The organism is Pricia antarctica (assembly GCF_900101815.1).
Lineage (GTDB): Bacteria > Bacteroidota > Bacteroidia > Flavobacteriales > Flavobacteriaceae > Pricia > Pricia antarctica.
Window position 1 is genome coordinate 1 of sequence record NZ_FNAO01000010.1, and the last position, 57,671, is coordinate 57,671.

Below are 57,671 nucleotides of genomic sequence, written 5' to 3' on the forward strand. Positions count from 1 at the left end.
TTCTCGAATTCCGTTTGTTCTTCTTTTCTCATGGTTCTGTCTGAATAAAATTAATGATTAAAATTTATTTCAGACAGAGTTCAGTTTACACTCTCCCCTAATTTGGATTTATATCGAAAGTCCCCTACCCTTGTATTTCGACCAATCCGTAAACTCGTCCTTGAACCCATTATAGACCTCTTCTGACTTCTTGCGGCTACTCCCTAATAAAGCACTGACGGCATACACGCCTTTCCGCAGCAAGCGGTTTTGTTGGATGCTAGTTCTTCGTTCGGATACTTCAACAATACTTTTCCGAAGCCCATTGTCCATGTGGTGTTGCACCATCTCCTTATGTAGGTTCGGATAGGCTTTTTCATTGGTCAACATAAACGCCACCTTGTCGTACATCCCTCTTTCCATTAAATGTCCTACCCATAGGTTTTTAAGGTTGTTCCTGCCCTGTTCAGCAAGGTTGTTGATGACGGGGTATTGTTTCTTTAATGTTGTTGTTACATCGGGAATTGAACCCAAATATTGGCTCGTCCTTTTTGGTAACGGGCAACTTGTTTTGTTGTCCGTGTAGATGGATTTGACCTCGAAGCCCTCCTCCCCTTTTACAAAATAGAACCCCTTAGCATTAAATAAGGCGATATAGTCCTTCGCGGATTTTTCAAAGGGGGTGTGCATCCGCTCGGCATTTTTTACGTAGGAACCCAAGGCGACACTTTCATATTGTTTTTTGTAAACAGCGTTCATTTTTTCGTAGAGCTTAGGAAAAATCATCGGCAGGAAAATGGCCGATGCCGTTAGCTTGGGACTATTTTCGGAAGACTGTTCTGTCAACATTTCCAGCATCAAATGGTTTTGACGCACGAAACCCGAGGACACATAGCTCTCCATGGCGTCGGGAAAAGGCAGTTTGTCCAACTTTACGGGTACGGTATGCTTGTGCGATTGGGCAAAGGACAATTGGTTATCATGATACTTCACCCCCAATGATTGGAACAAAAGACGGACGCTCCCCTGTTTCGTGCCGACATTGAAAACATCTTTTTTCAATACGTCGCGGATGAGTTTGAATTTATTTTCCAAGGTTTCCTTTTCCTTTCTGATTTCCAGTTGGTACAGCCGTTCCTTTACAATAGGGAATTGTTTTTTGATTGTTTCCCTGAACAGTACTTTTCGGTTATTTTGGATATAACGGTCAAGAAATAAATAGTTTTTGGATGCCGTTAGGTCAGTGAGAATATCCCCGAGGTTTTTGGTCCTGATATGTTCCGAAAGCAGTCCATCCTGTTTGGGGGATTTCAGATAGGATGTCCGGAATGCCTCTCTTATCATTTTTTGGATCTCGAGTTTGAACTGCTTACTTTCGGTATCGATTTCCGTGGGTCGGTCGCCATTGCTGAAAATGTCCAAACGGTTTTGCATCCGGATTATCGGGCTTAGCTCCCTTTCCCGGAACACATATCTCGATTTGTCATAAATCGTGTATCCCAAGATGGTATCCTCTTTTTTGTCCAGTTTTATATCGATGTCCTGATACTCCTTTAGGACTTCCTCAAGGTCGTGCGGACGGATAGTCTTGAAAAGGGCGTAGGTAGTCTCTATTTGTTTCAACAGGCGTTTCCGGTGCATCGGCAACAACTTCGATTTGGAATGTGTATCGAAGACCTTTTGCAGTTTGGGGCCGCTCAACCCTCGGTGTACGGTCGAACCGTTGATGAACCGGGTTCGGTAACCTTTTTGGTTGTTCAAACCGTAGGCAACACCGATTCTACCCGTTTCGTTCTTGGTGGTTCTCAGTTCGATATGATAGGGCCTGACCAGTTTTGCCAGTTCTTCGAAACTCCTCACCTTGTATTTTTGGTTGATGCCGTTCAGCACATCCTGTAGATAAAACTTCGTGCCTTGGGTGGCCTCCATACCGAACTGTAGTTCGGGCAACCTGTATAAGGGGAGTTGCCTTTCCTGTTTTGTTTTTGGCGATGGGGATGGGGCTAGGCCATACTTTTTTTCGAGATGTTGGTGCGTTGCGATGTTCCTGCGGTAACTGTTAAAGATTCCGAGCACTTTTCCATCTTCCTTTACGTTGGTCGTTACTATATGGACGTGCTCGTGTTTGGTGTCGGTATGCCTGACCACGACATAGGGCTGTTCCCCATAACCCATGTTGTCCATATATTCTTTGGAGATTTTTAGGAAAGTACCGTCATCAAGGTGTTCCCCGTGCGGAAGGTTCAGGCTGATATGGGCATAGCGGTTATTGGTGGCGTTGCGCTGTCCCTGAAAATGCAGTACGCTGCCGAAGAACTTTGGCGATATGCCTTGGGAAAATGTATTGCCGTAACCGAGTATCCGCATACCTTCCTTCCCGAAGACATAGTTCAATGTCCCCCTACAGGTTTCGCCATAAACTAGCTGTCCTATCATATTGATCGTTCTTCCATCATAATCTTTATGAGCGCGTTCAGCAGTTCGTTCGTTTTTAGTATCTCGTTCTCCAAACTGCTGTTCGGACTTCTAAGGTTCTTATGGTGTGCGATCTTGACCAGTTGGTTGATGTTATTGCCGATCCTGTTGATGTTGTAGGCAAGGTTCGAGGGGTCGGGGAGCCTGTCCTTTTCTTCGGATTCCTTGTTCAACACCAATCTTCTTAGAAGGGGACTTATAACTCCCCTTTCGGAAATATCCAGATCAAAGGATTCGCAGATTTTTCCCAATCTTTCGTAGTCCGTATTGTTGAACCGCAGCATTACGTTATGGTACCGCTTCTTGTTTCCCAATCGTTTTCGGCCTCTTTTCCGTTGTTCCATTTACGTTGCTTTTTAAGCAAAACACTTCGCCAGAAGTAGACAATTCTAAGTAACTTAGAATCAAGCTTGCTATCCGTTTCACGGATAAATATAGGTAATCATATTTGAATATAAATAACTTATTATCAGCATTTTAAGTCTTAACACCATATGGGACCATGTGAGACTATATGGATACAAATAGGATATTTATCTGGTCCTATTTGGTGTTAAGGAATCATGGAAATATCATTTTTTTTGTGGGTAGGGGGAGAAAAAGGGCAAGCGGCATTTCCGCCGCTTGCGTTTTGAGCGGTTCCGAGGGGGTCGAAAAACGTAGCCGGAAAGACGACCGAAAGCGGGCGGGCGAAGGTCGCCCGCTCGGGAGGAATGGAGGCGGAGGTTTTTCGACTTCCGCAGGAACATGGCCGAACACATCGATAGCCAACTCTAAGATTTATAGTGCTGTTTTCCTTAGGGATAGACCTATTTTTTTGGGGTCTGTACTGGAATAGAATGGGGAAAGGGTATGGTACGAAGATTTTGAAATCCGGTCGTAAAAAGAAGATATTACTTGTCATCAAAAGTCTCTATGGCGTGTGCCTCAAGATATTCGTTGATGGAGTCCCGGTCATAGACGATGTGCTTTCTTTCGGGCTTTGAGAATCTGATTTTGCCTTCGTCCCGCAATTTCTGTAAGGTGGTAGGCGATTTTATCCTTAGCAACCGCATCGCTTCCTTTTTGCCGACCCACTTATCTCGGATAACTGATTCCATTTGGGATTTGACATACTTTATTACCCCATCTATTAGGGTGTGAAAAGCGTCTTCCTCGATACAGATTACGTTCATAATTGCACCAATATAGTAAAAGGTTTCGGGTATTTCCGAATTTGAAAACACATGAAACTACATGAAAAGGAATTGCGCGATGATGACGCTTAAGATGGGAACTTTAGACAAAAAAAAAGAAAGACTGGCACAAGTTCGACCAGACCAGTTGTCTGATTAGGTATCGCAAATTGTAATCTCATATGCTTTTAATGGAAAACATTTTTCAAAAAGCAGGCTATGCTGGAAAGTATTTTGCTCAAAAGAAGGGGTTAGGGTTTAATTGGAAAACCACAAAAAGAATTATAATAGAAAATATTTTACTTAAAACAAATTATATTAGAAAATATTTTGCAATTTTGCTTTTAATTTAGTTATAGTGGAAAAAAATACGCCTTTACATCTGCAAGAGATCATCTATGGTTCGCCGGACTCGGTAACTTCCCGTAGGATATCGAAATGGGAGGACGAAGGTATCGTACGCAAAATTGCCCCAAGAATCTATACCTCGAACCTTCAGGAAACTCCGGCAGCTATTATACGCCGTAATCTATTTCCAATTCTTGGGAATTTATATCCACAGGCTATTTTAAGCCATCGATCCGCTTTCGAGTTCGCTCCAACGGCAAACGACCAAATCTTCGTGACCTATAAATACACTAAAAAAATACAGCTTCCGGGTATAACCATACGTTTTATGGAAGGCTCAAAAGCAATCGAGGGCGACACTTCTTTCTCGGGGGCTTTAATGGTTTCGCAACGGGAACGCGCCTTGCTCGAAAACCTACAGGTTTCACGACAGACCGGTGCCGATTCCAAAACCCTTGCCTATCCCCAGATTGAGGAAAAACTGGAAAAGATAGTGCGCGTAAATGGAGAAGCGGAACTCAACCAGGTACGCGATCGTGCAAGGGATATTTCCAAAGAACTAGGAATGGAAAAGGAGTTCGAAAAGCTTAACAAAATCATAAGTGCCCTTTTGACCATTCGACCGGCAAAAGAATTGAAATCTCCCCTAGCGACAGCACGGGCAATCGGCAATCCGTTCGACCCGGCCCGTATACAATTATTCGAGCTGCTTTTTCGGGAGCTGAAACAACAAGAGTTCAGATACCGTGAGGAACAGAATACGAGTACGGAAGCCTATCGGAATTTTGGGTTCTATGAAAGTTACTTTTCCAACTATATCGAAGGAACGGTTTTTGAAATCAATGAAGCAAAGCAAGTAATCGCTACGCAACAGCCCTTACCTGCACGAAACGAAGATTCCCATGATGTGCTGGGAACATATCAATTGGTTTCTAACAAGCGGGAAATGAAAATAGTTTCGTACTCCGCTGAGAATTTTTTGGAAATTCTTCAGTATCGCCATGCTATCCTACTCAGCGCGCGCACCGATAAAAAACCAGGAAAATTCAAGGACAAGAACAATCAGGCAGGGTATACTTCCTTCGTGGATATGGAACTGGTACGAGGCACATTGTTACAAAGCTTTGACTTTTATAAGGCATTGACACATCCTTTTGCTAAAGCGGCCTATATGATGTTCGTCGTAAGCGAAGTACATCCTTTTTTGGATGGCAATGGCCGTATCGCGCGCGTCATGATGAACGCCGAACTATCGACCGCCGATCAGACTAAAATAATTGTCCCCACCGTTTATCGTGAAGATTATTTAGGAGGGCTTCGTAGATTGACAACAGACAACGACCCTAAAGTCTATATCAGAATGTTGGAACGCGCCCAAGCATTTAGCCATACGCTTTTGGGAAACGACATGGAGGCGATGGAAGTTGTTTTACGGGCAAGCAAAGCCTTTACCGAAAGCAATGAAGGGGTTTTGAAAATCGTCGATTCATAATAGAATTTGGCTATTCTAAATTCGGAAAATCCCGAAAAGTGTGGGCAGCTAAACGCACGCGGTCAATTCTTCTTCGGTCGCTTGGTTTTTTGTCATCAAACTTAAAACGGAAATTCCGAACAAAAAGAGAGGGACTTTAGAAAACCTAAGGGTCAAAATTTATAACCATAAGTTAGATTACACCGCTTATCAAGAAATCATCACAGACATAGTCAAAGGAGATTATTCCAATATTCATTTATCAGCCTTTATTACGGCATGAGCGAGCGATAGGATGGATATCAATGAAATTGCAACGGATGTAATACTTTCCTCGGAACAAATAAAGAGGGTCTTCAACAAAGAAGACGGATGCTTTGTATGTGGCGACGCGGAACGTTTGTCCCCTGCGGATGATATCCTGATAAAGGTTGAAAAAGCCTTGGATATTGATAGTGAAGGACAACTTATCGCATCGGTCTTATCCAAGAAAGCGGCGGCAGGTTCAAACCATGTCATCATAGATATGCCAGTTGGGGAGACCTAAAAAGTGCGCAGTAAGGAAACCGCTGAAAAGCTAAAAGAACACATCGAAGTAGTGGGTGAAAAAATAGGTCTAAAAACATCGGTGGTCATAACCGATGGTACACAACCAGTTGGAAATGGCATTGGGCCCGTATTGGAAGCGATAGAAGTGTTGCATATTTTACGTGGGGATACAAAAGCTCCGGTAGACCTAAAGGAAAGGGCCTTACTGCTTGCGGGGAGACTATTGATATTTTCGGGAAAAGTTGCCGAAGGAAATGGAAATGAGACCGCTCGGGAACTCTTGGAATCTGGCAAGGTTTACAAAAAATTCATGGCCATTTGTAAAGCCCAAGGAAGATTTACAGAATCTAAGATCGCTGCATATAGCGACAAAGTACGTTCGGAAAATAAGGATACGCTCGTGCGAATAGACGATAGGAAAATTGCAAAGTTGGCCAAATTGTCCGGAGCGCCCGAATTCAAGGCGGCAGGAATACTATTGAATGTTCATTTGGGCGAAACCTTAAAGAAAGGCCACCTTTTATATACGGTCTATGCCGAAGCGGAGGGAGAACTAATCTATGCGATGGACTATTTGAAGGCTCATAAAGATGTGATGACCATAATCTAGATAGAATGAAAAACTTAGTTTTTTTTAGTCTACAGGGAAATGAAAAATTGAGTGACCGATTGGCCCTAAAAATGGGTGCCCAAAAGGGAAAGGCCACTTGTCGAAAGTTCCCGGACGGAGAGTCTTATATTCGGATTCATTCCCATATCAAGGACAAATCTGTTGTATTGGTCTGTACCCTTTACCGACCCGATGAACAGTTTCTGCTACTTTACTTTTTATGCCAAACGGCCAAGTCTTTGGGTGCTAAAATTGTATGTTTGGCGGTACCTTATCTGGCCTATATGAGGCAAGACAAAGCCTTTAACCAGGGTGAAGGGATCACTGCACTGTATTTTGGCAAACTCATTTCCCAGTCTGTCGATAGCATCATAACCATTGACCCCCATCTTCATAGAATAAGTTCACTTTCACAGGTGTACCAGATTCCGAATATTGTCATTCTTGCAGGTAAGGAAATTTCCGAATGGATTTTGCAAAATGTTGATCATCCAGTGCTCATTGGTCCGGATGCGGAAAGCAAGCAATGGGTGTCAGATGAAGCGAGAAAAACCAAGGCCCCTTACCTTGTACTTCAAAAAATAAAATCGGGCGACAATGAAGTAAAAGTCTCCATCCCAAAAGTTGGGCAATTAAATCTTTACCCCATACCTATAGCCCAGAGGTTTTCTGGTCAGATATTCCAAAAACCATAGGGCAGATTGAAAAAATCTTAAGAGTAGCGGTATTCTCACTACCGCTTGTTATGCGCTTTTCGCTGAACACAAAACTACAGTTAACTGGACTTGCTCTTTATATGGTAGGACTAGTGCTATATTTTTTATCATGGCTCTTGCAAAGGTATTTTCCAGAATTAGATTGGAGCAAGAGTGTATTTGGGTTTATCGCACCTGCTTACACGACGCTAATCTGGTTTGTAGGAATTGGTTTTGTTGGTAATAAGACGTTTGTGAAAATTCCATATATATCTTTACTCTATATTCTAATTTCGGTATGTTTGGTGGTAGTTCATACCTTACGCGCCTACAAAGTCTACCATAAAATATAGCAACTCATTTTATCATGGAAAAAGAAATCTGCTTTATCACAAATAAGGAAATGCCATTGGATGAATTGGTGGCCGGCACCTCTATTACCACCCAAGTCGTAAAATTGATCAAACAGGAACATCCCGGATTTACAACGGATAAATTCATTTCAAGGGATGCTTTAAGTCATTACAGGAAAAAGTATTTGGAAGGTCTGATAAAAACAGAACATAAAGATTTGTCCAAACTGGATAAAGAAGTCCATAAGGCTATAGAAAACAATCAATTGCTGTCTGAGAATATTGAACCCGAAATGGCATCGGAACTCACCGTGGGTCAAAAATTGGCAGATAAGATAGCCAGCTTCGGCGGTAGTTGGACGTTCATTATAATTTTCTTTTCATTCTTGTTTGTATGGATGATTGTCAACATTTGGTTACTGGCCACCAAACCTTTTGACCCCTACCCCTTCATCTTACTCAATTTGATTCTATCTTGTTTGGCAGCGATTCAAGCACCTATCATCATGATGAGCCAAAACAGAAAGGAACAGAAAGACCGTTCAAGAAGTGAACATGACTATCAGGTGAATTTAAAGGCCGAACTAGAAATCCGATTATTGCACGAGAAATTGGATCATCTTATGATTCATCAAAATCAAAGATTGCTCGACATTCAAGAGTTACAACTGGATTATCTGGAAGATTTAGTAAAGAAATATGGTACTCCAAAAAAGTGAAATTAGTATTTCAAGGTCATTAAATATTCCCCAAAAGAAAATTACCGGTAAACCTATTCATTCCCGTATGGCTAGGGATATTATATATGTCTTAGTTCTGTTTTAAATGCCAGAATTGCTTTTTGAAATATATTAAAAAGGGAGTAATCCTTGACAAAATCTGCTATTGCTAACTGACATAGGTCATTTTGGACCGCTATCACTTCATTTAACTTTGATTGAACATTTTAATTGAAAGAATTTGAAAATGAAAAAATCAGCAATAGCATTTACAATACTATTTATGTTGATATTGAATGGCTGTAATCAGAATCCCGATGTAAACGTTTTACTTCAAAATGTAGAAACAAGAAACGCAATTTTTAAAGCATTAGAAGACAATAAGGATTACATGACAGCATTCATGGGAGAAATGCAAACCAACGAAAATGCCATGCAAATGATGCAAGGTGGAGGTATGGAAATAATGATGAACGATAGTACCCTAATGAAAAATATGATACATAACATGATGGGACATAAAGGTATGAAACATGCGATGATGCAGCAAATGATGAATGATAGTACAAGCATGAATGGGATGATGCAAATGCACAAAAATGGCATGATGAGCAATGAGTGCATGCAATCCTGTATGAAGATGATGAATAAAAAGAAATGAAAATGAAAGCAAAACCAAACGTACTGGTTCTAGGATGCAATTTTGCAGGACTAACAGTAGCAAGATACTTGCACCACGAGGCTAAAGACGCTATTAAGATTACCGTAATAGATCGAAAGAATTATGTGAATTTTATACCCAATATTCCTATTGAGGTATTCAATAATAACGATCCTGCGGATAATTTAGAATTTTCATTTTTAAAATTTTTGAAAAAAGATGGTACTTCATTTATTCAAGCTGAAATAGAAGAAATTGATGCCGCGAACAAAAAAGTATATTTCACACCCAACGAAAGAAATGGTTCTGCAAAAGAATCTATTAGCTATGATTATTTGGTTGTAGCTGTAGGGTGTAAGTTATCATTTGACAAAATTGAAGGTTTCGCTGAATATGGACACACATTTTCAGACACGTACTACGGTAATAAAATCCGTAAGTTTTTACATAACGATTACAAAGGTGGACCAATTGTAATAGGTTCAGATCGCTTTATACAGGGTCAAAGTCCTAAATTACCAAAAATACCAACTGCACTGGCAGCCTGTGAAGGACCACCCGTAGAACTTGCCTTTTCTTTAGCCGATTGGTTAGAACACCATAAATTAGGCGATGCAAAAAAAATAACATTATTTACACCTGCCGAAGTAATAGCAGAAGACGCTGGCAAGAAAATATTAGATCAATTACTGCCCATGGTAACCAAAATGGGTTATGGCTATAAAAACAACACCATTGGTATTAAAAAACTGACTAAGGATGCCATAGAGTTTAAAGACGGAAGCAGTTTAGAAGCAGAATTAAAAATTATTTTTCCTAATTGGGAGCCGCATCATTTTTTAAAAAACCAACCTTTTACCGATGACCAAGGTTTTGTGATTACCGATTTTTATATGCGAAATCCAGACTATCCTGAAATTTTTGCAGTGGGAGATGCAGCAGCGGTAACAGTTCCAAAATTAGGTTCTTTAGGTCATATGGAAGCAGAAATTGCTGCAAAAGTTATTGCCTCTGAAGTTTTGAATACTGAAGATAAAAGCGAAATCAAACCATTATCGCCAATGGTTTTATGTTTTGGTGATATGGGCAATCACAAAGGGTTCTATATGCACACCAACGAATGGTGGGGAGGCGATATTAGCATTCTTAAAATGGGATACACACCATATGTTTTAAAAATGGGATTCAAAAACATGTATTATACCCTTGGCGGAAAAGTACCAAGTTGGGGAATGCCATTATCCGAACTTATTGGCGATCACACTCTAATATAACTAAATCCATTATTAATTTAAAATTAAACACGATGAAAAGAAACATGGGATCAACAGACAAAGTGGTGAGAATTCTTGCGGCAGTAATAATTGCAGCTTTATACTACGCAGATTATATTTCCGGAACGGTAGCCACCATACTTTTAGTAATAGCTGGGATATTTATTGTGACCAGTTTCATTAGTGTTTGTCCCCTGTATCTTCCTTTTGGGATTTCTACCAGAAAGAAGGTAACGCAATAAAAATCGATAGGCTATTAATATGGATAAATATTACAAGGCTTAATCGGTTTGAGGAGGTATTTATACAGCGAAAATAAACGCCATATGTAGTTAAAACGGTTATTTAACTCTAGATGCTAAAGAGCGTAACTGTCAAATGGTTTTTTCGAATTTGTTGTGGCCCACACCTTTGTATAAAATGTAAAATTGGGATGTTCAATACTATGGCCTTCCACGTTCACGACTCCTTGAGCGAGCGCTACCCCGGAGAAGTTACAGAGGCCATCGGCGTAGCGATGATGATGGGCGGCGGAGCTTCGGTCACGTATGGCTGTGAAGCTTTGGAGGCGTTAAATCAATTTTTAGCTTTAGAAAAGAATAAATAAACACATTTGACCTTAAAATACCCCTTATGAAAAAAGAAATCATCAATAATTCAGACCTGCATTTTGAGCATACGCAATGGCGAAGTGAGCTCTTATTTTGGGAAGACGAATTAAAAACATTTAATAACCGTTTGGAGGAACTTGTTATACGCTGGACAAACAAAGATGTATTGGCGCAGTTAGAACATTTTCAAAATCAATTTATTCGTCACGGTGAAGTTATTGACACCTTGCAACACGATATTAATGTACACGAGACCAATATGGCGGCTCATAATGAAAAGGGTGAAGATGTCATTAATGTACTATTGGCGAAAAACCATATAGCCTTTAGGGAGCGTATGGAAACACAAAGAAAGATTTACGGCGATTTGAAAAAAGAATTTTACCGTTTTCTTTCAAGATTTATGTAGAAAGTGACTCATTTGATGTTTCTGGATTTTTCTAATCAAATGATTGATTTGAGTACAAAAATCAAGAAAAAAATAATTGTGAAAATTTAATAAAATGAAAGTACTAATAGTATTAACATCCCACAACACATTGGGGACTACAGGAGAAAAAACCGGTTTTTGGATCGAAGAATTCGCATCGCCTTATTATGTATTGTCTGATAGTGGCGCAGAAATAACGATTGCATCCCCGAAAGGCGGCCAGCCACCTGTAGATCCAAAAAGCGAATCGAAAGATGCTCAAACGCCTTTCACAGAACGATTTTATAAAGACAATGTTGCAATTGACAAAGTAGCACATTCCTTTAAGCTCAGCGATATAAAGGAAGATGATTTTGATGCAGTTTTTTATCCTGGTGGACATGGGCCCTTATGGGATTTAGCAATTGATAAAACATCTATCAAATTAATTGAAGCATTTTATACTCATCAAAAGCCAATCGCTTTTGTATGTCATGCACCTGCAGCGTTGGTTAACGTAAAAGCGGTCAACGGAGAACCACTTGTAAAAGGCAAACAGATAACGGGTTTTTCAAATACAGAAGAAGAAGCAGTTCAATTAACAGACGTGGTGCCCTTTTTACTGGAAGATGAACTCACAAAGCATGGTGCTCATTATACCAAAGGAGCTGATTGGGCTTCTTATGTAAAACAAGACGGGTTATTAATTACAGGTCAAAATCCGGGCTCCTCAGAGGCAGCGGCCCAATTACTATTAAAAGCACTCAAAGGAAAAAAATAGTGACTGCAACAACCCCAACGCCATAACCTACATCTTTTAGCGCTATCGGTTCAAAGCGCGTGAACGAAATACTGGTTGGCGCATCGATTACTTTTTAGTCAGTTCCAGAAGAGCCTCTTTAAACGCCCCTGGGGGGGTCGAGGTAAAAAACGAACTTAGAGTGGACTTTGACACAATCTACCGTATGCAAGAGGACATACAAAGAACCAGGATAAGTTATAGCTCAAAGATTGGACCTACCTGCAATCAGCTGATCATTTTCTATATATGAACAATAAAAGTGAAGCAGGCAGCAATTGGCACAACCCCTGCGAAGGGCCCTATGAAGCGTTTATGAAATACATAAACGTGCTTTCAGATTTTCAGATAAGACTCCAGGATAAAACTAAAACAACATCAGCAAGAAAAAAGCGTTCGAAAAATACACAAGTTTAAGTATCTAAAAAATAATAAATGAAAGCATCCATTATCAACAATCAAATATATGGTTTCTTGCCGACCGACATCGAAGGGGTCGATACCCTTGCGGAGCTCGCCCTTGACCTGCGATGGTCTTGGAACCATGCCGTAGATGAAATCTGGTACAAGCTAGATCCAGATTTGTGGATGGAAACACATAACCCCTGGGTCGTTTTGCAGAACGTATCCCGTGACCAGCTTAAAAAGCAAATGGACGATCCCGTTTTTAGAAAAAAAATGGACGAAATGATAAAGTTGAAGGAAAAATCAATTTCTGAGCCCGCATGGTTTCAAAAGGCACATCCGAATGCACCACTGAGCTGCATGGCATATTTTAGCATGGAGTTCATGCTCAGCGAGGCGCTACCTATCTATGTAGGTGGGTTGGGAAATGTTGCCGGCGATCAATTAAAATCGGCCAGCGACCTAGGGGTACCTGTAGTAGCCTTGGGATTGCTCTACCAACAAGGTTATTTTAGACAGGTCATAGATCGATATGGCACCCAACAGGCACTTTTTCCATACAACGATCCGGGCCAACTACCCATAAGCCCATTGCGCTTGCCCAATGGCGAGTGGCTAAGATTGGCAATAGACTTATCCGGACATACCGTTTGGCTGCGTACTTGGCAGGTACAGGTGGGTCGTGTAAGGCTTTACCTGATGGACAGTAACGATCCTGCCAACAATCCTGTTCATAGGGGCATAACAAGTGAAACATATGGCGGAGGATCCGACCTTCGTATTCAACAGGAAATTATATTAGGAATCGGGGGATGTAAATTGCTCCAAGCGTTACAAATAGAACCTGAAGTTTACCATATGAACGAAGGCCATGCCGCATTTCTGGTATTGGAGCGCGCCAGTAATTTTATGAAGGCAAAAGGAACATCTTTTGAGGAAGCACTAGCTTGTACAAGGGCAGGCAATATATTTACGACCCATACCGCTGTTGGGGCAGGTTTCGATCATTTTGACCCTTCTTTGATGTGGCAGTTTTTTGGCGCTTATGCCAAGAATGATCTGAACATTGATTTTAATGATCTACTAGCGCTGGGTAGGGAGAATCCTTATAATTCCTCAGAAAGGTTCAATATGGCTTTTTTGGCCATTCGGGGAAGCGGCGCTGTGAACGGGGTAAGTCTTTTGCACGGGGAAGTCAGCCGCCAACTTTTTGCGAGTTTATTTCCACGTTGGCCCAAAAATGAATTACCGATAGGTTCGGTTACCAATGGTGTTCATATGCCAAGCTGGGATTCCGAATTCGCAGATAAAATCTGGACGGAGTCCTGTGGAAAAGAGCGATGGCGCGGAAATCTCGAAACCGTAGGAGATATTTCAGGGGTTTCCGATGCTGACCTGTGGCTACTTCGAAATAATTCCCGAGCCAAATTGGTGGATTATACAAGGCAAAGATTTACAAAACAAATGAAGGCCGCTTCGGAATGGCCCGAAGTTGCCGAAATAGCAACTAACCTATTTGATTCAAATACTTTGACCTTAGGTTTCGCCAGACGTTTTGTCCCCTACAAAAGGCCAAATCTGCTTTTGTACGATGCGGAACGGTTTATTCGAATATTGACTAATCCTGAGCGCCCCGTACAGCTTATCATTGCGGGAAAATCGCCACCTTTCGATGAATCGGGGAAAGCATTGATACGGCAATGGGTGCAGTTCATCCAACAGCATAATTTATACCATCATGTGATTTTTTTAAGTGATTACGATATGTTATTGACAGAACATCTAGTACAAGGTGCAGATGTATGGGTCAACACCCCTAGGCGCCCTTGGGAGGCATGTGGCACAAGTGGTATGAAAGTGCTTGTCAACGGAGGTATCAATTTATCGGAATTGGATGGTTGGTGGGCCGAAGCTTACACTCCCGAAGTAGGATGGGCATTGGGCGATACCTACGAACATGGTAACGAGCCTAATTGGGATGCGATGGAGGCCGATGCACTATACCGGATACTTGAACAAGAGGTCGTACCCACATTTTATACCCGCAATGAAGATGGAATCCCCGAGCAGTGGGTAGCAAAAATACGGAACAGTATGTCAACATTAACGCCCAGGTTTTCGGCTAACCGTGCCGTACGGGAATACACAGAGAAGTATTACCTGCCTGCAGCCGTCAACTATCTAAAAAGAGCCACTAAAAATGGCAGTGTAGGGAAGAGAATTGTTAGCACTAAAAATGATTTGAGGAACAAATGGAACGGTATCTCTTTGGGGGAAACCACCATTGATCACGTCGAAGGTGGTTTTCAGTATAATATATCAATATCCCTGAATGCTGTAGACCCGAATACTATTTTGATTCAACTTTTCGCAAATGGATTGAATGGAGAGCTACCGGAGATTGTAGAAATGGAGGTCGGGGAGGAACAAAAAGTGGGAGTATTTAGGTGTCACGCCCATGTGAACTCAAAGCGACCCGACAGCGATTATACAGTGCGAATTATTCCGAATTACGAAGGTATTTCAGTACCCCTGGAAGACAATCAGATACGATGGCAACATTGAATTGGCGGAATTCTAGGTTTATATAAACGACGCTAACGTAGGTAATAGATTAAGTATAAATAATTTGAATGGGATGAAAGTTTAAAAACAAACCGATGTATTGCCATTCTGAAAAAGAATTACATTCGCCGGTTGGGTTATATTTCAAAAATAACCCGTCATTCCTGTCAGATGGGGAACACCCGATGACGCGTTATGTGTGGTTTGTGGTTAATGTCGGGCAGTAACATTCAAAACCATCTAGTTTTCATTTATTCTGAAATCATAGCTTCTATAAGCCAGCGATAACCTAGGGGTTTTGAAAATCATTGTGGTCTAAATTGTAAAAGTTCTATTATTTAATGCTAACTGTGAAAAGGGTATCCTAAAGGGTTATACTGGATTAACTTATGTTTCACGACACAAATATCAACAAGTCTTTCTTTCAATCCAAAAAAGTTTAAATCACTTGTATTTAAGCACTCACATATTGCAACAATACGCTACATATTTGAAACCAATAAATGCCATTATCAATCTGATAAATCCTATCTTTAAAAAAAATGTGTTCATTAACAAATACAATCTAAAAATATTGTATCCCCAATAATAGCATCCATTTTGCAACAAAATTACTAGAGATCGCTTCATATATTTTATTTCCCTTAAGGGGCTACATTTATATTTGTTATGTTAAATTTTCATAAAAACGACGCTTACAGATAACTACCTAAAAAATTAATTAATTATGAGTAAACTCAAGATTTCATTCATTGTATTTGTTGCAATGTTGGGGCATTTTGCCTATTCGCAAGCTACTACCGTTACCGGTGTTGTGTCTGATGAAGGCGGCACTCCACTACCTGGGGCTTCAGTTGTAGTTTCCGGAACAACAAATGGCACACAAACGGATTTCGATGGAAAGTATACGCTGACAAATGTTGCTTCCAATGCCTCCTTAAGTTTTAGTTATATAGGGTTTGTTGCCCAACAAGTGGCATTAAACGGCAGAAATTCTATTGACATAACGTTACAGGAAGATTTACAAGCCCTTGACGAAGTAGTTGTAGTCGGCTATGGCTCTCAAAGTAGAGCTTCGGTAACCGGTGCAATCTCAAGTGTTAATTCCGAAGAAATTACCGCATTACCCGTCTCAAATGCTACCGAAGCCCTTCAAGGTCGCGCAGCAGGGGTTACGGTAGTGAATACTGGAGCTCCAGGCACTGAGCCATCTATCACCATTAGAGGTTTGGGTACTTTTGGGAACAACAGTCCTTTATTTGTTGTTGATGGAGTTATTGTAGGTAACCTCTCTGGAATTAATCAAAATGATATAGAAAGCATTAATGTTTTAAAGGATGCTTCCACTACTGCAGTGTATGGGGCTCAAGGTTCGAATGGTGTTGTTCTTGTCACCACGAAAAAAGGGAAACCGGGGAAAACTGAATTGTCTTTGAATTTACATAGTGGGTTTCAAATGAATACCCAGCGTTATGACCTTTTAAATACGAATCAATATTTACAATATGCCGATGAAGCGTTTGGTATTGTTCCGAATACTCCTTCATCGTCCTCTGGCAGAAATACAAATTGGCAGAATGAAATTTACAAGACAGGATTGATCAGAAACTATCAGATGGCTGCCTCGGGTGGCGGTGAAAAGAGCAACTTCCGGATTTCGGGTGGCTATTTTGAAAGAGAGGGTATTTTACTGGAAACAGGATTTGAACGATATTCTTTTAGGGCAAATAGTTCTTTTGATTTTGGAAAATTAAAAGTTGGGCAGAACATGTCCGTTAATTTTAACGACATTAACCCAGAGCTTGATGCCGGTGGTCGTTCTGTCTTAGAACACGCCATTAAATCCGCTCCCTACTTGCCCATTTATAATCCAAATAATCTAGGTGGTTTTCAGGGCCCAAACAGTGCCGGTGATGGTCAGGATGCTGAAAATCCAGTCAAAGTTTTACGATTTGGAGAGGCGCAAGATAAATCTTTTGGACTCATCGGTAATGTATATGCGGAATATGAAATTATAGAGGGGCTCACCTATAAAAGTCAGGTCGGTCTAGACTACTTCAATTTTAATAGTAATCGTTTCCTTCCGTCCTATAATACAGATAGTTTTGGCGGTACACACCAACAAACGTTTGCTGCAATAACAAAAAATTCATCTTCTGGGCAAACTATTATTTTCACAAATAGCCTAACCTACAACAAAACATTTGCAGATTTACACAATTTTGAATTTTTACTGTTGACGGAAAAATTTGAAAGCAAAGGAAATGGGGTGAACGCTAACAGTAGAAATGCGGTTTCTAATGATATCAATGAGCTTTCCAATGAGGATTCCAATTTGAACAGTAATTCTTTTGAGTATAACAGACTTGGGTATTTGGGAAGATTGAATTACAACTTTGACGATAAATACATTGCAGCATTTTCCATAAGAAGGGATGCATCTTCAAAATTCGGCGCTAACAACCGTTGGGGCTGGTTCTCTTCATATGCCTTGGGGTGGAACATTGCTAAAGAAAACTTTATGGCAGATACTGCGTTCAGCACTTTTAAATTGCGGGGTAGTTTAGGCTATTCGGGGAATGATAAAATTGCCAATTACTTGTATAGTGCGACATTGGTGAATAATTTTTTATATCCCATTGGAGGTAGTGCAGCAGTTGGCACTACTGCTTTTGGTCTGGCAAATCCTGATTTGAAATGGGAAGAGACCAAACAACAGAACATTGGCTTGGATCTTGGATTATTTGATAACAAGTTTACTGCAGCTCTAGAATATTATGAAAACAGAAGTGATGATCTTTTGATAAGAGTTCCCACACCAACCTCTGCGGGGATCAATGAGGGAAGCCAGGTCAGGAACGTTGGTTCTGTTGAAACGAAAGGATTTGAATTAAGTCTTGGTTTCAATGATTATGAGGGAGATTTTACTTGGTCGGGTAATCTAAACCTCTCCACTAGTAAAAACAAAGCTTTGGCACTAGGTGGCGTAGAGCAGTTGATAGGAGGAGATTTTGAGGCTCAACAGATTACACGGGTCGCTGAAGGAGAATCTTTATTCCATTTCTATGGTTTGGTAACAGATGGTATTTATCAGAACCAAGCTGAAGTAGATGCTGTTTTTACGGCTGATCCTGGACAAACAACCGTTCAGGCAGGAGATATCAGGTTCAAGGATTTGAACAATGATGGAACTATCAATTCAGACGATAGGGCAATCATTGGTAACCCCCTTCCGGAGCTTACTTTCGGTCTTAATTTGGATGCAGAATACAAAAATTTTGATTTTAATTTATTTTTTACAGGTTTGATCGGTAGGGATTTGTACAACACCAACATTTATGATTTAGAAGGTATGCCGAGATTATTTAATTCCGGTGTTGCGGTATTGGACAGATGGACGCCCAGTAATCCTTCAAATACGGTGCCTAGGGCCGGTGGAGCACCACAAAACATTCAATTATCCGATCGTTTCGTAGAAGATGGCTCTTATGGAAGGCTTAAAAATCTGACCATAGGGTATACGTTGCCAGGCGATGCTTTTGGAAAAGATATAATTTCTAAATTTAGGATATATGTCAGTGGTCAAAACCTCATTACCATTACAGACTATTCAGGTTTGGATCCAGAAGTTGGAAATGGGGATTTATTTGAATATGGAATAGACAGAGGGGAGTATCCACAACCGAAAACGTATCTGGTAGGACTTCAAGTAACTTTTTAAAAAATAAAAAAATAGATATGAAAGCGACAAAAATTATTTTTTCCTTTTTACTGTTCAGTGTTACCGTATTGGCAATTAACTCCTGTGGTGACGAAGATTTAGAATTGGTGAACCCCAATGGGTTATCCCCCGAGACATTTTTCAAAACAGAAACCCAGATACAGTCATCGGTAAATGCGGTTTATTCCAATTTACAAACTGGCGGATTGTATTCTAGACACATGTTTTTTTCACAAGATAATATGTCCCATGAAAATTCTGGAAATCCCCAATTGGAAGCTGATAAAAAACAATACATCGATTTTTCTTTTGACTCTAGCCATGGCCCAATTGCAGATTATTGGGAAAGTTGTTTTAGGGGAATCAACAAGGCCAACTTTGTAATTGGCAACGAAGGAATCATAAATGCTATTGATGATGCAACTGTTAGTCCAGAACTAAAAGCTAAATTTATTGGAGAGGCAAAATTTTTGCGTGCTCTTTTTTATTTTTACTTGGTCACTAGATTTGGGGACGTTCCGCTAATCACAGAAATCCCTACTACCACTGAAGGTGTTGCAATTTCTCCAAGCGATGCAATTTATGAGTTAATGATTTCTGATTTGCGAACCGCAGCTTCAACACTGCTTTCAAAAGAGGTAGAAGAGAATGGAAGGGCCACCAAAGAAGCAGCAACAGCACTGCTGGGAAAGGTCTATTTGTTCAGACAACAATACGGACCTGCATTGGAAGAGTTTAAAAAGTTAAGTGGATTTTCTTTAGAGCCTGACTATTTTGATAATTTTAAGGAAGAAACTGAACATGGTATTGAGTCTATTTTCGAAATAGAGTATGACGATGAGTTGGGAACAAGTGCCCAATGGGATTCCCAAGTGACCGGTGCAGGACCAAACGAGGCCACTTTCAGAGGTCAAGAATACGGATTCAATGATTGGTTTAACGTTTACCCATCAGACGACTTACTTGATGAATATGAAGATGGGGACCTAAGGTACCCGGCTACATACTATTCGGTCGGGGATACATTCGCTGGGGGAGTTGTAACAGCAGGTGACTTAACTGCCGGTGAAGAAAGGAGAGCCGGTTGGAAGAAATATCAAAACTATTATAAGGATACCAATGAGGATACCGAATCAGGTATCAATTTCAAATATTTGAGATATGCCGATGTTTTGTTGATGATGGCAGAATGTGAAAATGAAGTTGGCACCCAAGACGCTGCTATAGCATATATTAATAGAGTTAGGGAGAGAGCTGGTTTAGATGATTTACCAAATGGCCTATCTAAAACTGCCGTATTTACAGCGATCGTCCATGAAAGAAAAGTTGAACTAGCCGGTGAACAGGTTAGATTTAATGATATTTTGAGATGGAATCTGGCATCTACCGAATTGGCCGGTACAAACTTCCAAGCCGGTAAAAACGAATTATGGCCAATTCCTGATAGAGAAATCTCATCTAATGAAGCTATTACCTCCGCTGATCAAAATCCTGGATACTAAAAATTTTATTTTGAGTTAGTTTAGTTTAATTTAAGGCAGCATGTGAAAGCATGCTGCCTTTTACATATAAGATTATCCATATGATAAGTCCGCATTTATAAGGGCAGCAAAAATTAATGATTCTTTGCCGTTTCTGAAATGGAATTAACGTAAAGCGTCTCGTACAAATTAATTTTTAGGTAAAGTGCATTCTAGAAATTAGTAAATCACCAGTTGTATTAGTTTTACATAAATGAAAATGTGCTAGGTATATTGCAACATTATCTTTAACCAGGCTATTATAGTTTTAAAACGCCGCTTATCGTAAAAGGCCTTCTATTTTGAAGGTTATCATTTTCAAAAAGTTTAAAATGAATTTAAATAAACTGTTGTTTCTTCTTTATTTTTCGATCTGCCTTAATGCCAATAGTCAGAATTTGGATGGCTATAAGCTTTGGTTAAACTATGATAAAATAGAGGATCCCCAATTAGCATCCGATTATTCGAATCTCGTTCGTTCTATTTATTTATCCAACAGTAGTGATATACTAAAAAATGCCCAAAATGAATTAGGTCGGGCAATACCTCGGTTACTAGAGAAAAATGGGTCTTATACTGCTACTATCCAGCCAGAAAATACATTGATAATAGAACTTTTCGAAAAACTTCCCAGTGATTTAAGATTACAATTAGAAAATGATTTCCGTACTACAAACGATGAAGGCTTTCTTATAAAAACCATTAGTTATAAGAGCAATCCAGTTACGGTTATAAGTGCCAAAAAGGATATTGGAATACTATATGGTGTTTTTAGGTTGCTACATCTGATGCAGACCCACCAAAAGCTAACTACCATTGACTTAATAGATAGTCCAAAGGTGAAACTGAGAATGTTAGACCATTGGGATAATTTAGACCGAACCGTTGAAAGAGGATATGCCGGGTTTTCACTTTGGAACTGGCAAAAACTTCCTGGGTATATTGATCAACGTTATATTGATTACGCGCGGGCAAATGCATCCATAGGTATTAATGCTACTGTGTTAACAAATGTAAATGCCAATGCATTGATACTGAATCCAATGTATTTGGATAAGGTAGAGGCATTGGCCACTATTTTCAGAAGTTACGGCATTCAAGTTTATTTAACCGCAAGGTTTTCTGCCCCAATTGAACTCGGGAACTTAAAAACAGCGGACCCCCTTGATCCAGACGTTCAAAATTGGTGGAAAAACAAAGCTGCTGAAATTTATAAGCGTATTCCAGATTTTGGCGGATTTTTGGTCAAAGCCAATTCAGAAGGACAACCAGGCCCCCAAAATTACGGTCGTAATCACGTTGACGGAGCCAATATGATGGCCACCGCCTTGGAACCTTACGGGGGAATTGTCATTTGGCGTGCTTTTGTTTATTCAGAACATGATGATACGGATAGGGCCAAACAGGCGTATGACGAGTTTTTACCCTATGATGGTAAGTTCATGGACAATGTACTGGTGCAGGTAAAAAACGGACCGATCGATTTTCAACCCAGGGAGCCTTTTCATCCATTGTTCGGGGCTATGAAACAAACGCCATTGGTTATTGAGTTTCAAATCACCCAAGAGTATTTGGGCTTTAGCACCCATTTGGTATTCTTACCCAAGCTTTTTGAGGAAGTTTTAGATGCCGATACTTTTCAAAAAGGAAAAGGTTCTACCGTGTCAAAAGTAATTGACGGTAGTCTATACGGTAATACATTGACGGGTATGGCCGGTGTTGCCAATATTGGTACCGACTTAAATTGGACAGGACATCCGTTTGCCCAAGCAAATTGGTATGGCTTTGGTCGTTTGGCTTGGAATCCGTACTTGAGTGCAGAAACTATAGCCGAGGAATGGTTAAAAGCCACCTACAGTAGTGAGAAAGCATTTGTAGAACCCTTGAAAAAAATGATGATCACCTCTAGGGAAGCGGTTGTCAATTATATGACTCCGTTAGGGCTTCACCATATTTTCGATACCGGGCACCACTACGGTCCAGGCCCATGGGTAGATGATTTGGGTAGACCGGACTGGAATCCAGTATATTATCATAATGCTGATTATAATGGTATTGGTTTTGACCGAACGCCAACGGGTAGTAATGCTACTGAGCAGTATGCAAAAGAACTTGAAACTATATATAATGATACCCGTAAAATTCCTGAAAAATATTTGCTTTGGTTCCATCATTTGCCATGGGATTATAAACTAAAAAACGGGATTGATTTGTGGGATGGTTTGGCCCTTAAATATCAAGAGGGTGTAAATCAAGTAAAGGATATGATCACTACTTGGAAAAATGCCAAACCTTACTTGACCGAAGGTCAATTCAAGGAAATAAATATGTTACTTCAGATTCAACTGAAGGAAGCAGAATGGTGGAGAGATGCCTGTTTACTTTATTTTCAAACCTTTTCACAAAGGCCATTACCAAAGGGTGTTGATAAACCGGCCCACACCTTAGCATACTATCGCTCTCTAAAATTTCCTTTTGCACCGGGTATCCGTCCGCAATGGGACTAAAAATTGAGCTGTTTGTCCTCTTGTGCATTAATGTGGAATACCTATTAAAAAATATTTAAATTGTAGGCAATAATGAAAGGAAATCTGTTGTCTTTGCTGTCCATAAGCTTTTGCCTACTCTTAGCAGGTCCCGCCAAAGGTCAGACCAATAACCACCAATATCACTTTGTCACTATTGATGAAGGTTTTCCGAAAAGTGCCATTACCGATATTATTCAAGGTCATGATGGGCTTATTTGGATCGCTACGAATGGAGAAGGACTCTACCAATATAACGGCACCGACTTAAAAGTCTATAAACACAATCCGAAAGATAGTACCAGTATCAATAGCTCTATAGTAAATACTATATTCTTGGATTCTGATAATACTATTTGGGTCGGCACCGAAGGAGGCTTGAATAAGTATAATTTGACCCTTGATGCATTCGAGGAAATTAAAATTGCTGGTATTCAATCGGAAGATGAGAATTATTCTGTTTTTTCGATTCGTGAAACCTCAAACAAATCTTTACTAATAGGAACCCCCGGTAATGGACTATATAAGCTAGCGCCTAACAGGCTTTCAATTCAAAAAATCAATGAAAGATTATCCTTAAATAGTACCAAAATCATTATAAATTCAATGTTGCCCATTGAAGATGGCAATATGTTACTTGGCACCAATATGGGCCTTTTCATCTATAATGAGACCTTACATATTTGGGAAAAGAAACGATTCGAAACCGAAAATGGCCCCGAAGAAATTGATTATGCCATAGAATCACTTGCAAATGACGAAGCGAATAACCTTTTAATAGGCACTTTTAATAGAGGCTTGGTCAGGATTAATACATCTTCGGAAATTTATACTTCTGAAGTTTTCGATTTCACTAAAAAACGAATTTTTGATATTGAAATAACGGCTGACCATACCATACTCTGTGCTACTGAGAACGACGGTTTATTTGTTTTGGAAGCCAACGGAAACGTGAGTGAGAATTATAGATATGACAAGACCGAACCGAGTAATATTCTTTCCAATTCTATTTGGTCTATTTGCCGAGATGCCCAAAATCGAATTTGGATAGGCTATTACAATAGGGGCATCGGTGTTTATGATGCTTTGTATGATAAGTTTTCCGATTTACAAAGTATTCCGAATAAGAAGAATTCCCTTCAGTCACCTTCTGTTACAGGGATAGTACAAGCTGATGATAATCATCTATTAATAGCAATGGATGGCGGTGGAATTGATAAATTTAATTTAAAAACCAAAGAATTCTCCCATCTATCGGGGAATACCAATATCAAAGGTCTTGATAAATTAGATGTTCAAACCATCTATCTCGATAATGAAAAGAACCTATGGGCAGGAACATGGAGTTCTGGCATCTATTATTTAAAGAAGGGAAGTAATACGTTTATAAACTATAATACGGCCAATACCGAGGGTAGACTCACCTCAAATAGAATTACCGGTTTTTCGGAAGATTCAAAGGGCACTTTATGGATTGCTACCTTTTTTGGCGGCTTGCACTCCTTTAATTCAGAAACCAAGGAATTTTTGAGTCACTCCAATGATTCATTTAAGACCATTTATGGGAACGAGGGGCATATTCGTACGGTTTTTGTAGATCATAATGACAATATTTGGCTCGGAACACCCAAAGGGCTTTTTAAGGTGATTTCGAGTAATAAAACCACCTATCAAACCATCGCTATAAATGAGCCTATCTCAAATAATGCACTAGTTGAGGATAAAATAAACACTAGAACTATTTTTGAGGATAGCAGAGATAACATTTGGTTTGGAACCTATGGAAAAGGTCTTGGTAAGATAACTACCCAAAATAACCATATAGAATGGTTTCAAACCGAAGAGGGATTATCCATAGAGAACATATCATCTATAATCGAGGACAACAACAACAATATTTGGGTAAGCGGGGATACAGGTCTATCTATGCTGGATACCCAAACCAAAGAATTTTCCAATTACAATAAAGAAGATGGGTTACTAGTAAATAATTTTAATTTCAATTCAGTTCTAAAAGACAATAAAGGCATATTATATTTTGGAAGTTACGAAGGAATAGATTATTTCAATCCCAATAAAATTATCCAAAACCAGAACGAACCAATCGTTTATTTGACGGATTTTAAATTGTTCAATAATTCGGTTGTTCCCGCAGCTAAAAACTCGCCACTTACTAAAAATATTTCTGAAATCCAGAAATTAACGTTAAAACCAAGTGAATTTGTTTTTACATTAGAATTTGCCGCTATAAATTTCACACGTGCCAATACCAATCAATATGCTTATTATTTAGAAGGTTTTGAAGAAAATTGGAACTATGTCGGGAACAATAGATCAGCCACGTATACCAACCTATCGCCCGGAGAGTATACCTTTCATGTTAAAGCTTCCAATAACGATGGTGTTTGGGCAGAAAATCCTTTATCCCTTCCTATAACCATCCTTGCGCCATGGTGGGCTACTTCTTGGGCAGTTCTACTATACATCCTTTTATTTATAGGATTGGCCTGGTCTATTAATTGGTTTTTGAATAAAAGATTAGAGGATAAAAGAACATTAAAATTAGAAAGGGAACAGCGACAACAAGAAGAACTCTTAAATGAAAAGAAAATACAATTCTTCACTAATATATCCCATGAATTCAGAACACCCTTAACATTGATCATCAACCCTATTACCGATATTATAGAATCAAATCAGATGAAGCTGAATAAAGGCATTAAAGATAAACATAGAATTATTTACAGGAATGCGCAACGTATGAAGAATCTGATAGATGAACTTATGGATTTTAGAAAACTTCATCTCAATAGATTAACATTGAATGCTTCCCAAATTGATGCCTTTAAATTTGTTAAGGAAGTAGTGGAACATTTTGAAGAGGAGGCGTTTGAAAAAAATATAATTCTAACCACTGAATCCGATGACAAGGAGTCCGATTTTTGGGCCGATCCGGGATTATTGGAAAAAGTCATTTTCAATCTTCTTTCCAATGCATTTAAAGCAACTGCTGAAAATGGAATAATAACGTTGGGTGTTTATGTGAGTAAGGAAAAAATCCTGTTCCCCTTGGTGAACAAGGATATTCCTTTTAGTGCTTTGGAAATAATTATCGAGGATACCGGTTTTGGCATTACCAAAGAAGATCTTGAACATATCTTTGAAAGATTCTATCGGGCAAAAGATAGAAACCAACAATATTATGGCGGTTCTGGAACTGGAATTGGTCTCGAACTAGTTCAGAGTTTTGTTGAATTGCACAAGGGTAAGGTCGAAGTTCAAAGTGAAGAGGGGGAAGGGACTAAATTCAAATTACTTTTTCCACTAGGAAAAGACCATTTATTTGAATCTACAACTATAATTCCCTTACTACCTAAGTTCAAAGCAAATATTGACCTTACCCAGATTGAAATCGATCCGAACACAGGAAACACCTTAGAATCAACCAAAAGCCTTTCATTTATCGATAAAGACAGAAAAACAATTTTATTGGTAGAAGATAATAGGGAACTCAGGAATTATATCAAAACAAAATTACAACCAGAATATATGGTAATTGAAGCAGAAAATGGGCAAAAAGGCATTCAATTAGCGCTTAAAGGTTTACCCGATATTATAATTACCGATATTATAATGCCAGAAATGGATGGATTTGAATTTTGTAAAAAAATTAAAGAAGACTTAAAAACAAGTCACATTCCTGTTATAATGTTAACCGCTAAAACTATGAACAGTGATAAGATCAAGGGTATTGATTTGGGTGCAGATGCATATCTGAATAAACCCTTTGAAATGAAATTACTACGTTCCTATCTAAAACGATTGCTGGTGAGTAGACAACAATCCCTTCAAAAAAATATCCATGAAAATAATACGATTACTCTTTTAGAGCATACCACCGCTATTGACAAGACGTTTATGCAAAGAGTTTTAGATTTTATTACTGAAAATATCAGTGAACCCGACCTGAATGTGGAATATCTAGCCGAAGATATGGCGCTAAGTAGAAGTCAGTTGTATAGAAAAATTAAATCAATTACAGGTATGACGGCCACCGAACTTATCCGAAAAATTCGCTTGGAAAAAGCAAAACGAATGATCGAAAACGGCAGTGAGTCCATAAGTGAAGTCGGTTTCAAAGTTGGTTTTTCATCACCATCCTATTTTAGCAAGTGTTTTAAAAACGAATTTGGTGTTCTCCCAACAGAATTAAAAACAACTATCTAAATACGTCCCTTCTTCCCATTTGCCATTATAAAATATTCTGTTTTTACCTGCCCAAACTATATATTTCCTTTATTTAACAGCTTAAAATTTAACAATGCAACATGTTTATTAGGTATTGCTTCAATTGTTTCAATACAGTTTTATGCTTTGTATTATTTTTAACTCCGAGTTAAATTAATAACCACCCAAAAACGTTTGCAAAATTTAAACCGACACTAATCTATATGACACCCTATAAACAAACTTCAATACTTATAATTGCGTTGCTCTTGACAACTCTAAGTTGTGAGGAAGCAAATAAATCGCACCAACCCAAACAAAAAACCGAAACCTCTTTAAAAGAAGCTTTTCAAAATGAATTTGTTATTGGAACGGCCCTGAACGAAAATCAAATTTTTGAAACCGATTCCTTGGATAGCCAACTTTTGAAAAAAGAATTCAATAGCATCACTCCAGAAAATTCTATGAAATGGATGTTTATGGAACCTGAAAAGGGGAAGTTTGATTTCGATACTGCAGATCGGTTTGTTGCATTTGGGAAGAAAAATAATATGTTCGTTGTAGGTCATAACTTGGTTTGGCATAGCCAACTGGCAAAATGGGTGCCCACCTTACAAAGTACTGAGGAACTTTCTACTAGTCTTGAAAATCACATCAAAACGATTGTGGAACGTTACAAAGGTAAAATCGATGGCTGGGATGTCGTAAATGAAGCCTTGAACGAGGACGGAACGCTAAGAAACTCCATATTCCTTGAAAAATTAGGAAATCGTTATTTGATAGACTCCTTCAAATGGGCCCAAGAGTCTGATCCCGATGTAGAGCTCTATTATAATGATTATAACATGTGCAATTCGGAAAAAAGGGCCGGTGCCATTAAACTTGTTAAATTATTAAAGGAAAATGGTGCTAAAATAGATGGCATCGGCATGCAGGGTCATTGGAATTTAGAGGAACCCTCTTTGAAAGATATAGAAACCAGCATTGTATCCTACGCCGCTCTGGGTTTGAAAGTGATGATTACCGAACTGGATATAACGGTACTGCCAAATCCTTGGGATTTAGAAGGGGCGGAAGTGGGCCAGAACTTTGAGAATAGCGAAACCATGAACCCATATCCAAACGGATTGCCTGACTCTGTCTCTTTACAGTTGGCGAAACGGTATAAAGATATTTTTCAATTGTTTAAAAAGCACAGTGATAAAATCAGTAGAGTTACCTTTTGGGGCCTAAATGATGGGCAATCATGGCTCAATGGCTGGCCCATAAAAGGAAGAACCAATTATCCATTACCATTTGATAGGAATAATAAGCCCAAAATGGCCTATGACAGTATCATTCAAGTCGCTCGAGACAGCATTTTATAAAGGCAACCTAACACCTCTTAAGTAAATGGACCATAATCATAAAATATCTTTAAGGGAGAAGATTGGATATTCTTTAGGTGATCTTTCCGCAAACCTCGTGTTTCAAACCTTGGTTACGTATCTGGCCTATTTTTATACGGATATTTATGGGCTTGAGAACAATGACGCTTCACTAATAATATTTATTGTGGGGATGATTGCGGCATTTGCTTTTAATCCAATAATAGGGGCTCTTGCCGATCGTACCCGAAGTAAATGGGGGAAGTTTAGGCCATGGATATTATTTACTTCGGTTCCTTTAGGTATCGTCGCCTTACTGGCGTTCAGCACCCCTAATTTTGATTATACCGGTAAAGTTGCCTACGCGGCGATAACGTATACGCTATTACTATTGCTGTATGCCGCAAATAATTTACCCTATGCCGCCCTAAGTGGTGTAATCACAGGGAGTATGAAGGAACGAAACAGTATATCATCCTATAGGTTCGTAGCTGTTATGTTCGCACAATTCTTCGTGCAAGTCTTTATGTTACCCATTATTGAATATGCCGGTGGCGGTGATAAAGCGGTGGGAATCGAAATCGTGATGACCTATTTGGCGATTATTGGTACCGCAATGTTGCTCATCACTTTTTTTACCACTAAAGAAAGAGTAATCCCTACAATAGAACAAGAATCCAGTCTAAAAAATGATTTAGGGGATTTGGTCAAAAACCGACCTTGGATTATTATGCTGGTGCTTACCACTTTGGTATTTATAACATTAGCAATGAAAGGAGGCTCTTATGTCTATTACTTTGAAAATTATGTCGATGCCACTAGCTTAGCAGATTTCATAGGTCCCTTATTGCATGGCCTGTCCAATATTGGTGTTGATTTTTTTGGTGATAATCCTACCTCTGCAGGATTTGGTCTTTTTAATGCCGGGGGAATTATTTTTATGATCGTAGGCATTTCACTATCCAAGCGTTTGGCGGATAAATTCGGTAAACGGGATGTTTTTGGATCTGCACTATTCATATCTACTTTGTTCATTGCTGTTTTCTACTTCTTTGCGCCTACCTCCGTTGAATTAATGTTTCTATCCCAAATTTTACATGGATTTTTCTACGGTATCACCATTCCGCTGTTATGGGCCATGATTGCGGATGTTGCGGATTATTCCGAATGGAAAAATAATAGACGTGCCACCGCTATTATTTTTTCTGCGATGTTGATCGGTTTAAAATTAGGGCTGACCATTGGTAGTTCACTGGTTACGTGGATTTTGGGTCTTTACCATTATATCCCTAAGAAATTTGCGGTCAATGAATCCATTATACAGCCCGAAACTGCCATTCAAGGAACAAGAATGTTGGTAAGTATATTTCCATCCATCGCTTTTTTCTTGGCGATTGCCCTACTTTTTTTATATGAAATCAATAAGAAGATGGAGGTGGAAATTGAAGAAGATTTAATTACAAGAAGAAAACAATAGACTATGCCGGAAGAAAGTATCGATGATATAGATTTTACCAAATTAAACGAGAACGCCATTTCCCGACCTTTGGTTTCCCATATATATACGGCTGATCCCTCGGCCCATTATTTTAATGGAAAAATATACATTTACCCTTCCCATGATGTTGATGCCGGGGAGGCGTTTGATGATCTAGGGAGCCACTTTGCCATGGAAGATTACCATGTTATTTCAATGGATTCGATCGATGCCGAAGCGGTGGATAATGGTGTGGCGTTACATGTTACTGATGTACCTTGGGCCGAAAAACAGATGTGGGCACCGGATGCCGCATATAAGGATGGAAAATATTATTTATTTTTTCCGGCAAAGGCCCACGATGGTGTTTTTAGAATCGGAGTTGCCGTAGGCGATAGCCCTATTGGGCCTTTTATTGCGCAGCCGGAAGCAATCAAGGGTAGTTTTTCAATTGATCCTGCCGTATTTGAAGATGGGGACGGTAGCTATTATATGTATTTTGGCGGTCTTTGGGGAGGACAATTACAAAGGTGGCGCAGCGGAAAATTCAATGCCGAATCTCCCGATAGTCCCACTGCACATATTCCAAAAGACAATGAGGGGGCATTATTGCCCATTATTGCAAAAATGAGCGATACGCTCCTGGAGTTTGCCGAAGAACCAAAAGAAATTGAAATTTTGGACGAAAATGGTGACTTGTTATTGGCCGGGGATACGAATAGGCGCTTTTTTGAGGCTTCCTGGATGCACAAGTATAACGATACCTATTATTTCTCCTATTCTACCGGAGATACCCATTTCATATGTTATGCCATTGGTGATAATCCTTACGGCCCATTTACCTATGGCGGTAAAATTTTGGAACCCGTTGTTGGTTGGACCTCCCATCATTCCATTTGTAAGGTTGAGGATACGTGGTATCTGTTTTATCATGATAGTAGCCTATCCCAAGGCGTTACACACTTAAGGTCTGTGAAGGTGACCGAACTGGAGCACTTAGAGGATGGAAGCATAAGAACAATAGAACCTTATTCGAAATAATAAGGGTAACTATTTTAGTAGTCTAAATGAACGTATCCAAAATCACTTTAAAGAACCTTGTTGTCTTTTTTATTTGCTTCAGCTCTTTTCATGCGCTTTCCGCACAAATAAGACTACCCCAAATCATAAGGGACAGTATGGTTCTGCAGCGTAATCACCCCATAAAAATTTGGGGATGGGCAGCTCAAAGAGAAAAGATTTCAGTAACCTTCAATGGAAAGCATCGTAAGACGGTTACATCTAGAGGTGGTAATTGGAGTGTAGAATTTCCCGAAATGAAAGCGGGTGGCCCCTATTCCATACAACTCAATGGACCTAATAAAATAGAACTTAATGATATCTTAGTAGGCGATGTTTGGTTATGCGCAGGTCAGTCCAATATGGTTCACCAGTTGAATATACATGACATTACTTATGCAAATGAAATTGCAAACGCAAATTATCCGGAAATCAGGCATTTCAAAATTCCGACCCAAACCGATTTAACCGGACCCAATAAAGATTTCAATGGAGGTTCATGGCAATCTGCTGTTCCAGATGAAATACGTTCCTTCTCTGCAGTGACTTATTTTTTTGCAAAAAAAATATATAAAAAATATAAGGTGCCTATCGGACTCATAAATGCCAGTGTGGGCGGCACACCGATAGAAGCGTGGACTAGCGAAGCAGGATTTCAAGAGTTCCCTGAAATTTTAAAAACCATAGAGAAGAATAAGGATACGGCTTATGTCAACAGCCGCATAAGGGGAAAAAGAGGTGCAGATAAAATGGCCGATGACATCGGCGATAAGGGTTTGATGGGGCCACTTGCCTGGTATGATCCGAATTTTGTGCCTAAAAACTGGCGACGAATCAACATCCCGGGGTATTGGGAAGATCAAGGAATTAGAAATTTAAACGGTGTGGTTTGGTATCGTAAGGTGATAGAAATCCCCACCGATATGATCGCTCAAGAGGCCAAGGTATTTTTAGGAAGAATAGTAGATGCGGATGAGCTTTATATTAACGGTCAAAAAGTAGGCAATACAACCTATCAATATCCGCAAAGGAGGTATACCGTACCAAAAAATATAGTAAAAGCGGGCACAAATATTTTTACCATAAAAGTCACAAATTATAATGGTAAAGGTGGTTTTGTTCCTGATAAGCCCTATTATCTGTTTACCGAAACGGATACGGTGGACTTAAAAGGCTATTGGCAGTACAAAGTGGGTGAGATTTTTAATCCAAGTGTCCCATCATCAACCTCAACAAGACCGATAAACGCACAGAACGAACCTACAGCGCTTTACAATGTAATGGTAGCGCCCTATACCCAATTTTCTCTTAAGGGAATACTTTGGTATCAAGGCGAAAGCAATTCAGGTGAGCCGAAAGCATATGAAGGTCTTTTAAAGGGATTGATCAACGATTGGCGCACCCAGTTTAACCAACCCGACATTCCTTTTATTTATGCACAGTTACCCAACTTCATGGAGGTGAATTATTTACCTGAGGAAAGCAATTGGGCAGAACTTAGGCAATCACAATTAAAGAGCTTGAGCTTATCAAACACAGCCATGACCGTAAATATTGATTTGGGCGAATGGAACGATATTCATCCGGATAATAAAAAAGACGTGGGAGAGCGACTAGCATTGTCCGCCATGAAACTTGCTTACCATGCGAACGTTGTGTATTCCGGTCCATTGTATGCTGATTATAAAATAAATGAAAAAGCAATCGAAATCACTTTTTCAAATCTGGGGAGTGGTTTAATTTCTAACGATGGGAAACAGCTTAGCGAGTTCGCGATTGCGGGTAAGGACAAAAACTATGTGTGGGCCAATGCAAAAATAGTCGGAAATAAGGTAATCGTTTGGAGTGACGCTATTCAAGACCCAAAATATGTGAGGTATGCTTGGGCCGATAATCCTGATAATCCAAATCTATATAATAAGGAAGGTCTGCCCGCGTCACCATTCACTACAGAATAACTTTCTAAACCGATGGTAATCTAAATAGTAGTTTGTCCGAAAAAGGTCAAATTAATGTTGGAAAAACAATGAGTAGAGGCTAAGCCCAAAATCCTTATTAATTTTAAAAAAAGATTTCTGGTAAACTTCAGATATGGATTCTACAGGTTACTTCTATCGTCAGGCCAGAAAAGAATACAATGACCGGTCCGTCACCGGTAACGGAAAAATTATGAATTAGATTTATAGAGAACACTGAATACCCTGATATTAAAATCTAAATTGAAGTTGTTAATGGTATTCCTTAAAAAGTAAACCATCCGATACACTTAGTGTTAAGTTAAGCCAAAATCGTCGCATAATCCAATGCATCTTTTGCGGCATCCCGTCGTTAAAAAATAATTCCGTAGCTACGGCTATGCAATGATTTTTTGTCTAGGGCTACCACAAAATCCACGATTGACTTATACGCCATTTCAGCTTTAACTTAACACTAGTTTTAAAATTGTTCGACTAATTTTAAAATATATTGATATATAGGTGTATATTCAACACTTCATAAACCATTCGTTTCAGCGCAAAGTTTCTATTATGAAAACACTGTTTTACCACGCTATTTTTTTTATTCCATTTCTATTTTTCGGTCAACAGTCCAGAGACTTAAAACTTTGGTTTGATGAACCCTCGGGTGAAGTTTGGGAAAATGCCCTTCCTCTTGGGAATGGCCGTATAGGTGCGATGGTCTATGGCAATGTGGGCACTGAAATATTCCAGCTCAACGAACATACGGTTTGGAGTGGAAGTCCTAACAGAAATGACAATCCCGATGCCCTTGAAGCACTGCCAAAAGTACGGAAACTGATATTTGACGGGGAGTATAAAGCCGCAGAAAAACTGGCAGACGAAAAAATTATTAGTAAAAAATCAAACGGTCAAATGTTTCAGCCAGTAGGTAATCTGGAACTTACCTTTCCTAATCACGATGGTTATGAAGCCTATTATCGCAGCTTGGATATCGGCAACGCGATTAGCAATACTTCCTATAAAATAGAGGGCGTCACGTATTCAAGGGAAGCCTTCGTTTCGTTAGCGGACCGGGTTCTCGTCATCAAACTTACTGCGGATCGACCAGGGAAAATTTCCTTCAGGGCAGATTTCACCTCTCCGCATACAAATCAAAAAATAGAAGTCAATGGTGATCATCAACTTTCGCTTTGGGGAAAGACAAGCGACCATGAAGGTGTAGAGGGCAAAGTAGAATTCAATGCATTGATGCGATTAAAATCCGAAAATGGAAAAATTTCCCAAACGGATAATTCTGTCCGAGTTGAAAATGCTGACGATGTCGTTTTAATGGTATCTATTGCCTCCAATTTCAATTCGTATCTAGATGTAAGCGGTGATGAAATGCAACGGGCAAAGGAGTATTTAGATACTGCCTTTGATAAAGAATACGAACAATTGAAGGCAGACCATATAAAAAAATACCATTCCCTGTTCAATAGGGTTCAATTGGATTTTGGTGATACCGATGCTTCAAAATTACCCACGGATGAGCGACTTGCGAATTTTAGAAGTACCAACGACCCTTCCTTTGTTGCCCTTTACTTCCAATATGGCAGGTATTTATTGATATCCTCTTCCCAACCCGGTGGGCAACCCGCCAATCTGCAAGGCATCTGGAACCAACATATGAAACCCGCATGGGATAGCAAATACACTATAAATATTAATGCCGAGATGAATTATTGGCCCGCCGAACGTACCAATCTTTCAGAACTTCATGAACCGTTTCTTACCATGGTTCAGGAATTATCGGAAGCAGGAAAAGAAACGGCCAAGGTCATGTATGATGCCAAAGGTTGGATGGCGCATCACAACACCGATATTTGGCGAATCACCGGGCCGGTCGATGGTGCCTTTTGGGGCATCTGGAACGGTGGCGGGGGTTGGACCAGCCAACATCTTTGGGAACACTATCTATACACTGGCGATACCCCGTTTCTAAAATCGGTCTACCCTGCGTTAAAGGGGGCGGCCGAGTTTTACGCTGATTTTTTGGTACAACATCCCAATTATCCCTATTTAGTGGTAGCTCCCGGAAATTCACCGGAGAACGCCCCGGAAGCGCATCAAGGTTCTTCGATAACAGCAGGTTCAACGATGGATAACCAACTGGTTTTCGATGTTTTCAGCACGGCCATACAGGCTTCGAAAATTTTAGGTGTCGACACTGATTTTTCCGATTCCCTCAATACCATGAGAAAAAAATTACCTCCCATGCAAATCGGCAAACACAATCAATTACAGGAATGGTTGGACGATGTAGATTCCCCAGAAGATCACCATCGCCATATTTCCCATTTATATGGGCTTTTTCCTTCCAATCAAATTTCGCCTTACAGAACGCCAGAATTATTTGCCGCCGCAAAAAACACCCTGCTGCAACGTGGCGATGTATCGACAGGATGGAGCATGGGATGGAAAGTAAACTGGTGGGCCAAAATGCAGGACGGTAACCATGCCTATAAATTGATTACGGACCAATTGACCCCTGTGGGCATCAACCAAGGTGGAGGCGGAACCTATAATAACCTTTTCGATGCACATCCACCTTTTCAGATCGATGGTAATTTTGGTTGTACATCCGGTATCGCAGAAATGCTGTTGCAAAGCTCGGACGGAGCCGTTCATTTACTTCCTGCCGTTCCTGATGCCCTTTCTTCTGGCCATGTTGGAGGTTTAAAAGCCAGGGGTGATTTTGAAGTGGTGGGTATGGAATGGAAGGATAAAAAACTGGTAGCGGCAACTATAAAATCTAATCAAGGAGGAAACTTGCGTTTAAGAGTTCCAAATACCATTGAACTCGTCGGCTCTGGCAGTTTACATACAGCGGAAGGAGCTAATCCTAATCCATTTTTTTATGTCCCTAAAACTGCTACGCCCCTAGTATCAAAAGATTCAACCATAAAGGAACTCAATTTAGGCCGTACTTTTCTGTATGATCTTGACACTGAAAAAGGAAAGACGTATACACTAACATTCAAGGATTGAAAATGAACAGATTTCGTCCTATTTCTTTATTTCTAGCATTTCTAATGCTGCAGTTGGGAATCAATGCCCAAGAACAAAAAGCAGAGAATCCCATTTTATTCGCAGATGTACCCGATGCTTCCATGATCAGGGTTAAGGATACCTATTATATGAGCAGTACTACTATGCATTTGAGTCCTGGCGTACCCATTATGAAATCAAAGGATTTGGTCAATTGGGAACTTGTAAACTACGCTTATGACCGACTGGGGGAAGTGGATGCCCTAAATTTGGAAAATGGAGAAAGCGCGTACGGAAGGGGGTCGTGGGCCAGTTGCATCCGTTACCATAATAATACATACTATGTATTCACTTTTGCCGCTACCACAGGTAAAACCTATGCTTACACCACAAAGGATATAGAAAATGGCCCTTGGGAAGTAAACTCTTTTGAACCTTCCTATCATGACCTTACTGTCCATTTTGACGATGACGGCAAAGTATACATGATTTGGGGAGCAGGAAAATTGATGATCGCTGAACTTGAAAGTGATTTATCAGGAGTAAAAAAAGGAACTGAAAAAGTATTGATCGAAAATGCCAGTGCTCCTGCCGGCGACAATATCATGTTAGGTGCAGAAGGATCGCAGCTATTTAAAATCGATGGTAACTATTATCTTTTCAATATTACGTGGCCAAGGGGCGGCATGCGAACCGTGGTTGTACATCGTGCCGCTTCTATAAACGGGCCGTATGAAGGACGGCTCGCACTGCAGGACAAGGGTGTGGCCCAAGGCGGATTGATAGATACCCCAGATGGAAAATGGTTCTCTTACCTGTTCCGTGACAATGGAGCCGTGGGTCGTATTCCCTATTTGGTTCCGGTAAAGTGGGAGGATGGTTGGCCCATTTTGGGTGAGGATGGAAAGGTTCCCAATACATTAGATCTGCCATCGAACAAAGGCCTAATTCCAAATATCGTGGCTTCCGACGAATTCAAGCGAAAAAAGAAAGACCGAAAACTACCACTGGTCTGGCAATGGAACCATAATCCAATAGATAGTCTGTGGTCGGTATCCGAACGAAAAGGATATCTGCGATTGAAGACGGGGCGCATGGACTCCACTTTTGTGGATGCGAGGAATACCCTGACCCAGAGAACTATCGGTCCGGTTTGTTCAGCAGAAACCGCTGTAGATGTATCCCAGATGAAAGAAGGGGATTTTTCAGGATTATCCCTGCTACAAAAAAATTATGGCTACATAGGTGTTACATTGAATAATGGCAGTAAAAACATTGTGATGGTGCATACCCATGATGACCTACCGCAAGAAATGGCGACCGTGCCAGTATCACAAAACAAAGTCTATTTTAAAGCAGAATGTGACTTTACCGATAAAAAAGATGCTGCCTATTTCTATTACAGTCTTGACGGAAAAAAATGGAAAAAAATAGGAACCAAATTAAAGATGACCTACACCCTACCCCATTTTATGGGATATCGATTTGGACTTTTCAATTTTGCCACAAAAAATACCGGGGGATATGTTGATTTCGACTATTTCACAATAAAGAATGAATTAACAGAAATACCAGAATAAGGAAATAAAGAACCCCATGATGAAAAAACGAATAAAGTTACTCGTACTCGCATTATCCTTTGCAGGCGCCATCCCTTTAAGCTTTGGTCAGCAGACTGAAACTGCAATTGATGATTTTAGACCCTCAAGTTTAAATCAGCCCGGTAAAGAATTTCCACAAGTAAATTCACAAGGCTACGCGCGTTTTAAAATAGAAGCGCCTGCAGCCGACAGTGTTCGGGTAAGCTTAGGACTTGGCGGAAGAGGGGGCACCAAACTGACAAAAGCGGATGATGGTACATGGATGGGCACCACGGAAGGACCCATGGACGAGGGCTTTCATTATTACCATGTAAACGTTGATGGTGGTATCTTCAACGATCCGGGAGCATTGAATTTTTATGGCTCCGTGCGTTGGGAAAGCGGTATAGAAATACCTGCACATGATCAAGAGTTCTATGCCTTAAAGGATGTTCCCCACGGACATGTACAACAAATCCTATTTCCATCCAAAAGCACCGATACATCACGCCGTGCCTTTGTTTACACCCCACCGGGATACGAGCAAAATCAAGCGGAGAAATATCCGGTATTGTACCTTCAGCATGGCTGGGGAGAAGATGAAACCGCTTGGACCAACCAAGGTCATGCCAATTTAATAATGGACAATCTGATTGCCGAGGGCAAAAGCAAACCCTTTATCATCGTTATGACCTACGGAATGACGAACGAAATCAAATTTGGGGGACTGCGAAATTTTGACATCACCCCTTTTCAGACCGTTATGGTAGATGAATTAATTCCGTATGTCGATAAAAACTTCCGTACCCTGGCCGATGCATCCCATAGGGCGATGGGTGGACTTTCCATGGGCGGCATGGAGACGAAGCAAATAACTTTGAACAAGCCTGATACGTTCTCCTATTATGCGCTCCTCAGCGGAGGAACGTATGCTCCCGATGATATCAAGGATAAGTCCGATGTCAACCTCATCTTTATAAGTTGTGGTAGTAAAGAAAATCCTGAAAGGGTTAATGAGGCCACCGAAGCTCTGAAAAAAGCTGGTTTGAATGCGGTTTCCTATATTTCAGAAGGTACTGCCCATGAATTTCAAACTTGGCGCCGTAGTTTGCATCAACTGGCTCCATTGCTTTTTAAAAATTAAAAATATAATAGGGAATGCTTAACATTTTTGATATGATTTTTACTCGTTTACTTTTTGTGATTTCGACATTCGTAGTGCTTTTTAACGTGAATGTTTGTTGTGCACAACAGGCCAATGTCAATTTGGACTTTAACCCGCAAAAAGATACGGAGGGCTTGATACCTTTTAGTGCAAAAGTGAATTCTCCTCAGGTACATGACGACCAAACGGTTACGTTTCGGTTGACGGGCCCTGATGCAGAAAAAGTTGAACTAAATCCAGGGGCTATAAACACCGCTTTAGGAATGGGCAGAGAACCTATTCCTTTTACGAAAGAAAATGATGGTATTTGGACGCTTACCATTGGGCCACTTCCCCCTGATATGTATGCGTATCATCTGAGGGTTGACGGTGTACAAATGGCCGACCCAAACAATACCCAAGCTGCGTTTACGGCCATGCCTCCCTATAGCCAGTTAATTGTTCATGGGGAAGGTCCTGCCTATTATGATGCGAAAAAGGTCCCCCATGGGAACGTTACACGTCACATTTATCATTCTGATGTAACCCAAGGGGAACGTGAACTTTACGTGTACACACCACCCGGATATAATCCTGAAAAAAAATATCCCGTTCTCTATTTAGTTGGTGGTAGTGGCGAACTGCCTTCTAATTGGATCTATGACGGTAGGGTAAATTTTATGATGGATAATCTGCTGGCGGAAAAGAAAGCCACCCCAATGATTATTGCCATCCCCAATAATCAGGTTATTCACCGTAATCATCCCGAACATGCCGAGCTGACTTTTGACCTTTTTGAAAAGGAGCTGAGAAACCATGTCATTCCCGTGATCAATCAAAATTATAGTACTATCGAGAGCCCTAAAGGAAGAGCAATTTCAGGATTGTCAATGGGAGGGCGTCATACAATGTTTATTGGCCTCAGGTCGCTTGATCTCTTTGCGAATTTTGGTATTCTCAGCGCAGGGGATGTGGATGCTGAAACTTCACTGAAGCATTTTTTAACTACTCCGAATATAAATGATAGCGTAGATTATCTTTTTGTGGGACAAGGCACCAAAGAAGCCGCAGGTTTTTTTAATAATAGGGTTCAGGCGCTAAACGACGCCTTGACCCATCACAATATAGAACACGAGTATTATGTAGGCGGAAATGGCGGGCATGATTGGTCTACTTGGCGTCATCTCCTATACTATCGATTCTTGCCCAACCTTTGGCAAGAAATCGACAACTAAACCAAAATCACCTAGAATGAAAAATATAAGTTTATCCCTGTTTTCAATATTGATAATTTCTTTGGTATCCTGTGAAAAAAAGCAGGAATCAATTCCAGGTCAGGTCAAAATTGCAGACGGTACCGTAAAGGGAATAGTAGAAGATAGTCTCACTATTTTCAAAGGGCTTCCCTTTGCCGCACCTCCAGTGGGTGAGTTAAGATGGAAAGCGCCACAACCCGCAAAATCTTGGGAAGGGGTTAAACAAACCACAGAATTTGCCCCGGCTCCCATACAGGGAAATGACCAAAATGGAAAGAGCGAAGATTGTTTATACTTGAATATTTGGACTCCGGCAACTAGTCCTGATGAGAAAATACCCGTACTCGTATGGATCTATGGAGGCGGCTTTAATTTTGGCGCCACCTCGGAACCCGTTTATGACGGTGCAGCACTCGCCAAAAAAGGGGTGGTCTTGGTCAGTATTGCCTACCGCGTTGGACAAATGGGTTTTCTGGCACATCCTGAACTGAGTGCCGAGAATCCTGTAAAGGTATCAGGCAATTTCGGCATCCTAGACCAAATTGCCGGTCTGCAATGGGTAAAGGATAACATCTCCGCTTTCGGGGGCGACCCAGATAAAGTAACGATTTTTGGGGAATCTGCTGGAGGTATTTCCGTGAGTATGCTCTGCGCCTCTCCTTTGGCTAAAGGTTTATTTCAAGGTGCTATTTCCCAAAGTGGAGGTTCTTTTGGGCCCTCTAGACCAGTAACATTCCCTGGAGAAAATATGAAAACCCTGGCAACGGCAGAAAAAGAAGGATTTGAATATGCAGAAAAAATCGGGGTTACCAGTTTACAAGAACTTCGAAATACTCCCATAGAAAAACTCCCTATGGGTATGGGAATGGGCGGTGCTTGGCCAATTATTGACGGACATGTCATTCCTGATGATCAGTTCAAACTTTACGAACAAGGCAATTATAATGATGTGCCGGTACTGATCGGGTATAATTCCGATGAAGGTGCCAGTTTTTCTCGTGAAAAAACTCCAGAGGAATTTATATCAAACGTTGAAAAAAGATATGGCCAGTTTTCAAAAAATTTGTTGGATGCCTATCCCGTAAGTGAGAATTCAGTTCCTAAAACTGCGAGGGATTTATCTCGCGATGCCGCTTTTGGATGGCATACTTGGAGTTGGGCAAGACTACAATCACAGACTGGAAACTCCAAAGTGTATTATTACTATTTTGACCAGCATCCCGACCACCCCGAGGATTCTCCAAAATTTGGCTATGGTTCACCGCACGGGCAAGAAGTTGCCTATGTTTTTCAAAATCTAGATCAAAATAATCCTGAGATCTCCGAATCCGACAAGTCTATTTCCGAGGCGATGGCCACCTATTGGACCAATTTCACGAAACATGGTAATCCAAACGGGGAAAAACTACCTGAATGGCCTGCCTTCAGCAACGACAATCCCGAAGTCATGTACTTTGAGCAAACTCCACATGTAGGTCCTGTACCTAGTGAAGCTTCCTTAAAAGTGCTTGACACCTATTTTGAATGGCGAAGGAGTGATGAGGGTGTGAAATGGGTAAATGAATAATCCATTGTTAATAGCGACGAGTTTTAATATTAAATCTACAATAAAATGAAAAAAGTGAAAATTCCTCTAACAATTGTTCTTCTAACGGTACTAACATTGGTAGGTTTTAACCGAATCGAAAACGATGACTATCCTGCCCCAAAAAATACGCCCTTATTTACTAAAGTAATCTATGAAGGCAACGATCAGGTATATAATGATTACGCTCTGGGAAGTGATGAGTTTTTCAATCCAATTCTACAAGGGTGCTATCCGGATCCGGCCATAACACGGAAAGGGGACGATTACTATTTGGTATGTTCCTCATTTGCAATGTTTCCCGGCGTACCCATCTTTCATTCCAACGATTTGGTGAACTGGAAGCAAATCGGACACGTTTTAGACCGATCCTCACAACTCGATGTACATGATACTGGTATAAGTCAAGGGGTTTATGCTCCTGGCATTACCTATAACCCCAACAATGACACTTTTTACATGATTGTTACCGCGTTTGCTGGCGGACTGGGGAATATCGTCGTTAAAACCAAAGACCCGATGAAAGGATGGAGCGAACCCAAAAAATTGAATTTTGGCGGTATTGATCCTTCAATTTTCTTTGATGAAGATGGCAAAGGCTATGTTATTCATAATGATGCACCTGACGAAGGAAAGGAACTTTACAATGGACACCGAGTCATTAAAATCTGGGAATATGATGTCGAAAGCGACCAGGTCATTGCCGGTACGGATAAAATTATAGTCGATGGTGGAGTAGATATTACCGAAAAACCTATTTGGATAGAGGCACCGCATATCTACAAAAAAGATGGAAAATACTTTTTGATGTGCGCAGAAGGAGGAACCGGAGGATGGCACAGCGAAGTCGTTTTTAAAAGCGATAGCCCAAAAGGACCGTTCATTCCCGCTCCAAGCAATCCTATTTTAACACAGCGCTATTTTGAAAAAGATAGAAAAAATAAAGTTGATTGGGCAGGACATGCAGACTTGGTAAAAGGGCCTGATGACCAGTATTACGCTGTTTTCCTTGCCATTCGCCCCAATGAGAAAAACCAAGTAAATACGGGTAGGGAAACATTTATTTTACCGGTGGATTGGTCGGGTGAATTTCCTGTTTTCGAGAATGGCTTGATTCCTATGGAACCCAAGCTTAAAATGCCAGAAGGGATTACCAATAAAACAGGTCAAGATGGCTATTTGCCAAACGGAAATTTTACCTACGAGGAAAATTTCTCTTCGGAGAATCTTGATTTTAGATGGATCGGGCTACGTGGGCCTCGGGAAGCATTTATCAAAATAATAAAAAATGGATTGGAGATTACTCCCTTTTCCACGAACATTAAGGAATTAAAACCAACTTCCACACTGTTTTATAGGCAACAGCACAAAACCTTTTCCTTTACCACTCAAATGCAGTATACGCCAAAAACAGAAAAAGATATGGCCGGGGTGACCGCATACCAAAATGAGGGTTCCAATTTCGTATTCGGTCTTACCAAAAAAGGAAAGGATACGTACTTGGTATTGCAGAAAAATAGCAGACCCGATAGACGTGGATCTACTAATTCCGAGATTATCGGCAGCACCAAAATTGAAACTAAAGACCTATTGACATTACGGATTTCCGCGGATGGAAATGAATATAAATTCGACTATTCAACTGATGGAACCAAATTTACAAATGTGGGTGGAACCGTAGCGGGAGATATACTTTCTACCGATGTGGCAGGTGGTTTTACGGGGGCTATGCTTGGCTTGTATGCGACAGCAGGAAATGATATTACACTTGAATAGGACGAACCCATTTTTATATTGTTGTGCCGAGATTACTTAAAATAAACATAATGAAAAAATTACTGGGTCTACTCTTTTTGGTCATCTGTTTTTTCACAAGCGAAAAAGCATTTTCGCAAGACTCTAATTTTCACATCTATCTCTGCTTTGGTCAGTCGAATATGCAGGGAGCCACGAAGGCGGAAGCTATGGATACCATTCCTGTTTCTGGATTTGAGATGATGAGTCCGATGGATTGCCCGGATTTGAATCGAACCATGGGAGAATGGTATCCCGCAATACCTCCTTTGGCAAGTTGCAATGCCGGACTTTCCCCTGCAGATTATTTTGGGCGGAAAATGGCGGAAAATGCATCGAGAGGCACTAAAATCGGTGTTATAAATGTGGCCGTTGGGGGTTGTAAAATTGAATTGTACGATAAGGAAAATTACAAAAGTTATGTAGAGACCGCTCCAGATTGGATGCTTAATTGGATTAATGAATACGGTGGCAACCCTTATGGTCGATTGATAGAATTAGCAAAAAAAGCTCAAAAAGATGGGGTCATCAAGGGTATTCTACTGCATCAGGGAGAATCGAATACAGGAGATACTTTATGGCCTAAAAAAGTAAAAGGTGTATATGAAAATATATTAAAAGACCTAAACCTTAAAGGTGTTGAAGTGCCTTTACTGGCCGGTGAACTTTTAAGTGAGGACCAAAACGGAGCATGCGCCAGCATGAACGAAATCATCAAAACCTTGCCAGAGGTTATCCCCAATTCTTATATTATTCCTTCCGATGGCTGTGAAGGTATTCCGGACAGGCTTCATTTTTCCGCCTCAGGATACCGCAAATTGGGTAAGCGCTATGCCGATCAGATGCTGCAAATCTTAGGCAGCGGTCAGAAAAATATTCAACTGAATGCGGCAAGTCCAGATTCTAAACTTAAACTTACCGTTAAAACGGAAAACGGCATTCCCACGTATAACCTGACCTATAATGACAAACCTTTTATTCTGAACGCACCCTTAGGTCTCGATACCAATATTGGGGATTTTACCAGGAACCTCGTTTTAAAGGATAATTTGACTATTACGCCTATCAGCTATTCTTATTCCTTGGATAAAATAAAAAAAAGCAAAATTAATTATCAGGCTAACGAAGCGGTTTTCACTTTTTTGAAGGATGGGGTAAACGCCTTTGATTTGATTTTTAATTTAAGTAATAACGACGTGGCTTTTCGGTATAAATTGTATCCGCACGAAGCCAATATCAGCTGTGTCATTAAATCCGAAGCTACTGGTTTCAAATTTCCGGAAAAAACAAAAAGCTTCCTGTCTAACATGATGACACCTATGACAGGTTTTGCACGAACAGCGCCAAGTTATGAAAGCGGTTATAGGGCCGATATCGCTATTGAAGAAAACAATGCTAGGGAGGGATATGTTTTTCCAGGACTCTTCCATATGGAAAATAATCTATGGGTCTTAATCTCCGAAACCGGGGTTCACAGTCAATACCCGGCTTCGCACCTAAGCAATTTTAAGGAAGGAGTTTTTACGGTTGATTTTCCCAATAGCAGACAAAACAACGGGTTTGGAAGTTCCGGAGCACAAATGGGCCTACCAAGTTTTACTCCTTGGAGAACGATTACAGTAGGTGAAACCTTAAAACCGATTGTAGAGACCACGATTCCTTTTGATGTGGTGAAGCCATTGTATGAACCTACACAAGAATATAATTACGGCCGTGGAACTTGGAGCTGGATTATATGGCAGGATGGTAGCATGAACTACGAAGATCAGGTGAAATATATTGACCTAGCCGCCAAAATGAATTATGAATATATCCTAATCGATGCTTGGTGGGACAGCCGGATTGGGTATGACCGTATGGAAGAACTGATTACCTATGCAAAGGGTAAAGGAGTAGACGTTTTTCTATGGTACAATTCCAACGGAACGGCAAACGATGCCTTTCAGACCCCAATCAATAAAATGAACACATCCATCGCTCGTAAAAAGGAGATGAAATGGCTAAAAGAAGCTGGTGTAAAAGGAATTAAGGCCGATTTTTTCGGAGGGGATAAACAGGAAACCATGCGCTTGTATGAGGATATTCTATCCAATGCCAACGATTATGGCCTTATGGTGGTTTTTCATGGAGCCACTCTACCGCGCGGATGGGAGCGGATGTTCCCGAATTTTATGGGTAGTGAAGCTGTCTTAGCCTCGGAAATGTTGGTGTTTTCTGAAGATGTGCGCCAGAAAGAAGCCTTTTATGCAACCCTTCATCCTTTTATGCGAAATGCAGTTGGTAGTATGGAGTTTGGCGGAACTGTACTCAACACATTTTTCAATAAAGGAAACATAAAAGGTCAAAAAAGGTTGACAAGTGAGGTGTTTCAATTGGCGACCTCCGTCCTTTATCAAAACCCTATTCAGTTTTTTGCACTAACCCCTAATAACTTGACAGATGCCCCAAAATGGGCATTGGATTTTATGAAGAGTGTCCCAACTACGTGGGATGAAACACTTTTTCTGAAGGGCTATCCCGGAAAATATGCTATTCTGGCTAGAAGGCATAAAAACCAATGGTATATCGTAGGTGTCAACGCACAGAAAGACGCTCTTAAAATGGATTTGACTTTGCCCATGTTCAATAAAGGTGACACGTTGAAAGTATTTAAAGATGATGCAAAATTAAATGGCGGCATGGAAACCATCAAACTGAAAAAAAATAACCAAATAACCATCGAAATCCCAAGTATGGGCGGAATCATACTTAAGAATGAATGAGGATTCACTAACCAAAACACAATCAACTCACCAATAACTTTTAACACATTTAACCATGATAAAAAAAATTGCGCCTCTGTTCTTTTCATTACTTCTCTCCTACTCTTTTGTGAGCGGACAGGTCCTTGAAAAACATGCCCCAAAAGGATTTGATGAAGCCAAAAGTTCCATCCGCAAAGGAAAAATAGATAGCGTTACCTATACATCTAAAACTGTGGGCACGGACCGGAAAGCACTAATTTATACACCCCCAGGGTATAAGAAATCAAAAAAATATCCGGTGCTGTATTTGTTACACGGCATTGGTGGTGATGAAAAAGAATGGTTGAAAAATGGAACTCCAGAGGTGATTTTTGATAATCTCTATGCTGACGGAAAATTGGAACCAATGATCGTGGTCATGCCCAATGGTCGAGCAATGAAGGATGACCGTGCCATTGGTAATATTTTTGCCGAAGACAAAGTGGCTGCTTTTGCAACTTTTGAAAAGGATTTATTGAACGATTTGATTCCGTTTGTCGAGAAAAAATTCAAAGTCTATAAGGACAAGGAGCACCGAGCCATTGCAGGACTTTCAATGGGTGGTGGACAGACCCTTAATTTCGGATTAGGAAACTTGGATACATTTTCATGGGTAGGTGCATTCTCATCGGCACCGAATACTAAAGTGCCTGAAGAATTGCTGCCTAATCCAGAGAAAGGCAAAGAATTACAAGTATTATGGATTAGTTGTGGGGATGCGGACGGTCTCATGCCATTCAGTAAAAGAACTAGTGATTATCTAAACCATCATGATGTTCCCCATATTTTTTATGTGGAACCGGGCGGACATGATTTTGAAGTGTGGAAAAATGACCTTTATATGTTCTCTCAATTGTTATTTAAACCTGTTAATAAAGGGTTATTCAACAAGTATAGCGTTCTGGGATTACCCGCAAGCACCAACATACGCAATGCAGCCTATCCACAGATACTTCCGGATAAGCGCGTTATTTTCAAAACCAAGGCTCCGGATGCCAAGCAGTTGCAAATAGACCTTGGTAAAAAATACGATATGGTCAAGGATGAGGAAGGTTTTTGGACCGTTACCACGGACTCCATCACAGAAGGTATTCATTACTATTCCCTGTTAATCGATGGTGTCGCCGTTGCGGACCCGGCAAGTGAATCTTTTTATGGTATGGGCCGTATGGCAAGTGGAATTGAGATTCCATTCATGGGAGATGAATACTATGGTTTGAAGGATGTTCCACATGGGGATATTCGGATAAATAAGTACTACTCCGAAGCTTCACGCTCATGGCGGGAAATGTATGTTTATACACCACCCAACTATGATACATCTTCGGAAAAGTATCCTGTACTCTACTTGATGCATGGTGGCGGAGAAGACCAACGGGGTTGGGCCAACCAAGGAAAAGCCAATTTAATCTTAGATAACCTGATTGCCGAAAACAAGGCCAAACCCATGATTATTGCCATGCTAGATGGTAATGTATCCGGTGCGGAAGGAATTGGTGGCTTCAATGAAAATTCGCTCAAAGCTTTTGAAAATGAACTTAAGCGAGGGGCAATACCATTTGTTGAAAACAGGTATCGTGTAAAGACGGATGCCCAAAACAGGGCTTTGGCAGGTCTCTCCATGGGCGGATTGCAAACCTTGCATGTCGGTGTTCAAAATACCGATATGTTCGCTCATTTAGGGGTTTTTAGTTCGGGTTGGTTCGCGGATAATACAGAACTGTCCGATCCAGAATATAGCTTTATGCAAGAAAATAGCGCAACCATAAATGATAACCTTAAAAACTTTTTTATCTCAATGGGCGGCGAGGAAGATATTGCCTATAAAAATTGTAAGGTAATGATGAAAAAGTTTGATGACTTGGGAATTAAATATGAATATAGCGAATATCCAGGAGGACATTCGTGGCCAGTATGGCGGCATGACCTTTATACCTTTGCTCAGTTGTTATTTCAACAATAAAACCTGAATGATGCTTAACTATTTTATAAACATTTGCATTCTATAACTTTATAAATCAAATTCACTTGTTCAAATAGTACTATTAATAAGCTTGCATTATAATTGAACTCGAACGATTAAATCCCACCTTAAAATCCAAATTTATGTCTCGTATTTCAATAGCTAAAAAAGTACTTTATAAGATATTGGGTATTGTCGTCATCTTTAATTTTGGGTGCAATTCATCTACCAAGCCTGAGTGGGAAAAGCGGAATTCAGAATTAATTAAGGACAATGGGTTCACGATAAGGGAACTTCAGGACTTACCTACCTCAACCCTTGTCCCGAATTTGGAATTCGGAAATCCAATGAATATCAATAATTTGGATAGTTTAGAACTTCACTCCGGCGTAATATCTAAAATTTTCTGGGGCAATGGTAATTTGACGAGCATGTTAACGCTGGACCCTAATGCTATTATTCCAAAAGAAAATTTACCGGCGAATCGTTTTTTAATGGTTATGGAGGGTTCCGGTCATTTAATTATAAATGGTAGTAAACGCATGATGACCGCTAAAAAAAGGGAAGAACCTGATGGCACACATAACGGAACACCGCAGCAAGATTTTATTTATCAAAAAAAAGGTAGTGAAAGCGAATTCATTGCAGGGGATTCGGGAGCGAAACTTATGGAAATCTATAGCCCTATACGTCTTGATTATTTAAATAAAATGGGGATTTCAGATGTTCCCTCAAAAATGAAAGTGGTAAATTCAAAGCTTGAACCTACCGTTTCTCCAAACGAAATTTATGACCTGTTCAACATTCAGCTGACCCAACTTTCGCCAGGAGTTTTTTCTAGATTGATTACTTTGGATGGCATACAACTTAGTTTTGTTTCATCGGACCCAAATACTAGAATACCTTTGCATATTCATCCAGAGGAACAAATGACCCTTTTATTAAGGGGCTCCCTTAAGCAAACCCTTTTGGATACCGAACTAGATTTGGAACAACATGACATAGTCCATGTGCCTGGAAATTTAATACATTCGAGTGCGGCAGGCGAACGCGGCTACGATGCAGTAGATATATTTTGGCCAGTACGTGAAGACTATTCCGCAAAACAACAATCAGCCCTAAAAAAGTACCATGAGATTATTCCTGAAGGAAACATGCCGGAATTAATTATTGATGGTTCAAAAACAGAACCGACATTAACATTTAGTGAAGGCCCCAAATGGATGAACGGTAAACTCTATTTCTCCAACATGTATTTCGACCAGAATTGGAATGCAGATCCCAAAAGAAGTTCCATCGTGGCTATGGATTCGAACGGGTCATATCAAAATATTACGGAAGGAAAAATGCAGGCGAACGGATTATATCCCTACAAAAATGATAATTTATTGGTCTGTGACATGATGGGTCATCGGGTGGTGGAAATGACCACTACTGGCAAAGTGGTTCGGGTCATTGCCGATTCTTATGATGGAAAACCGATAGACGGTCCTAACGATATTATTACAGATACCAAAGGAGGAATTTATTTTACCGACCCCCAATTCACTATGGAAGCCGAAAAATTTCAACCGGGCCGAGCCGTTTATTATGTCTCTCCAAAGTTGGATGTGACAAGAGTGGTAGAGCCAAATGAATTTGCCATGCCCAATGGAATTTTATTATCCTCGGATGGAAAAACACTTTATATCAACAATTGTTATGATGATGAAACATGGTATCCCGTAAACAGTTCCAAAGAAAATTTTGTTTGGGCCTATGATGTAAACGACGATGGCACAATTGCTAACGGCCGTAAGTTTACAGAATTACGTTTACCCGGCAATGTTCTGGACCGTAAGGGTAAATCTTCCAGTGCCGATGGTATGGCCATAGATACTCAAGGAAATATTTACGTGGCCACTTATCTAGGTGTACAAATATTTGATTCAGAGGGTTCTTTTGTCGGTATTATAAACCTTCCCTCGTTTCCGGTGAGTTTAGGTTTTGGTGACGAGGATATGAAGACGCTTTATATAGTAAGTTATGATAAAGTATATAAGATACGTACCCAACAGACAGGCTATGTAAATTATCTCTAATAAGCCAAGAAATTTGGTCAATCCTGTACATCATCACCCATTACATCATAGCCTCGCCATTTAAATTCCTTGGCAAGTCCGGAAGCGGCGGGCCAAGCAATCTGATGTTGGTCACTAGCTACCCATTTTCTGCGATTTTCCTCGGTATTAAATACTATTTGTATTTGATAATTGAAGGTAGTAGGCTCCGCTTGAATTTCCTTGGATAAGTCCTTTGGAAAAAGACGAAGTAATTTGGAGCTCAGGTATCCCTCTTGAACCACCATAGCAGGCAAATAGATGGAATAATACATTTTTTCGAATGCGGCTGCATTTTTTATGTCCACCACAAAATCCATTTGCAATGCCATAGCTTTAGGTTGCTCCAAAGGTTTGGAAATTGCCCGTCCACTTTTCTTTGAAGCTGCAATACCGATTACTAGCAATTCAAGATTCTCATTACCGCTGGTAGACCATGAAACATCTTCTCCCAGACCAACGTGGAAGGAATCATCCTTTTTAATAGTAACGGACTCTGAACCAACTGTAACCGAACCATTCCCATTAATAACGTAATACACTTCCTCTACCCCTTCAAGTGTGTCTTTTTGTGTTGATTTGCCTGATGGTATCGTTATATAGTCTACATGGTGCCAATCGGTTTTGAATACCTCAGGTCCCAAAACTCGCTTAGATAAAATCCCATTTTCTTTATTGTTGGCATCATCGGATTTAAGTAAGTTCTTGTCTAGGCTTGAAGAAACAAAAACGGGAGTATGATCCATTTTAGCACCCACCCGATCATCTGCTAGATCAAACGCATCTCCTTGACCTTTTTCTAGACTTACCGCAAAATTGAGCCATTTTAAGGGTTTCCCGGAAGTATTATAAATTCCATGGGAATCACCCAATTTACATGGCACCAAGGCCGGACCCTTAATTTTTGAAGTTCTTCCGTTTACGGTAAATTCTGCCTCTCCATCAAGGATAACATACATTTCTTCAATGGTATGATGAAAATGGTGGCCAATTCCAGATTTGGGTTGAATAACTCCGGAATGAAGATATAGGAAATTGGTTGCGAGATCATTGCGACCTATTAACTGTGTAAATCCCATTTTACCGGCGCCCGCATGTACATTATCCAATTCCCTGTATGTAGAAGGATCATTGTGAATAATTCTTTTACTTAAATTTTGGGCAAAACCTATACTGCCAATCAGGCAAAGTAGAAAACTTAGAATCGATTTCATAATTAGGTATTTAAAATGTGCTTCTTATTAAAATAGAATCAAAAGAATATGTACAGCGCAAAGTTTACTTCCTTTCCGGTATACCATAAACCACGTAACCCTTGGGTATTGCGCCAGGCTTTTTGGAATGGTCATAACTATCGCTCCTGAAATTAGAAGTAGCGTTGATCACTAAGTATTCCTTACCGTCCAAAGTAAACATACTAGGTTGTGCATTGGTCTCATGGCTTAAAGTCGTTTCCCAAAGCACCTTACCATTTTCAGCATCAAAAGCATAAACCTTACCTCCTTTCGCCGTTGCAAATACAATTCCTGTAGAGGTAACCACCATACCTTTTCGCTGCGTACCATTGGGAGCACCTTTTGTTTCATCACCTTGTACGTATAAGGAATCTATCCCGATAGGTCTGCGCCATTTAATTTTTCCGGAATTAAGGTCATAGGCCAAAATGGAGGACCAGGGTGGATCTATTAATCCTGGCCAGTCCAGACCATAATCTGTGGTATATCGTATTTCCGGATGCTCAACATCTTCCGGATAGTCTTCCATTGGTGCACCCCTCTGGGCATCTACTGGGATGGACGCCCCACCTGAAGCTACTACAGGTCCTTCTACCGGTTGTGCTTGTTGCTCTCCGCGTCTAAAATTTCTACGCTCAGGGTCACCGCCAAGAAATTGAAACAAAGCTTTTAAAGAGGCTTCATCCACATGAACCAAGCCTGGCATTACCCCTTTTCCATTGATTACGGTATTCCTGAATTCCTCATAAAACATATGATGTCCCAGGTTTTTAAGGGAAGGGCCAGCACCGCCCTCCATATTTGGACCATGGCAAGCTATACAAGTAGAACCGTAGAGCGATTTAACCTTATCTACATCATTAGCCGTAAGTTCTCTTTTTGGTGGTTCAACCTTATTCAATCTATAGGTTGACGCATATTCCTGGGTCTGAATATACATTATTCCGTTACGCGGGTCTGCCGCAGTGTTTCCATAATTGGCACCGCCCAATGCACCCGGCATCATTATGGTCTCATAAGTATCGGAAGGCGGCACATACAGACCAGATTTGGCAGAATCCAATCGTTGTAACCAATCTTGTCTAAGGCTGTCTGAAAAGAAAGGGTTCAAATTTTCCTTGGTCACCTGTTGTCTCGTAAATCTTGGTAGTGAGGTTATGGGTTGGGTCGGCCAAGATTCCTCGCCTGCCATTTCACTTTTGGGAAACGGTTTTTCCTCGATAGGAAATAAAGGTTTTCCCGTTACCCGATCAAACACGAAAACAAATCCGTGCTTTGTTGCAATCGCAACAGCATCTATTTTTTTACCATCCTTAGCTACGGTGAGCAATTGTGGAGCCGGTGAAAGATCATAGTCCCAAAGATCATGGTGAACTGTTTGGTAATGCCAAATTCTTTCCCCCGTTCTGGCGTCCACAGCGACCAAGGAATTAGCAAAAAGATTGCTCCCCAATCTATCGGCGCCGTAGTAGTCATAAGTAGGCGAACCAATGGGTAAATAGGCAATTCCCCTTTCCGTATCTACAGATATTTCACTCCAGACGTTGGTTCCACCTACGTATTTATATGCATTTTTAGGCCACGTTTCGTAACCATATTCTCCCGGGTGGGGTATTGTATGAAATATCCATTCCAATTTGCCGGTTACAACGTTATACGCCCTTATGTGGCCTGGTGGAGAAAAGTAAGCTTCACCAGGTGCTGAACCTAATATCAAAAGGTCATCATAAATTACTCCGGGCATCATGGATTGAATTCTTGTAACCGATGTTGGATCTCTATCCAGTCCTTCCCTAAGATCTACATATCCTTCAGCACCAAAATCTAAAATGGATTTTCCAGTGTCCGCATCTATAGCCTGAATGGAATTGTTCAATGTAAACAACAATCTTTTGTCCTTTTTATCCTCGCTTTCCCAATAATTGATTCCCCTTCGCGTAATACCGGGAAGATCCGTATGAATCCACAGTTCTTCGCCGGTCTTCGCATGTATCGCAATGAGAGAACTATTTTTACCTAACACGTACATGGTGCTATCAACAATTATGGGACTAAAAAAATAGAAACGATCATCCCCCGACGGATAGTTCCATAACACTTTCATCTGTGCAACGTTGGATTTGGTAATGCCAGGCGACTCAAAAAATTTGGATTGATCAGGACTTCCTCCATATTGCGACCATGTATTGTGTTTCGCAACTTCTTTTGTATGAGGCTCACATCCCACAATTGTCACTAAAATCGTTAGAATGGCACAAAAAAATAAAGACAGTTTACTTTTTGACATTATGATTGATCAAACATTCCTAATTACAGAACCATTATATCTTATATCTTTTTGAGGAAAGTCTAAACCTCGTTACCAGGTTCTCTTCTTTAAAATTTCTTGAATCTGTTCCTTTGAAACAGGAAGCTCGTCAATATGCTCGTTAAGCCATTTGCTGAAGTCCTTTTCAATTGCATCGGCCCAACGCGTATCAATTTGCCCAGCAGTGTATGTTCCCTGTCTTATGCGTTCATGACCGAACATATCACGTAAACGCACAACCTCTGAAGTTGTCACCACCTTCTCGGCCAAATGTGGCGGAATAAAGGTCACTACACCCATCTTTCCTAAAACGACATCCCCAGGCATTACAGTTACCGTTCTAATTCGAGTGGGTTGGTTAATACCCACAAGCATGGTGTTCAAATCCCCAGGGGGGTTATGGTGAGATGCATCGTAACTGGTATAAAAGGAAGTAAATCCACCAATTTCCATAAGGCCCTCCACATCCCGTAATGCACCGTCATACACTATTCCATTACCCGTTTTTGTAAAAATAGCGTTCCCCACATTATCACCGATGGTAGGACCGTCTTTATCAGCACCAAATTGGTCAGCTACATAAACATCACCCTTTTGTAAAATATCTACCGGCCATGTATTTTGCCCTCTTTTACCTTGGGCCTTTCCCCTATCATCGATTGCTTTCCAAACATCGGGGCGACCTGGCATAAAGGTTGCAGTAACCGCACGGCCTACCAGAACACTATCTGGATTAATCAATTTCCAGTCTTCTGCGATTTGATAACGATATCCATCATTCTTCATAACTGCCCAAGCTTCCTCGACGCTAACGGATTTCATCCTTTTCAAAATATCGTCCGATACCTTTGGCCTTCCATCATCAAATCGTTCTCCCTTCCACTCTTGAGTTAAAAAAATAAGTTCTTCCTTGCTAATCTGTTGACCCATTACTTGCGTTGTCAGACCTATAAGAACCAAAAATAAAATGTATCTTTTTCGTAACATAATTGTATCTATTTGAGTAATTCTATTTTATTCGAAAAATGGTATTCCTTCTGGCGCATATTTCCGCATGGCTTCCTCATTTATATCCACTCCAATGCCAGGTTTGTTAGAAACGCTTACAAAACCATCTTTTACCCAATCCGCTTCATCATAGGTAACTATTTCTTTGAACATCGGATCTGTATGGAAATAGGATTGCCACTCCATTAAATGAAAATTAGGAACTGAGGCACAAACATGTGCACACGCCATGGCTCCTAAAAAGGAAGCCACCATATGTGGTGAAAAAGGCACATAATATAAATTGGCAAGATTTGCAATGCGTTGTCCTTCTCCAAGCCCACCACATTTTTGCAGATCCGGCATGATGATGTCTACACCATTATCCAACAACTGTTTAAATCCGTGACCGAGATACACGTTTTCACCTGCCGAAATTGGCGTACTGGTTTCCTCTGCAAGGGTTTTAAAAGCATCAAAGTTTTCTGCCGGGATCGGTTCTTCTAACCATGTCAGGTTAAGATCTTCTACCTTTTTGGCGATGGTCTGGGCGGTTACATGATCATAACGCCCGTGCATATCTACACAAAGGTCAATTTTTGGCCCAACAGCTTCCCTCACTGCGGCCAGTTGATCATACATTCTAATAATTTCACCGGGACTGGCTGTCCAGTTATAACGGTCATATTTATCAGGGTCGCTTGCGTAATCCAAATCGAATTTCAAGGCATTAAAACCCCAGTTGTTGATGGCTTCTTTTGCTGCAGTAGCAAAATCTTCAGGGGAAGGGAATTTAACACGATACAATGCCGTATCACAGTAAACCCTAACTTTATCACGAAATTTACCGCCAAGTAATTGGTAAACCGGTAAATCAAGTGCCTTTCCCGATAAATCCCATAAGGCGGTCTCAATAGCCGAAAGTACGGCAACGTACATTCCTGATTGTGCTCCCCCAAAATGACCTCCTCTGCGGATATCCTCAAAAATTTTATGAACGTTAAAGGGACTTTGGTCTTTTAATCTTCTTCCAAACATTTGGACAAGATGATAGGTGCCTTGAACTGCATCCACCCCTTCTCCACATCCGTAAATTCCCTGGTTGGTATGTATTTTCACGAATAACCCACTACCCTGCCGTATATAACCACATTTCACTTCTGTGATTTTCAAATCTGATGGTGCAGATAATTTAGGGTTTGTATCTATTGCCTTTTGATATTCCGTGCCATATGCCGCTGAGGATACCAAACCTAATCCTGCACCTGCAATGACTGATTTTGAAATAAAATCTCTTCTAGAATTTTTCATAAGATAGTGTAGTATTTAATGATAGGTTTATACATGTGCCTGTTTATTGACGACCAAAGATTCTGCCGTTTTATCCGTTGGCCTTACGTGTAAATAAGAGCCCGGAATGGTTCCGGTAATTTTCATCAACGTTCCAAATACCGCAGGTGCCAATCCCATTGTTATAAGCCACCAAATTAGATGAAGCACATGAGATTAATACTAATATAAGGCATAATGAGATACCTGAGAGCACTTTCCGACAATCTAAACCCTCTTAAGCCTACGAACCATTAAAAAATACCATCACTCCGGCTACGATGATGATAATCAGTATAGATATGGCAATATCCAACCAATTATAACTGTTTTTGTTATTCTGTTTTTCCTCTTCGGTTATGGTCCCAAAAGTGAGGTTTATTATTTTCTCTTTATCCGGTGCCTTCGTCAGCAGACTAACTACTGTTAGGAATAGTAAGCAGAACAAAAAGAACCACGCCCCAAAGCTTAGGAAGTTCATATCCCCTATTTTGAACAAGAATCCATCTGGATCGAGATTATCCTTTACTAGTTCCAGGACAATCCGTAAAACGGCTACAACTATTCCCATTACCAAAGTTGAAATTGCCCCAGTCGCATTTATCCTTTTATAAAATATACCTAGAATAAATACAGCCGTAATAGGAGGTGCGATGTAGGACTGTACGCTCTGTAGATATTCATAGAGAACCCCTGAAATATTTGCCATAATAGGAATCCAAATAATCCCGACAATGACTACAAAAACAGTTGCTATTTGACCTGTACGCACTAATTTTTTTTCTGGAGCATTTGGTCTTAATTTTTTATAGATATCGACCGTGAACAAAGTGGAACACGAGTTGAATACCGATGCCAACGAGCTCATTAATGCCGCTAAAAGTCCGGCTGCAACCAACCCTCTTAACCCGGAAGGCAAAAGATTACTCATTAATACCGGAAAAGCTTCATCTGGATTATCCCACTGTAACTCGCCCCTCATTTTTAAGGTAAGTGCTATTACACCCGGGATGAGGAACAGAAACACGGGTAATAATTTTAACAATGCGCCAAATATGGTACCCCGTCTTCCTTCCTTAATATTTCGTGCCGTTAGGGCGCGCTGTACAATATATTGATCCGTACACCAGTACCAAATCCCGACTATGGTACTCGTAATAAGCAGAGAGGGCCAGGGAAAATCAGGGTCCGTCGCAGGACGCCACATATTAAAATACTCAGGTCCCAAAGTTTCCTGCATACTGCTCCAACCCCCTACCCTATCCAATCCAATATAGGTAAGAATTGCCGCCCCTAGAATCAAAAGAACTGCCTGCAAGGTCTCTGTATACACCACTGCGCGCATACCTCCTAAAATCGTATAAATACCAGTTAAGATTACGGTGGCTATCGCACCTGTCCAAAAATCGATTCCCAAAAGCGCTGAAACCACAACACCACCTGCATAGATGGTTACCGATATCTTTGTCAGTACATACGCTACAATGGAAAAAATGGACAATAACCACCTCGATCTGGCATCAAATCGCTTTTCCAGGAATTCGGGCATCGTAAATACCCCACTTCTCGCATAAAATGGCAAAAATACCCATCCTAGAATAAGAACTACCCAAGCCTGGATTT

At 40.4% G+C, this 57,671-nt stretch carries 38 protein-coding genes (1 of these 38 running past the window's edge); 30 read left to right on the plus strand and 8 right to left on the minus strand.

Annotated features, from left to right (window positions below; translation table 11 throughout):
* Positions 1 to 108: 108 nt before the first annotated feature.
* From BLT07_RS18085 to BLT07_RS18100, 3 genes are all read right to left on the minus strand, one after another.
* Complete coding sequence (locus tag BLT07_RS18085; RefSeq protein ID WP_091873086.1) at positions 109 to 2,415, minus strand: relaxase/mobilization nuclease domain-containing protein; 2,307 nt, start codon at positions 2,413 to 2,415, stop codon at positions 109 to 111.
* Positions 2,412 to 2,798, minus strand: coding sequence for a hypothetical protein (locus BLT07_RS18090; RefSeq protein WP_091873089.1), 387 nt, complete (start codon positions 2,796 to 2,798; stop codon positions 2,412 to 2,414). Before BLT07_RS18090 ends, BLT07_RS18085 begins: the two co-directional genes overlap by 4 nt.
* A gap of 549 nt (positions 2,799 to 3,347) precedes the next feature.
* Positions 3,348 to 3,629 (minus strand): helix-turn-helix domain-containing protein, encoded by a 282-nt coding sequence (locus BLT07_RS18100; RefSeq protein WP_091873097.1) that lies wholly within the window; start codon positions 3,627 to 3,629, stop codon positions 3,348 to 3,350.
* Positions 3,630 to 3,811: 182 nt separating this feature from the next.
* Between BLT07_RS18100 and BLT07_RS21095 the strand changes: the two genes are divergently transcribed.
* The 30 genes from BLT07_RS21095 (at position 3,812) to BLT07_RS18235 (ending at position 50,171) form a co-directional block, all read left to right on the plus strand.
* Complete coding sequence (locus tag BLT07_RS21095; RefSeq protein ID WP_175455363.1) at positions 3,812 to 3,982, plus strand: hypothetical protein; 171 nt, start codon at positions 3,812 to 3,814, stop codon at positions 3,980 to 3,982.
* Between the two features lie 5 nt (positions 3,983 to 3,987).
* A complete protein-coding gene (locus tag BLT07_RS18105; RefSeq protein WP_091873099.1) occupies positions 3,988 to 5,469 on the plus strand; it encodes a Fic family protein in 1,482 nt (493 codons plus the stop codon).
* Between the two features lie 274 nt (positions 5,470 to 5,743).
* On the plus strand, positions 5,744 to 5,995 hold the full coding sequence (locus BLT07_RS21460) for a hypothetical protein (protein ID WP_245726595.1): 252 nt from the start codon (positions 5,744 to 5,746) through the stop codon (positions 5,993 to 5,995).
* A 3-nt stretch (positions 5,996 to 5,998) separates the two neighbouring features.
* Positions 5,999 to 6,607, plus strand: coding sequence for a hypothetical protein (locus tag BLT07_RS21465; protein WP_245726596.1), 609 nt, complete (start codon positions 5,999 to 6,001; stop codon positions 6,605 to 6,607).
* A 5-nt stretch (positions 6,608 to 6,612) separates the two neighbouring features.
* Positions 6,613 to 7,302 carry a ribose-phosphate diphosphokinase gene (gene prs, locus BLT07_RS18115; protein ID WP_091873101.1) on the plus strand — a complete coding sequence of 230 codons (690 nt, stop codon included), beginning with the start codon at positions 6,613 to 6,615 and terminating at the stop codon, positions 7,300 to 7,302.
* 367 nt (positions 7,303 to 7,669) lie between these two features.
* On the plus strand, positions 7,670 to 8,374 hold the full coding sequence (locus tag BLT07_RS18120) for a DUF1003 domain-containing protein (protein ID WP_091873105.1): 705 nt from the start codon (positions 7,670 to 7,672) through the stop codon (positions 8,372 to 8,374).
* A 247-nt stretch (positions 8,375 to 8,621) separates the two neighbouring features.
* Complete coding sequence (locus tag BLT07_RS18125) at positions 8,622 to 9,035, plus strand: hypothetical protein (RefSeq protein WP_091873110.1); 414 nt, start codon at positions 8,622 to 8,624, stop codon at positions 9,033 to 9,035.
* Positions 9,036 to 9,037: 2 nt separating this feature from the next.
* The gene (locus tag BLT07_RS18130) at positions 9,038 to 10,309 is read left to right on the plus strand and encodes an NAD(P)/FAD-dependent oxidoreductase (protein WP_091873115.1); all 1,272 of its coding nucleotides are present in this window, start codon (positions 9,038 to 9,040) and stop codon (positions 10,307 to 10,309) included.
* 32 nt (positions 10,310 to 10,341) lie between these two features.
* The gene (locus BLT07_RS18135; protein ID WP_091873119.1) at positions 10,342 to 10,551 is read left to right on the plus strand and encodes a YgaP family membrane protein; all 210 of its coding nucleotides are present in this window, start codon (positions 10,342 to 10,344) and stop codon (positions 10,549 to 10,551) included.
* 191 nt (positions 10,552 to 10,742) lie between these two features.
* Entirely contained in the window at positions 10,743 to 10,916 is a 174-nt protein-coding gene (locus BLT07_RS21100; RefSeq protein ID WP_175455362.1) for a hypothetical protein, read from the plus strand.
* 26 nt (positions 10,917 to 10,942) lie between these two features.
* Positions 10,943 to 11,329, plus strand: a complete 387-nt coding sequence (locus BLT07_RS18140) for a hypothetical protein (RefSeq protein ID WP_091873123.1) — start codon at positions 10,943 to 10,945, stop codon at positions 11,327 to 11,329.
* A gap of 94 nt (positions 11,330 to 11,423) precedes the next feature.
* Positions 11,424 to 12,110, plus strand: coding sequence for a type 1 glutamine amidotransferase domain-containing protein (locus BLT07_RS18145; RefSeq protein WP_091873126.1), 687 nt, complete (start codon positions 11,424 to 11,426; stop codon positions 12,108 to 12,110).
* 453 nt (positions 12,111 to 12,563) lie between these two features.
* Entirely contained in the window at positions 12,564 to 15,098 is a 2,535-nt protein-coding gene (glgP, locus tag BLT07_RS18150; RefSeq protein ID WP_091873129.1) for an alpha-glucan family phosphorylase, read from the plus strand.
* A gap of 727 nt (positions 15,099 to 15,825) precedes the next feature.
* Positions 15,826 to 18,819 (plus strand): SusC/RagA family TonB-linked outer membrane protein, encoded by a 2,994-nt coding sequence (locus tag BLT07_RS18155; protein ID WP_091873133.1) that lies wholly within the window; start codon positions 15,826 to 15,828, stop codon positions 18,817 to 18,819.
* A gap of 17 nt (positions 18,820 to 18,836) precedes the next feature.
* Complete coding sequence (locus BLT07_RS18160) at positions 18,837 to 20,321, plus strand: RagB/SusD family nutrient uptake outer membrane protein (RefSeq protein WP_091873137.1); 1,485 nt, start codon at positions 18,837 to 18,839, stop codon at positions 20,319 to 20,321.
* Positions 20,322 to 20,671: 350 nt separating this feature from the next.
* Complete coding sequence (locus BLT07_RS18165; protein ID WP_091873434.1) at positions 20,672 to 22,846, plus strand: alpha-glucuronidase family glycosyl hydrolase; 2,175 nt, start codon at positions 20,672 to 20,674, stop codon at positions 22,844 to 22,846.
* Positions 22,847 to 22,918: 72 nt separating this feature from the next.
* Complete coding sequence (locus BLT07_RS18170) at positions 22,919 to 27,091, plus strand: hybrid sensor histidine kinase/response regulator transcription factor (protein ID WP_091873141.1); 4,173 nt, start codon at positions 22,919 to 22,921, stop codon at positions 27,089 to 27,091.
* A gap of 224 nt (positions 27,092 to 27,315) precedes the next feature.
* Complete coding sequence (locus BLT07_RS18175; RefSeq protein ID WP_091873144.1) at positions 27,316 to 28,458, plus strand: endo-1,4-beta-xylanase; 1,143 nt, start codon at positions 27,316 to 27,318, stop codon at positions 28,456 to 28,458.
* Positions 28,459 to 28,483: 25 nt separating this feature from the next.
* Entirely contained in the window at positions 28,484 to 29,935 is a 1,452-nt protein-coding gene (locus BLT07_RS18180; RefSeq protein WP_091873147.1) for an MFS transporter, read from the plus strand.
* 3 nt (positions 29,936 to 29,938) lie between these two features.
* Positions 29,939 to 30,976, plus strand: a complete 1,038-nt coding sequence (locus BLT07_RS18185) for a glycoside hydrolase family 43 protein (protein WP_091873150.1) — start codon at positions 29,939 to 29,941, stop codon at positions 30,974 to 30,976.
* A 26-nt stretch (positions 30,977 to 31,002) separates the two neighbouring features.
* Entirely contained in the window at positions 31,003 to 32,952 is a 1,950-nt protein-coding gene (locus tag BLT07_RS18190; RefSeq protein WP_091873153.1) for a sialate O-acetylesterase, read from the plus strand.
* A gap of 570 nt (positions 32,953 to 33,522) precedes the next feature.
* Positions 33,523 to 35,985, plus strand: coding sequence for a glycoside hydrolase family 95 protein (locus BLT07_RS18195; protein ID WP_091873158.1), 2,463 nt, complete (start codon positions 33,523 to 33,525; stop codon positions 35,983 to 35,985).
* Between the two features lie 2 nt (positions 35,986 to 35,987).
* On the plus strand, positions 35,988 to 37,565 hold the full coding sequence (locus BLT07_RS18200; protein ID WP_175455364.1) for a glycoside hydrolase family 43 protein: 1,578 nt from the start codon (positions 35,988 to 35,990) through the stop codon (positions 37,563 to 37,565).
* A gap of 16 nt (positions 37,566 to 37,581) precedes the next feature.
* On the plus strand, positions 37,582 to 38,709 hold the full coding sequence (locus BLT07_RS18205) for an alpha/beta hydrolase-fold protein (RefSeq protein WP_245726597.1): 1,128 nt from the start codon (positions 37,582 to 37,584) through the stop codon (positions 38,707 to 38,709).
* A gap of 14 nt (positions 38,710 to 38,723) precedes the next feature.
* The gene (locus BLT07_RS18210) at positions 38,724 to 39,944 is read left to right on the plus strand and encodes an alpha/beta hydrolase-fold protein (RefSeq protein ID WP_217633342.1); all 1,221 of its coding nucleotides are present in this window, start codon (positions 38,724 to 38,726) and stop codon (positions 39,942 to 39,944) included.
* A 16-nt stretch (positions 39,945 to 39,960) separates the two neighbouring features.
* On the plus strand, positions 39,961 to 41,532 hold the full coding sequence (locus BLT07_RS18215; RefSeq protein ID WP_091873161.1) for a carboxylesterase/lipase family protein: 1,572 nt from the start codon (positions 39,961 to 39,963) through the stop codon (positions 41,530 to 41,532).
* Between the two features lie 45 nt (positions 41,533 to 41,577).
* On the plus strand, positions 41,578 to 43,326 hold the full coding sequence (locus BLT07_RS18220; RefSeq protein ID WP_091873165.1) for a glycoside hydrolase family 43 protein: 1,749 nt from the start codon (positions 41,578 to 41,580) through the stop codon (positions 43,324 to 43,326).
* Between the two features lie 50 nt (positions 43,327 to 43,376).
* Entirely contained in the window at positions 43,377 to 46,106 is a 2,730-nt protein-coding gene (locus BLT07_RS18225; protein WP_091873170.1) for a glycoside hydrolase family 97 N-terminal domain-containing protein, read from the plus strand.
* A 55-nt stretch (positions 46,107 to 46,161) separates the two neighbouring features.
* Entirely contained in the window at positions 46,162 to 48,090 is a 1,929-nt protein-coding gene (locus BLT07_RS18230; protein ID WP_091873174.1) for an alpha/beta hydrolase-fold protein, read from the plus strand.
* 143 nt (positions 48,091 to 48,233) lie between these two features.
* Entirely contained in the window at positions 48,234 to 50,171 is a 1,938-nt protein-coding gene (locus tag BLT07_RS18235; protein ID WP_091873178.1) for an SMP-30/gluconolactonase/LRE family protein, read from the plus strand.
* Between the two features lie 17 nt (positions 50,172 to 50,188).
* On the opposite strand, the gene BLT07_RS18240 is transcribed toward BLT07_RS18235, so the two are convergent.
* From BLT07_RS18240 to BLT07_RS18260, 5 genes are all read right to left on the minus strand, one after another.
* Entirely contained in the window at positions 50,189 to 51,403 is a 1,215-nt protein-coding gene (locus BLT07_RS18240; protein WP_091873181.1) for a cupin domain-containing protein, read from the minus strand.
* Positions 51,404 to 51,467: 64 nt separating this feature from the next.
* A complete protein-coding gene (locus BLT07_RS18245; RefSeq protein ID WP_091873184.1) occupies positions 51,468 to 53,711 on the minus strand; it encodes an outer membrane protein assembly factor BamB family protein in 2,244 nt (747 codons plus the stop codon).
* Positions 53,712 to 53,783: 72 nt separating this feature from the next.
* Positions 53,784 to 54,719, minus strand: coding sequence for an RraA family protein (locus BLT07_RS18250; RefSeq protein ID WP_091873189.1), 936 nt, complete (start codon positions 54,717 to 54,719; stop codon positions 53,784 to 53,786).
* A 27-nt stretch (positions 54,720 to 54,746) separates the two neighbouring features.
* Positions 54,747 to 56,030 (minus strand): mandelate racemase/muconate lactonizing enzyme family protein, encoded by a 1,284-nt coding sequence (locus tag BLT07_RS18255; protein WP_091873192.1) that lies wholly within the window; start codon positions 56,028 to 56,030, stop codon positions 54,747 to 54,749.
* A gap of 262 nt (positions 56,031 to 56,292) precedes the next feature.
* Positions 56,293 to 57,671, minus strand: partial view of a sodium:solute symporter gene (locus tag BLT07_RS18260; RefSeq protein WP_091873195.1) — the 3' portion only. It continues 241 nt past the right edge of the window; the window shows 1,379 of its 1,620 coding nt (coding positions 242-1,620); its start codon lies beyond the right edge, outside the window; its stop codon occupies positions 56,293 to 56,295.

Coding starts and splice junctions, on each gene's coding strand:
- BLT07_RS18085 (WP_091873086.1), bottom strand. CDS start 2,415: ATGATAGGACAGCTAGTTTATGGCGAAACCTGTAGGGGGACATTGAAC.
- BLT07_RS18090 (WP_091873089.1), bottom strand. CDS start 2,798: ATGGAACAACGGAAAAGAGGCCGAAAACGATTGGGAAACAAGAAGCGG.
- BLT07_RS18100 (WP_091873097.1), bottom strand. CDS start 3,629: ATGAACGTAATCTGTATCGAGGAAGACGCTTTTCACACCCTAATAGAT.
- BLT07_RS21095 (WP_175455363.1), top strand. CDS start 3,812: ATGCTTTTAATGGAAAACATTTTTCAAAAAGCAGGCTATGCTGGAAAG.
- BLT07_RS21460 (WP_245726595.1), top strand. CDS start 5,744: ATGGATATCAATGAAATTGCAACGGATGTAATACTTTCCTCGGAACAA.
- prs (WP_091873101.1), top strand. CDS start 6,613: ATGAAAAACTTAGTTTTTTTTAGTCTACAGGGAAATGAAAAATTGAGT.
- BLT07_RS18120 (WP_091873105.1), top strand. CDS start 7,670: ATGGAAAAAGAAATCTGCTTTATCACAAATAAGGAAATGCCATTGGAT.
- BLT07_RS18125 (WP_091873110.1), top strand. CDS start 8,622: ATGAAAAAATCAGCAATAGCATTTACAATACTATTTATGTTGATATTG.
- BLT07_RS18130 (WP_091873115.1), top strand. CDS start 9,038: ATGAAAGCAAAACCAAACGTACTGGTTCTAGGATGCAATTTTGCAGGA.
- BLT07_RS18135 (WP_091873119.1), top strand. CDS start 10,342: ATGAAAAGAAACATGGGATCAACAGACAAAGTGGTGAGAATTCTTGCG.
- BLT07_RS21100 (WP_175455362.1), top strand. CDS start 10,743: ATGTTCAATACTATGGCCTTCCACGTTCACGACTCCTTGAGCGAGCGC.
- BLT07_RS18140 (WP_091873123.1), top strand. CDS start 10,943: ATGAAAAAAGAAATCATCAATAATTCAGACCTGCATTTTGAGCATACG.
- BLT07_RS18145 (WP_091873126.1), top strand. CDS start 11,424: ATGAAAGTACTAATAGTATTAACATCCCACAACACATTGGGGACTACA.
- glgP (WP_091873129.1), top strand. CDS start 12,564: ATGAAAGCATCCATTATCAACAATCAAATATATGGTTTCTTGCCGACC.
- BLT07_RS18155 (WP_091873133.1), top strand. CDS start 15,826: ATGAGTAAACTCAAGATTTCATTCATTGTATTTGTTGCAATGTTGGGG.
- BLT07_RS18160 (WP_091873137.1), top strand. CDS start 18,837: ATGAAAGCGACAAAAATTATTTTTTCCTTTTTACTGTTCAGTGTTACC.
- BLT07_RS18165 (WP_091873434.1), top strand. CDS start 20,672: ATGAATTTAAATAAACTGTTGTTTCTTCTTTATTTTTCGATCTGCCTT.
- BLT07_RS18170 (WP_091873141.1), top strand. CDS start 22,919: ATGAAAGGAAATCTGTTGTCTTTGCTGTCCATAAGCTTTTGCCTACTC.
- BLT07_RS18175 (WP_091873144.1), top strand. CDS start 27,316: ATGACACCCTATAAACAAACTTCAATACTTATAATTGCGTTGCTCTTG.
- BLT07_RS18180 (WP_091873147.1), top strand. CDS start 28,484: ATGGACCATAATCATAAAATATCTTTAAGGGAGAAGATTGGATATTCT.
- BLT07_RS18185 (WP_091873150.1), top strand. CDS start 29,939: ATGCCGGAAGAAAGTATCGATGATATAGATTTTACCAAATTAAACGAG.
- BLT07_RS18190 (WP_091873153.1), top strand. CDS start 31,003: ATGAACGTATCCAAAATCACTTTAAAGAACCTTGTTGTCTTTTTTATT.
- BLT07_RS18195 (WP_091873158.1), top strand. CDS start 33,523: ATGAAAACACTGTTTTACCACGCTATTTTTTTTATTCCATTTCTATTT.
- BLT07_RS18200 (WP_175455364.1), top strand. CDS start 35,988: ATGAACAGATTTCGTCCTATTTCTTTATTTCTAGCATTTCTAATGCTG.
- BLT07_RS18205 (WP_245726597.1), top strand. CDS start 37,582: ATGATGAAAAAACGAATAAAGTTACTCGTACTCGCATTATCCTTTGCA.
- BLT07_RS18210 (WP_217633342.1), top strand. CDS start 38,724: ATGCTTAACATTTTTGATATGATTTTTACTCGTTTACTTTTTGTGATT.
- BLT07_RS18215 (WP_091873161.1), top strand. CDS start 39,961: ATGAAAAATATAAGTTTATCCCTGTTTTCAATATTGATAATTTCTTTG.
- BLT07_RS18220 (WP_091873165.1), top strand. CDS start 41,578: ATGAAAAAAGTGAAAATTCCTCTAACAATTGTTCTTCTAACGGTACTA.
- BLT07_RS18225 (WP_091873170.1), top strand. CDS start 43,377: ATGAAAAAATTACTGGGTCTACTCTTTTTGGTCATCTGTTTTTTCACA.
- BLT07_RS18230 (WP_091873174.1), top strand. CDS start 46,162: ATGATAAAAAAAATTGCGCCTCTGTTCTTTTCATTACTTCTCTCCTAC.
- BLT07_RS18235 (WP_091873178.1), top strand. CDS start 48,234: ATGTCTCGTATTTCAATAGCTAAAAAAGTACTTTATAAGATATTGGGT.
- BLT07_RS18240 (WP_091873181.1), bottom strand. CDS start 51,403: ATGAAATCGATTCTAAGTTTTCTACTTTGCCTGATTGGCAGTATAGGT.
- BLT07_RS18245 (WP_091873184.1), bottom strand. CDS start 53,711: ATGTCAAAAAGTAAACTGTCTTTATTTTTTTGTGCCATTCTAACGATT.
- BLT07_RS18250 (WP_091873189.1), bottom strand. CDS start 54,719: ATGTTACGAAAAAGATACATTTTATTTTTGGTTCTTATAGGTCTGACA.
- BLT07_RS18255 (WP_091873192.1), bottom strand. CDS start 56,030: ATGAAAAATTCTAGAAGAGATTTTATTTCAAAATCAGTCATTGCAGGT.